The sequence below is a fragment of the Haloarcula sp. MBLA0138 genome (genome assembly GCF_055632455.1).
On sequence record NZ_CM145746.1, the window covers coordinates 2512363 to 2567378 of the forward strand.

Annotated in this window: 57 protein-coding genes (2 of these 57 only partly in view); 32 read left to right on the top strand and 25 right to left on the bottom strand. The window is 70.7% G+C overall.

Annotated features, from left to right (window positions below):
• Positions 1–149, bottom strand: the beginning of a protein-coding gene (gene serS / locus ACV7JO_RS13430; RefSeq protein ID WP_470353913.1) for a serine--tRNA ligase. The gene continues 1234 nt to the left of window position 1, outside the view; 149 of the gene's 1383 nt are visible here — the first part of the coding sequence; the start codon lies at positions 147–149; its stop codon lies beyond the left edge, outside the window.
• A gap of 86 nt (positions 150–235) precedes the next feature.
• Between serS and ACV7JO_RS13435 the strand changes: the two genes are divergently transcribed.
• Complete coding sequence (locus ACV7JO_RS13435; protein WP_470353914.1) at positions 236–1141, top strand: MBL fold metallo-hydrolase; 906 nt, start codon at positions 236–238, stop codon at positions 1139–1141.
• A gap of 87 nt (positions 1142–1228) precedes the next feature.
• Complete coding sequence (locus tag ACV7JO_RS13440; RefSeq protein ID WP_470353915.1) at positions 1229–3175, top strand: cation:proton antiporter domain-containing protein; 1947 nt, start codon at positions 1229–1231, stop codon at positions 3173–3175.
• Here the strand turns inward: ACV7JO_RS13440 and ACV7JO_RS13445 are convergent.
• Positions 3172–3618 (bottom strand): PaaI family thioesterase, encoded by a 447-nt coding sequence (locus tag ACV7JO_RS13445; protein WP_470353916.1) that lies wholly within the window; start codon positions 3616–3618, stop codon positions 3172–3174. The two genes, ACV7JO_RS13440 and ACV7JO_RS13445, sit on opposite strands and share 4 nt — an antisense overlap.
• Positions 3619–3779: 161 nt before the next feature.
• Between ACV7JO_RS13445 and ACV7JO_RS13450 the strand changes: the two genes are divergently transcribed.
• A complete protein-coding gene (locus tag ACV7JO_RS13450; RefSeq protein WP_470353917.1) occupies positions 3780–4817 on the top strand; it encodes a TrmB family transcriptional regulator sugar-binding domain-containing protein in 1038 nt (345 codons plus the stop codon).
• A gap of 238 nt (positions 4818–5055) precedes the next feature.
• On the opposite strand, the gene ACV7JO_RS13455 is transcribed toward ACV7JO_RS13450, so the two are convergent.
• Together ACV7JO_RS13455 and ACV7JO_RS13460 are read right to left on the bottom strand one after the other, a co-directional pair.
• Complete coding sequence (locus ACV7JO_RS13455; RefSeq protein ID WP_470353918.1) at positions 5056–6321, bottom strand: TiaS agmantine-binding domain-containing protein; 1266 nt, start codon at positions 6319–6321, stop codon at positions 5056–5058.
• Positions 6322–6358: 37 nt separating this feature from the next.
• A complete protein-coding gene (locus ACV7JO_RS13460; RefSeq protein ID WP_470353919.1) occupies positions 6359–7483 on the bottom strand; it encodes a 60S ribosomal export protein NMD3 in 1125 nt (374 codons plus the stop codon).
• 215 nt (positions 7484–7698) lie between these two features.
• Between ACV7JO_RS13460 and ACV7JO_RS13465 the strand changes: the two genes are divergently transcribed.
• From ACV7JO_RS13465 to ACV7JO_RS13495, 7 genes are all read left to right on the top strand, one after another.
• Entirely contained in the window at positions 7699–8763 is a 1065-nt protein-coding gene (locus ACV7JO_RS13465) for a polysaccharide biosynthesis protein (RefSeq protein WP_470353920.1), read from the top strand.
• Entirely contained in the window at positions 8756–9907 is a 1152-nt protein-coding gene (locus ACV7JO_RS13470) for a DegT/DnrJ/EryC1/StrS family aminotransferase (RefSeq protein WP_470353921.1), read from the top strand. Before ACV7JO_RS13465 ends, ACV7JO_RS13470 begins: the two co-directional genes overlap by 8 nt.
• On the top strand, positions 9895–10836 hold the full coding sequence (locus ACV7JO_RS13475; RefSeq protein ID WP_470353922.1) for a polysaccharide deacetylase family protein: 942 nt from the start codon (positions 9895–9897) through the stop codon (positions 10834–10836). The genes ACV7JO_RS13470 and ACV7JO_RS13475 overlap by 13 nt, the downstream gene beginning before the upstream one ends.
• Positions 10833–11618 (top strand): SDR family oxidoreductase, encoded by a 786-nt coding sequence (locus ACV7JO_RS13480; RefSeq protein ID WP_470353923.1) that lies wholly within the window; start codon positions 10833–10835, stop codon positions 11616–11618. Before ACV7JO_RS13475 ends, ACV7JO_RS13480 begins: the two co-directional genes overlap by 4 nt.
• 63 nt (positions 11619–11681) lie before the next feature.
• On the top strand, positions 11682–12383 hold the full coding sequence (locus ACV7JO_RS13485; protein WP_470353924.1) for an acylneuraminate cytidylyltransferase family protein: 702 nt from the start codon (positions 11682–11684) through the stop codon (positions 12381–12383).
• Positions 12376–13302, top strand: a complete 927-nt coding sequence (locus ACV7JO_RS13490) for a Gfo/Idh/MocA family oxidoreductase (RefSeq protein ID WP_470353925.1) — start codon at positions 12376–12378, stop codon at positions 13300–13302. Before ACV7JO_RS13485 ends, ACV7JO_RS13490 begins: the two co-directional genes overlap by 8 nt.
• A gap of 38 nt (positions 13303–13340) precedes the next feature.
• Positions 13341–14051, top strand: a complete 711-nt coding sequence (locus tag ACV7JO_RS13495; protein WP_470353926.1) for a methionyl-tRNA formyltransferase — start codon at positions 13341–13343, stop codon at positions 14049–14051.
• Here ACV7JO_RS13495 and ACV7JO_RS13500 read toward each other — a convergent pair.
• Both ACV7JO_RS13500 and ACV7JO_RS13505 read right to left on the bottom strand, forming a co-directional pair.
• Positions 14045–14794: an SDR family NAD(P)-dependent oxidoreductase gene (locus ACV7JO_RS13500; protein ID WP_470353927.1), complete on the bottom strand. Its 750-nt coding sequence runs from the start codon at positions 14792–14794 to the stop codon at positions 14045–14047. The genes ACV7JO_RS13495 and ACV7JO_RS13500 overlap by 7 nt on opposite strands.
• A 52-nt stretch (positions 14795–14846) precedes the next feature.
• Complete coding sequence (locus ACV7JO_RS13505; RefSeq protein WP_470353928.1) at positions 14847–15797, bottom strand: methionyl-tRNA formyltransferase; 951 nt, start codon at positions 15795–15797, stop codon at positions 14847–14849.
• 119 nt (positions 15798–15916) lie between these two features.
• Between ACV7JO_RS13505 and ACV7JO_RS13510 the strand changes: the two genes are divergently transcribed.
• Positions 15917–16051, top strand: coding sequence for a hypothetical protein (locus ACV7JO_RS13510; protein WP_470353929.1), 135 nt, complete (start codon positions 15917–15919; stop codon positions 16049–16051).
• Positions 16052–16057: 6 nt separating this feature from the next.
• On the opposite strand, the gene neuC is transcribed toward ACV7JO_RS13510, so the two are convergent.
• From neuC to neuB, 3 genes are read right to left on the bottom strand one after another with little or no spacing between them, the layout of a single operon-like run.
• Entirely contained in the window at positions 16058–17212 is a 1155-nt protein-coding gene (neuC, locus tag ACV7JO_RS13515; RefSeq protein ID WP_470353930.1) for a UDP-N-acetylglucosamine 2-epimerase, read from the bottom strand.
• Complete coding sequence (locus ACV7JO_RS13520) at positions 17209–17880, bottom strand: PIG-L deacetylase family protein (protein WP_470353931.1); 672 nt, start codon at positions 17878–17880, stop codon at positions 17209–17211. Before ACV7JO_RS13520 ends, neuC begins: the two co-directional genes overlap by 4 nt.
• Positions 17877–18953, bottom strand: coding sequence for an N-acetylneuraminate synthase (gene neuB, locus ACV7JO_RS13525; protein ID WP_470353932.1), 1077 nt, complete (start codon positions 18951–18953; stop codon positions 17877–17879). The genes ACV7JO_RS13520 and neuB overlap by 4 nt, the downstream gene beginning before the upstream one ends.
• Positions 18954–19080: 127 nt before the next feature.
• Between neuB and ACV7JO_RS13530 the strand changes: the two genes are divergently transcribed.
• Positions 19081–19680: a metal-dependent hydrolase gene (locus tag ACV7JO_RS13530; RefSeq protein WP_470353933.1), complete on the top strand. Its 600-nt coding sequence runs from the start codon at positions 19081–19083 to the stop codon at positions 19678–19680.
• A gap of 27 nt (positions 19681–19707) precedes the next feature.
• On the opposite strand, the gene ACV7JO_RS13535 is transcribed toward ACV7JO_RS13530, so the two are convergent.
• The 3 genes from ACV7JO_RS13535 to ACV7JO_RS13545 all read right to left on the bottom strand — a co-directional run bounded on the left by ACV7JO_RS13535 (position 19708) and on the right by ACV7JO_RS13545 (position 24119).
• Positions 19708–20883, bottom strand: coding sequence for a glycosyltransferase family 4 protein (locus ACV7JO_RS13535; protein ID WP_470353934.1), 1176 nt, complete (start codon positions 20881–20883; stop codon positions 19708–19710).
• A gap of 86 nt (positions 20884–20969) precedes the next feature.
• Positions 20970–22829 carry a hypothetical protein gene (locus ACV7JO_RS13540; protein WP_470353935.1) on the bottom strand — a complete coding sequence of 620 codons (1860 nt, stop codon included), beginning with the start codon at positions 22827–22829 and terminating at the stop codon, positions 20970–20972.
• A gap of 111 nt (positions 22830–22940) precedes the next feature.
• Positions 22941–24119 carry a glycosyltransferase family 4 protein gene (locus ACV7JO_RS13545; protein ID WP_470353936.1) on the bottom strand — a complete coding sequence of 393 codons (1179 nt, stop codon included), beginning with the start codon at positions 24117–24119 and terminating at the stop codon, positions 22941–22943.
• Positions 24120–24208: 89 nt separating this feature from the next.
• On the opposite strand from ACV7JO_RS13545, the gene ACV7JO_RS13550 reads away from it, so the two are divergent.
• The 3 genes from ACV7JO_RS13550 to ACV7JO_RS13560 all read left to right on the top strand — a co-directional run bounded on the left by ACV7JO_RS13550 (position 24209) and on the right by ACV7JO_RS13560 (position 28930).
• The gene (locus ACV7JO_RS13550) at positions 24209–26446 is read left to right on the top strand and encodes a DUF2206 domain-containing protein (RefSeq protein WP_470353937.1); all 2238 of its coding nucleotides are present in this window, start codon (positions 24209–24211) and stop codon (positions 26444–26446) included.
• Positions 26447–26506: 60 nt separating this feature from the next.
• Positions 26507–27937, top strand: a complete 1431-nt coding sequence (locus ACV7JO_RS13555; RefSeq protein ID WP_470353938.1) for a flippase — start codon at positions 26507–26509, stop codon at positions 27935–27937.
• 156 nt (positions 27938–28093) lie between these two features.
• A complete protein-coding gene (locus ACV7JO_RS13560) occupies positions 28094–28930 on the top strand; it encodes a DUF7982 domain-containing protein (protein ID WP_470353939.1) in 837 nt (278 codons plus the stop codon).
• Here the strand turns inward: ACV7JO_RS13560 and ACV7JO_RS13565 are convergent.
• On the bottom strand, positions 28927–29205 hold the full coding sequence (locus tag ACV7JO_RS13565) for a DUF8044 family membrane protein (RefSeq protein ID WP_470353940.1): 279 nt from the start codon (positions 29203–29205) through the stop codon (positions 28927–28929). The genes ACV7JO_RS13560 and ACV7JO_RS13565 overlap by 4 nt on opposite strands.
• Before the next feature lie 194 nt (positions 29206–29399).
• Here ACV7JO_RS13565 and ACV7JO_RS13570 point away from each other — a divergent pair, with 194 nt between their 5' ends.
• The 3 genes from ACV7JO_RS13570 to ACV7JO_RS13580 are packed head-to-tail and all read left to right on the top strand — an operon-like array spanning position 29400 to position 32425.
• A complete protein-coding gene (locus ACV7JO_RS13570; RefSeq protein ID WP_470353941.1) occupies positions 29400–30182 on the top strand; it encodes a hypothetical protein in 783 nt (260 codons plus the stop codon).
• Positions 30183–30234: 52 nt separating this feature from the next.
• Entirely contained in the window at positions 30235–30750 is a 516-nt protein-coding gene (locus ACV7JO_RS13575; RefSeq protein ID WP_470353942.1) for a gluconate 2-dehydrogenase subunit 3 family protein, read from the top strand.
• Positions 30743–32425 (top strand): GMC family oxidoreductase, encoded by a 1683-nt coding sequence (locus tag ACV7JO_RS13580; protein WP_470353943.1) that lies wholly within the window; start codon positions 30743–30745, stop codon positions 32423–32425. Before ACV7JO_RS13575 ends, ACV7JO_RS13580 begins: the two co-directional genes overlap by 8 nt.
• Positions 32426–32467: 42 nt before the next feature.
• On the opposite strand, the gene ACV7JO_RS13585 is transcribed toward ACV7JO_RS13580, so the two are convergent.
• Complete coding sequence (locus ACV7JO_RS13585) at positions 32468–33646, bottom strand: glycosyltransferase family 4 protein (protein WP_470353944.1); 1179 nt, start codon at positions 33644–33646, stop codon at positions 32468–32470.
• A 135-nt stretch (positions 33647–33781) separates the two neighbouring features.
• Between ACV7JO_RS13585 and ACV7JO_RS13590 the strand changes: the two genes are divergently transcribed.
• From ACV7JO_RS13590 to htpX, 3 genes are read left to right on the top strand one after another with little or no spacing between them, the layout of a single operon-like run.
• The gene (locus ACV7JO_RS13590) at positions 33782–35578 is read left to right on the top strand and encodes an ABC transporter ATP-binding protein (RefSeq protein WP_470353945.1); all 1797 of its coding nucleotides are present in this window, start codon (positions 33782–33784) and stop codon (positions 35576–35578) included.
• Entirely contained in the window at positions 35575–37008 is a 1434-nt protein-coding gene (locus ACV7JO_RS13595) for a hypothetical protein (protein WP_470353946.1), read from the top strand. Before ACV7JO_RS13590 ends, ACV7JO_RS13595 begins: the two co-directional genes overlap by 4 nt.
• Before the next feature lie 58 nt (positions 37009–37066).
• Complete coding sequence (htpX, locus tag ACV7JO_RS13600; RefSeq protein WP_470353947.1) at positions 37067–37951, top strand: zinc metalloprotease HtpX; 885 nt, start codon at positions 37067–37069, stop codon at positions 37949–37951.
• Positions 37952–37970: 19 nt separating this feature from the next.
• Here htpX and ACV7JO_RS13605 read toward each other — a convergent pair whose 3' ends face one another.
• On the bottom strand, positions 37971–38609 hold the full coding sequence (locus tag ACV7JO_RS13605) for a hypothetical protein (RefSeq protein ID WP_470353948.1): 639 nt from the start codon (positions 38607–38609) through the stop codon (positions 37971–37973).
• 100 nt (positions 38610–38709) lie between these two features.
• Here ACV7JO_RS13605 and pspAB point away from each other — a divergent pair, with 100 nt between their 5' ends.
• The 3 genes from pspAB to radA all read left to right on the top strand — a co-directional run bounded on the left by pspAB (position 38710) and on the right by radA (position 40938).
• Positions 38710–39327, top strand: a complete 618-nt coding sequence (gene pspAB, locus ACV7JO_RS13610; protein WP_470353949.1) for a PspA-associated protein PspAB — start codon at positions 38710–38712, stop codon at positions 39325–39327.
• Positions 39318–39767, top strand: a complete 450-nt coding sequence (locus ACV7JO_RS13615; protein ID WP_470353950.1) for a hypothetical protein — start codon at positions 39318–39320, stop codon at positions 39765–39767. The genes pspAB and ACV7JO_RS13615 overlap by 10 nt, the downstream gene beginning before the upstream one ends.
• A 124-nt stretch (positions 39768–39891) precedes the next feature.
• On the top strand, positions 39892–40938 hold the full coding sequence (gene radA, locus ACV7JO_RS13620; protein WP_470353951.1) for a DNA repair and recombination protein RadA: 1047 nt from the start codon (positions 39892–39894) through the stop codon (positions 40936–40938).
• Positions 40939–41284: 346 nt separating this feature from the next.
• Here radA and ACV7JO_RS13625 read toward each other — a convergent pair whose 3' ends face one another.
• Genes ACV7JO_RS13625 through ACV7JO_RS13635 form a run of 3 tightly spaced genes read right to left on the bottom strand, consistent with a single transcriptional unit; the run spans position 41285 to position 43383 of the window.
• Positions 41285–42337: an aldo/keto reductase gene (locus ACV7JO_RS13625; protein WP_470353952.1), complete on the bottom strand. Its 1053-nt coding sequence runs from the start codon at positions 42335–42337 to the stop codon at positions 41285–41287.
• A 51-nt stretch (positions 42338–42388) separates the two neighbouring features.
• Positions 42389–42850, bottom strand: a complete 462-nt coding sequence (locus ACV7JO_RS13630; protein ID WP_470355786.1) for a lysostaphin resistance A-like protein — start codon at positions 42848–42850, stop codon at positions 42389–42391.
• Entirely contained in the window at positions 42847–43383 is a 537-nt protein-coding gene (locus tag ACV7JO_RS13635; protein WP_470353953.1) for a hypothetical protein, read from the bottom strand. Before ACV7JO_RS13635 ends, ACV7JO_RS13630 begins: the two co-directional genes overlap by 4 nt.
• A 119-nt stretch (positions 43384–43502) precedes the next feature.
• Here ACV7JO_RS13635 and ACV7JO_RS13640 point away from each other — a divergent pair, with 119 nt between their 5' ends.
• The 5 genes from ACV7JO_RS13640 to ACV7JO_RS13660 all read left to right on the top strand — a co-directional run bounded on the left by ACV7JO_RS13640 (position 43503) and on the right by ACV7JO_RS13660 (position 46648).
• Positions 43503–44405 (top strand): acyltransferase, encoded by a 903-nt coding sequence (locus ACV7JO_RS13640; protein ID WP_470353954.1) that lies wholly within the window; start codon positions 43503–43505, stop codon positions 44403–44405.
• Between the two features lie 71 nt (positions 44406–44476).
• Positions 44477–44743 (top strand): DUF7577 domain-containing protein, encoded by a 267-nt coding sequence (locus tag ACV7JO_RS13645; RefSeq protein WP_470353955.1) that lies wholly within the window; start codon positions 44477–44479, stop codon positions 44741–44743.
• 30 nt (positions 44744–44773) lie between these two features.
• Positions 44774–45481, top strand: a complete 708-nt coding sequence (locus tag ACV7JO_RS13650; RefSeq protein ID WP_470353956.1) for an Nmad3 family putative nucleotide modification protein — start codon at positions 44774–44776, stop codon at positions 45479–45481.
• 73 nt (positions 45482–45554) lie between these two features.
• The gene (locus tag ACV7JO_RS13655; RefSeq protein WP_470353957.1) at positions 45555–46241 is read left to right on the top strand and encodes an RAD55 family ATPase; all 687 of its coding nucleotides are present in this window, start codon (positions 45555–45557) and stop codon (positions 46239–46241) included.
• The gene (locus tag ACV7JO_RS13660; RefSeq protein WP_470353958.1) at positions 46238–46648 is read left to right on the top strand and encodes a DUF8057 family protein; all 411 of its coding nucleotides are present in this window, start codon (positions 46238–46240) and stop codon (positions 46646–46648) included. The genes ACV7JO_RS13655 and ACV7JO_RS13660 overlap by 4 nt, the downstream gene beginning before the upstream one ends.
• Positions 46649–46740: 92 nt before the next feature.
• On the opposite strand, the gene ACV7JO_RS13665 is transcribed toward ACV7JO_RS13660, so the two are convergent.
• Positions 46741–47028: a DUF5789 family protein gene (locus ACV7JO_RS13665; protein ID WP_470353959.1), complete on the bottom strand. Its 288-nt coding sequence runs from the start codon at positions 47026–47028 to the stop codon at positions 46741–46743.
• 146 nt (positions 47029–47174) lie between these two features.
• Between ACV7JO_RS13665 and ACV7JO_RS13670 the strand changes: the two genes are divergently transcribed.
• Genes ACV7JO_RS13670 through ACV7JO_RS13680 form a run of 3 tightly spaced genes read left to right on the top strand, consistent with a single transcriptional unit; the run spans position 47175 to position 48710 of the window.
• The gene (locus ACV7JO_RS13670; RefSeq protein WP_470353960.1) at positions 47175–47948 is read left to right on the top strand and encodes a PHP domain-containing protein; all 774 of its coding nucleotides are present in this window, start codon (positions 47175–47177) and stop codon (positions 47946–47948) included.
• 54 nt (positions 47949–48002) lie between these two features.
• A complete protein-coding gene (locus ACV7JO_RS13675) occupies positions 48003–48164 on the top strand; it encodes a DUF6757 family protein (RefSeq protein ID WP_470353961.1) in 162 nt (53 codons plus the stop codon).
• Positions 48165–48215: 51 nt separating this feature from the next.
• The gene (locus ACV7JO_RS13680; RefSeq protein WP_470353962.1) at positions 48216–48710 is read left to right on the top strand and encodes an HPP family protein; all 495 of its coding nucleotides are present in this window, start codon (positions 48216–48218) and stop codon (positions 48708–48710) included.
• A 2-nt stretch (positions 48711–48712) separates the two neighbouring features.
• Here the strand turns inward: ACV7JO_RS13680 and ACV7JO_RS13685 are convergent, their stop codons facing one another.
• From ACV7JO_RS13685 to alaS, 6 genes are all read right to left on the bottom strand, one after another.
• Positions 48713–49438 (bottom strand): type 1 glutamine amidotransferase, encoded by a 726-nt coding sequence (locus ACV7JO_RS13685; protein WP_470353963.1) that lies wholly within the window; start codon positions 49436–49438, stop codon positions 48713–48715.
• A gap of 59 nt (positions 49439–49497) precedes the next feature.
• Complete coding sequence (locus ACV7JO_RS13690; RefSeq protein WP_470353964.1) at positions 49498–49935, bottom strand: DUF2085 domain-containing protein; 438 nt, start codon at positions 49933–49935, stop codon at positions 49498–49500.
• Positions 49935–50564, bottom strand: coding sequence for a zinc-ribbon domain and TM2 domain-containing protein (locus tag ACV7JO_RS13695; protein WP_470353965.1), 630 nt, complete (start codon positions 50562–50564; stop codon positions 49935–49937). Before ACV7JO_RS13695 ends, ACV7JO_RS13690 begins: the two co-directional genes overlap by 1 nt.
• A gap of 20 nt (positions 50565–50584) precedes the next feature.
• Positions 50585–51361 carry an alpha/beta fold hydrolase gene (locus ACV7JO_RS13700; protein ID WP_470353966.1) on the bottom strand — a complete coding sequence of 259 codons (777 nt, stop codon included), beginning with the start codon at positions 51359–51361 and terminating at the stop codon, positions 50585–50587.
• Between the two features lie 102 nt (positions 51362–51463).
• The gene (locus ACV7JO_RS13705) at positions 51464–52354 is read right to left on the bottom strand and encodes a DUF4013 domain-containing protein (RefSeq protein WP_470353967.1); all 891 of its coding nucleotides are present in this window, start codon (positions 52352–52354) and stop codon (positions 51464–51466) included.
• Between the two features lie 139 nt (positions 52355–52493).
• Positions 52494–55016, bottom strand: partial view of an alanine--tRNA ligase gene (alaS, locus tag ACV7JO_RS13710; protein WP_470353968.1) — the 3' portion only. It continues 261 nt past the right edge of the window; only the last 2523 of its 2784 coding nucleotides appear in the window; its start codon lies beyond the right edge, outside the window — the gene reads right to left on this strand; its stop codon occupies positions 52494–52496.

A 55016-nucleotide genomic window follows, 5' to 3' on the forward strand; every position in this document is an offset into this window, starting at 1 on the left:
TGCCGGAGGCCGTCGCCCCGCGCCTTCAGTTCGCGCCACTCCTCGTCGATGGCGAGCACCTCGTCGAGGTCCACCCCCGTGACGCCCTTGCGCTCGATGGCGTCCCGCACCGTCTCGGGATGCTCCCGGACGAACTGTCTCGATAACATGCCCGCCGGTTCTCGACGCCGGGAATTAGACGTGTCGGTCCCGCCCGCGGCGCAACCGTTTTATCGCCGCCGGCCGCCGAGCCGGTATGGGAATCGGTGACGTGTCCGAGGTGACGACCGGCGACTGTCAGGACATCTACTACGTCGACACCGGGATGTACGAGGTCCCGGAGTACGGCTCGGTCTACGCCGTCGACGCCGAGCGGCCGGCGCTCGTCGACACGGGCATCGGCGCGGACCGCGAGACCGTCTTCGGACTGCTCGATGCGGTCGGTATCGCGCCGGCGGACCTCGATGTCATCGCGCTCACGCACGTCCACCTCGACCACGCGGGCGGGGCGGGCTACCTCGCCGCGGAGTGTCCGAACGCGACGGTGTACGTCCACGAACTCGGCACCCGGCACCTCGTCGACCCGGACCGGCTCTGGGAGGGGACCGCCGCGGCCGTCGGCGACCAGATTCAGTACTACGCGGAGCCCGAGCCCGTCCCCGAGGACCGCATCGTCGAACTGACCGACGGCGACGTGATAGACCTCGGCGACCACGCGCTCGAAGCCCACCACGCGCCCGGCCACGCACCCCATCAGGTCGCGTTCTACGACCCGGCCATCGACGGCGTGTTCGCCGGCGACGCGGCGGGGATATACTCGCCCGACGCCGACGCGGTCCGGGTCACCAGCCCGCCGGTGAACTTCGACCTCGAAGGGGCGCTCGAAGACGCGGCGATGTTGGAGGCGCTTGACCCGGAAACGATACTGTACGGCCACTTCGGGCCGGCCCCCGCAGACGGGAAACTCGACGAGTACGCCGACGTACTGGAGGCGTGGGTGACCGCCGTCGCCGAGAAGCGGGCGGAACTGGGCGACGACGAGGCCGTCGTCGAACACTTCGTCGAGACGGAGTCGACGCCGGACATCTGGGGCGAGCGGAAGGGCCGCGCCGAGATAGAGCTGAACGTCCGGGGCGTCCTCGTGGCGCTGGACCGGTCCTGACCCGAGCGAAACCGGGCCGCAGCGACGCGGCGAGTGAGTGCGTTTATACAGGGCGGACCCGTTCGCCCGGTAGATGGAGGAACAGCCGTGGCCGGCAGCTCCGGACTGCTGATTCCGCTCGTCGCCGGTATCATCGGGTTGGGCGTCGTCGCGCAGGTGCTCGCGGCTCGCCTGCGGGTTCCGAGTATCATCTTCTACCTGCTGGTCGGGGTCGCCATCGGCCAGCCCGGGCTCGGCATCGTCGGCAGCGACACCTTCGGCGGCGCGCTGTCGGCCATCGTCGGGCTGGCGGTCGCAATCATCGTCTTCGAGGGGGCCTACCACCTCCGGTTCGAGCGCATCCGCGAGGCCCCGACGGCGACGTTCCGGCTGGTAACCGTCGGCGCGGTCATCGCCCTCGTGGGCACCGCCGTCGCGGTCAAGCTGGCCTTCGGCGAGGCCGCGATGACGTGGAACCTCGCGTTCCTCATCGGAGCGCTGCTCGTCGCCACCGGCCCGACGGTCATCACGCCGATTCTGAACGTCGTCCCCGTCCGGGACCGGGTGGCGACGGCGCTGGAGACGGAAGGTATCGTCAACGACGTGACCGCCGCCATCCTCGCCGTCGTCGTCTTCGAGACGGTCAACCCCGGCGCGACCAGTCAGGGGCTGTTGCAGTCCTTTGCCCTCCGCTTGGGCACCGGCCTGCTGGTCGGACTGGTCGTGGCCGGCCTGCTGTACTACCTCCTGCAGTACATCGACCTCTCGCCGGGCGACGCCCCGAGGAACTCCCGGCTGCTGGTGCTGGCCGGGGCCTTGGTCGCCTACGCGGGGGCCAACACCATCGCCACGGAGGCCGGCGTCGCCGCGGCCGCGACGGCCGGCATCGCGCTCGGGAACATCGACCACCCCTACGAGGAGGACATCGAGGAGTTCAAAGGCGACATCACGCTGCTGGTGCTCTCGTTCGTCTTCATCGCGCTGGCGGCCCAACTGAGCCTCGGCGCGCTCGTGGACGTTGGGCTCTCCGGGCTGGTGGTCGTCCTCGCCGTCGCCCTTCTCATCCGGCCGCTATTGGTATTCGTCTCGACGGTCGGCGACCGCTTCACTCGCGCGGAGAAGCTGTTCGTCAGCTTCGTCGGCCCGCGGGGTATCATCCCCGCCTCCGTGGCGACGCTGTTCGCGGTCGAGTTGAACACCGTCGCGGAGGAGCTACGGACCGAGGCGGACGCGGCGAGCGGACAGGAGGCGGCCGAACTGGTGGCCCAAGCGGACCTGCTGACCACGCAGGCCGAGTTGCTGTTGGGGACGGTCTTTCTGGTCATCTTCGCCACCGCGCTGTTCGAAGGCGGTTTCGCGCGCTACCTCGCGGAAAAACTGGACGTGATACCAATGCGAGTCATCATCGTCGGCGGCGGTCAGGTGGGCCGAGCGCTCGCCGAACGCCTCGAAGACCGGGGCGAGAACGTCGTCATCATCGAGCAGGACGAACAGATAGTCGAACGCGCCCGCAACGACGGCTACGCCGTCGAGTGGGGCGACGGCACCGACACGGACGTGTTGCGCTCGGCGGGGTCGGAAAACGCCAAGACCGTCGTGGCCGCGACCGGCGACGACGACGTGAACCTGCTGGTCTCACAGCTCGCCAGCTCGAAGTTCGACGTCGACCGGGTCATCGCTCGGGCGAACAACCCGGACAACGTCGAGGCCTTCGAGGACCTCGGCGTGCGGACCATCTCCTCGGCGATGGCGACGGCGTGGGCCATCGACAACCAGATAGAGCGGCCCGCCATCGCCCACTGGATGACCGACGTTGGCCGGTCCGGCGACGTACAGGAGGTCGAGGTCACCAACCCCGACCTCGTCGGCAAGTCCGTCCGCGAGGTGGGGCCGATGCTGCCCGAGGCCTGCCTCGTCGCGCTGGTCAGCGGCGGCGACCGCGAGAACGCGGAGGTGCCGACGGCCGACTACGTCCTCGAAGAGGGCGACATGGTGACGCTGCTCGGCCGGCGCGAGTCGGTCCGTGAGGGGATGACACTGGTCGGCGCGGACTAGTCGAGTTCCTCGACGGCCGCCTCGTCGACGCCGTCGGTCCACGGCGACGCCTCGCCCTCGCCGTCAGTCTTGTACGTCCCGCGAGCGGTCGCCACGTGGCGGTCCGCGGCGTCGTAGACGTCGACATCGACGACGGCGACGCTCCCGCCCGAGCGGAGCACGTCGGCCGTCGCTCGGAGGTCGTCCGTGGCCGGCGCGAGGTAGTCCATCCGCATGTCCACCGTCGGCGAGACGCTGCCCGACAGCGAGACGACGGCCGCGCCGCCGACCGTGTCGGCCAGCGAGTACGTCACGCCGCCGTGGGCGACGGGCGTCGCGGGGTTCGAGGAGTGCTCGGCGTCGAGGGTGAGTCGGGCCTCCGCGTGTCCGTCGCCGACCGCGGTCATCTCGATGCCGAGGTGATCGACGAAGGGGATGTCGTTGAACAGCGACTGGAGACTCATGGGGCGACAGAGCGACTCGACGGCCATAAACGTCCGAGAACGCCCGGCAACGTGGAAGGTGTGGTCTCGCCGAGGCTGGCCGGCGTGGCGACTGCGCCGCCAAGGCCCGACGGCACCCCGAGCGATGCAGTAAAGGGCGTTCGTGTCCACGGACGAGCAAGATGGAATCGACAGTCGAGCAACTGACCCGGTTCGGCCTGTCCGAGACGGAGGCCCGGACCTATCTGACCGTGCTGGACCGGGGCAGCGCGACCGTCGCGGAGGTCGGCGACGCCGCCGACATCTCGACGGGGTACGTCTACGACCTCGTCGAGGACTTGGCGGCCCGCGGACTGGTCGTCGTCGACGACCACCGGACGCCGACGCAGGTGCGGGCCGTCGAACCCGAGGCGGCGATAGCGTCGATGACCGACTCGCTGGCGGACCTCGAAGACGACCTCACGCAGCGGTACGCCGGGAGCGACCCGGACTACCCCGCCGTCGAACTCGTCCGGGCCCGCCAAACCCTCTACCGGCGGCTGAAGGGACTCGTCGCGGACGCCGAGCGGGAGGTGTACATCTCCGCGCCGGCTCCCGCCGTCGAGCGACTCCGCAACACGCTGCGAACCGCCCGCGAGAACGGCGTCTTCGTCGCGGTGCTGGTCGGCGTCGGCGACGCCGAGGTGGCCGACCCCGACGCCCTCGCCGAGGCCACCCACGTCGTCCGGACGTGGGACGCCGCACCGGAAACCATCGCGTCCGTCGACGACGCGTCGTCGGTCACGAGCGACTCCTCGCTGCTGCACGGCGAACACCGCGACGGCGACTACGGACTCGTCCTCGAACACTCGCCGAAAAACGCCGGCGCGATTCTCTCGCAGTGGTTCAACTTCTGGGCCGCCGCCGAGCAGGTCGCCGCCGCCGACCCGCCGGCGCTCCCGCTGGAGGGCGTCCCGTTTCGCTACGGCGTCTTCGCCGCCGTCGCCAACGGGACCGACGACCTCGAAGCGACCGCCCACCTCTACCCCGAGCAGGGCGCGGAGACGGTGACCGGCACCGTCGCGGCGACGCGACAGAGCCTCCTCGAACCGGTCACCGCGGCGTTTCCGGTCGAGAACACCCTCGTCCTCGACACCGACGAGGGGGAGGTCACGGTCGGCGGCCCCGGAGCCTTCGTCGAGGACTACTCGGCGAGCGAACTCACGCTCCGGGAGCGGTGAGCACCGGCGGCCGCGCTCGCCCCCCGCGTCACCGCTCCGTGTCGCTTCGCTCGGTCCCGGTCGCACTCTCACCGCTCGGGGTAGGTCGGCCCGTCGAACCCGCCCCGCACCAGCGGCTCCCCGACCACCTTTTTCGCCCTCGGGTTTCCTCGCTCGCGGCGCTCGCTGCGGGAACCGCTCGGCGAAAAACGTGGGTGAAAACGCGGGACCGTCGCTTCGCTCGGTCCCGGTCGCACTCTCACCGCTCGGGGTAGGTCGGCCCGTCGAACCCGCCCCGCACCAGCGGCTTGGCGATGTGTCGCCGCGCCACCGGCGGAACCTCGTACCAGCCGGGTTCGAGGGCGCGCTCCAGCGGCACCTCGGCCTTCCCGTCGGCGCTGGTCCCGCAATCCCGACAGCGATACCCCTGCCCGCGGCCGGCCGAGGACATCGAGCGGTCGCAGTCCGGACAGGTCGGCGTGACACGCTCGGTGCGGACCAGTTCGCGGACGGCGAACTTCTCCAGTTTGAGCGTCCCGTCGCCGACCTCGCCACAGACCGTCACGCGGTCGCCGACCCGGAGCGCCCGCACGCGGTCGCGGAACCGCTTGGTCGGCTCGAAAGCGGCACAGTCCAGTTCGCCCGTCTCGTCGGCGACGGTCAGGAAGACGTGGCCGCCGGCCCGCGTCTCGGGTGCGGCGACCACCTCGCCGGTGACGCGGTAGGCGCTGTCGTCGGCGGTCGCCGCGACGGTCGCGTCCCGCAGGTGCACGTCGGTCCCCTGATTGGTGAGAAACGTCGCGCGCTCCGCGACCGGTTCGCTCTCGATGGCGTCGGCGACGGCCCGGCAGGCCCCGGGGTCGTCGCCGCGAATCCCGTAGAGGACCGGACAGGGCGTGCGGGGGACACAGACCGGGTAGCCGCTCTCGCGGTCGACGGTGTCCCACACCGCCGGGTAGCGCTCGTCGGCCGCCGCGCGCACGCTGTCGGCGTCGACCGCTCGCTCAGTCCCCCAGCGGTCGCGCTCGCGGTAAGCGATGTGTTCGTGGGTCCACTCGTCGAAGGCGGCCCACGCGCCGACGGCCGCCAGCGCGCCGACGACCCCGCGGCCGGTCCCCCGTTCGAGGCGGGCGAAGCCGGCGCGGTCGGCCAGCATCGTCGCCGTCGTCGGGTCCTGAATCTCCCGGACGGCGTCGCGTGCGAACGTGGCGACAGCCGCGGGGACGGCCTCGGGGTCGCGGTCGGCGACGACCGCGCCGGGGTTGGTGTCCGGGTCGTCGGTCTCGGCCATCGCCACGGCGTCGGCGGCGAGCGCGTAGGCCTCGTCGGCGTCGAGGTCGGTGTGGACCGCCAACGCGGCGTTCCCGCGGGTCTTGTGTTCGACAGCGGGATTGAGGCGGACGAGCAGCAGGCGCTCGACGGTCCCGCCGGCGTCGCGTATCGCCCCGGCCAGCCGCGCGGCGGCGTAGGTCGTACACATCCCGCGCTCGCGGGAGTCCGTATCGTCCAGTCCGACGACGGTCACGCTCGGCCGTAGCCCGGAGACGGGCAAATCGCTTTCGTCACGCGGGCTCCTCGGCCGGCGGGAGGACGTGGAGGCCGGCGTGGCTCTTGAAGACGGTGACCGTCTCGGCGTCGGTGTCGAGGTAGTCGGGTCGGGGGACCGTCCGGCTCTCGTAGGTCTCGGGGTCGAGCACCTGCACGGCGTGGGCGTCCTCGACAGCGACCAGCGTCGTCTCGGCGGCGTCCGCCCGGAAGCCGAGGCGGTCGGCGTCGGGGGCTCCCCCGTCCTCGAAACTCGCCTCGTAGGCCTCGCCGGTGGCCAGTCGGACCCCCTTGAGGTTGCCCTGCACCGAGCGCACGAGGACCGGGCCGTCGTCGTCGCCGGGGTCGATGACCTCGCCGGGGCGGTACCGGGGCAAGCGGACGGCGTAGGTCATCCGGTAGAGCTTCTGGCCGTCCTCGTCCTCGGAGACGAGGCGCTTGGAGTCGCTGTAGGACCCGCCCAGTTGCGCGGTGATGCGCTTGGCGATGCCGTGGCCCATCTGCGTCGTCGATATCTTCATGTCCAGCCCGTCGTCGACCCGCTTGGTCTCGGTGATGAAGGCGTTGCGGTCGCCCGTCGCTTCCCGGTCGGCGACGTACTCGCGGGCTATCTCCTCGGCGCGGTCGCGCTCCTCGTCGGTCGGTACCCGCTCGTCGGCCCGCACCTGTACGACGCTGGCGAAGGAACCGCCGGCTATCTTCCCGCAGCGCTTGCAGGTCTCCCGGGATATCTTCACCGGGACCGTGACGGACTCGGTGACCGGCGTCTCGCGGATGACTCCCGAGAAGTCCGCGTGCATCCGGATGGTGTTGCGGTCGACCTGCTCGGGCGCGACCTGCCACGCGACCGAGGTGGCGTCGACGTTGACGCCCAAGGCGTCGCTGACCTGCTCGACCGCCACGTCGGTGTAGTCGTCGGCCCCCACGTCGACCCACCGGTTCCCCTCGTGGACAGCGCCACAGCGCGAGCAGACCCGGACTTGGATGCGCTCGGGTGCGTCGACGAGGTCGTACTCCTCGAAGTAACAGGCGTCACAGAGCACGTCCGCGTCGCGACGGGCACCGCCGAGGTCCGGGCGCTCGCCGGGGCGGTCGCTGCGCTCGTCGCCGCAGCGCGGACAGAACTCGCCCGACCGTGTCATTGTGCCGTGATACCGGCCTCAGCCGGTTACGTATTGCGTTCTCGCCCCGCGGCGTCGCACGTCGACGAGTCGCTGCCGGCGGTCACAGGAGGCGCATCCGAGCGAACCGCTGGACGCGCCTGCCACACCCATAGTTGCGCATTTCGTTTTGTGAAAGAAGGAGTAGTAATAAATATCCGGGAGAGCTAACGATAGCTGGAAACCGGTCAGATACAATGAGTAATCAGGGGACTATCCTCGTTACCGGGGGATGTGGGTCGGTCGGTTCGGCGGTCGTAGAACGGCTGCTCGGTCGGGTGAATCCGCCGAGCGTCGTCGTCTTCGACAACGACGAGCGCGGGCTCTTCGAGTTCCAGACGACACTGGATACGGACGGAGCGCCCGTCGAGTTCGAACTCGGCGACGTTCGGGACAGGGACCGCCTCGCCGAGGTCGTCCGCGGGGCCGACCACGTCGTCCACGCCGCCGCGCGCAAACAGGTACCGTTCTGCGAACAACACCCGTACGAGAGCGTCCGGACGAACGTCGACGGGACGCGCAACGTCGTCGCGCTCGCGCGACGCCACGGCGTCGAGTCCGTGCTGACCGTCAGCACCGACAAGGCGACGAACCCGTCGTCGACGATGGGGGCGAGCAAACTGCTGGCCGAGCGCGTGACGCTCACCGCCGACGCCCGCGCCGACGCCGCCGGCACCGACTTCAGTTGTGTGCGCCTCGGCAACGTGATGGGGTCCTCGGGTTCGGTCGTCCCAGTGTTCCTCGAACAGGTGGCCGACGGCGGGCCGCTGACGCTCACCGACCGCCGGATGACGCGGTTCACCATCTCGCGGGCACGGGCCGCCGAGTTCATCGTCGACCACGTCGCCGCCCGCCCGAGTGGCGTCACCTACGTCCCGGACATGCCCCGGATGCGCATCGAGGAACTGGCCGAGGCGGTCCGGGAGGCCTACGGCGACCTCGCGCCCGGCACCGCCCCCGAAATCGAGGAGGTCGGCCGCCGGCCCGGCGAGCGCCTCCACGAACTGCTGGTCGGCCCGGACGAGGTCCACCGGACGGTCGCCCACGACGACCAGTACGTCGTCTACCCGCCAGCGGGCGACGGGACTGCCTCGCCGCCCGACGGGGAGGCCGGGCTCCTCCCAGAGGGCGGGCTCACATCGGACCTGCGGCCGTTCATGGGTCGGGAGGCGATTCTCTCGCTCGTCGAGACCAGCGACGCGCTCGACCAACGGGCCGCGGCCGACGCCGACACGGTCGTCGCGATGAGACACGATGGCTGAGTCGGCCGACCCGATACCGCTGTTTCGCGTCGACTGGAGCCCCGACGTGGTCCGCAACGCCGTCGCGTCGATAACGCGGGGGAGCCACTGGGCCAACGGCCCCTACGTCGACGAGTTCGAGTCGCTGCTAGCCGAGTCGGTGGGCGTCGACCACGCAGTCGCCGTCAACTCCGGGACGAGCGCGCTCGTCGCCGCGCTGCGGGCCTGTGGCGTGGGACCGGGCGACGAGGTCGTCGTGCCGTCGTTCACCTTCGTCGCCACCGCGAACGCGGTCGCGGCGGTCGGCGCGACGCCGGTGTTCGCCGAGATAGAGAACGAGCGCTACGGGCTGGACCCCGACGACGTGGCCGACCGCATCACCCCCTCGACGGCGGCCATCGTGCCGGTACACTACGCGGGCACCCCGTGTCGAATCCGCGAACTGCGCTCGCTCGCGGCCCGACACGACCTCCGTCTCGTCGAGGACGCCGCAGAGGCACAAGGCGCGACGGTCGCGGGGCGACCGGTCGGGACCTTCGGCGACGCGGGCGTCCTGAGCTTCTGTCAGAACAAGGTCGTCGCCACCGGCGAGGGCGGCGCGGTGGTGACCGACGACGACGCCCTCGCCGACCGCGTCCGCCGCCTGCGCTCGCACGGCCGCGCGACCGACGGCTACTTCGACAGCGCCGACGCCGGGGAGTACGTCTCGCTGGGTTACAACCTCCGGATGCCCGACGTGGTGGCGGGCATCGGCGTCGCACAGCTTCGCCGCCTCGACGACATCGTCCGCCGGCGACGGGCGGTCGCCGCCGACCTGACCGAGCGGCTCCGGCCGGTCGATGGCGTCCGGCCCCCGACCGAACCCGACGACTGTCGGAGCGTCTCGCAGCTCTACACCGTCCGGTTCGACCGGTCGGTCGACCGGGACGGCGTCGTCGACCGGCTTGCCGAGCGCGGCGTCGCGTCGAAGGTCTACTTCGACCCGGTCCACCTGACGCAGTACTACCGGAAGCGGGGCCACGCCGCCGGCGACCTCCCGCGGACGGAGTCGCTGTCCGAGCGGGTGCTCTCCCTGCCGATGTGTCCGGACCTCACGACCGACGAGCGCCAGCGCGTCGCCGCGGCGGTCGCCGACGCGGTCGAGGAGGAGCGATGCGCGCGGTGACGTACCACTACGTCCGGGGGCCGACAGCGCGTCCGCCGGCGGGCTACTACCACCTCGAAATCGAGGATTTCCGGGCACAACTGGACCACCTCCAGTCGACCCGCACCGTCCTGTCGGCCGCGGCGTCCCGGGCGGTGCTCCGGGGCGAGCGCGACCCGCCCGCCGACGCCGTCGTCCTGACGTTCGACGACGGGCTCGCGGACCACCACGAGTGGGTACTCCCGGAACTGCGCGAGCGCGGTCTCTGGGGCGTGTTCTTCGTACCGACGGCACCGCTGGTCTACGGCCGCCGCCTGCCGGTCCACCGTGTCCACGCGCTCGTCAGCGAGTACCCCGGGCCGGCGCTGCTGGCCGAACTCCGGCGGGTCGCGGCCGACGCGGGCGTCGACCTCGACGGCGAGCGCGCGGACATGTACCGGGGGCGCGACACCGACGACGCCGTGCGGCGGTTCAAACACCTCCTCAACCGGGTCGTCCCCGACGGCGACCGCTCGGGGCTGCTGGACCGACTCGAAGCCGCGTTCCCCCGAGCGAAGACGACCGTCGACGACCTCTATCTCTCGCGGGCGCAACTGCGCGATCTCGCTGACGCGGGGATGGGTATCGGAGCGCACAGCGTCACCCATCCGGTCCTGTCGGACCTCCGCGCGCGGGCACAGCACTGGGAGGTCGCGGCCTCGCGGCGGCACCTCCGGTCGCTGGTGGACGCGCCCGTCGACCTGTTCGCCTACCCCTACGGCGGCCCCGACTCCTACACCGAGGAGACGGTCGCGGCGGTGCGGGCCGCCGGGTTCGACGCCGCCTTCACCACCGTCGACGGGGGTGCCGCGGTGGCCGACGGCGACCCGCTGACGCTCCCGCGGCGCGACTGTACGGCCCTCGACCACGGAGCCAGCACCGCCTCGCTCCCGGCGGAGGGGTCGCCGTGACAGCCCCCGCCGACCCGTTCGCCCTCGATGGCGACGTGGCCGTGGTCACCGGCGGCGGCGGGCTGATAGGCGAGGCCGTCGCCGCGGCGCTGGCCGGACAGGGCGCGACGGTCGTCGTCGCGGACGTGGCCGACGGCGACGGGAGGCGGGTGGCGTCCGAACTCGACGAGCGCGGGTCCTTCGTCCCGGCGGACGTGACCGACGCGGACGAGGTGGACGCGCTCGTCCGGACCGTCACCGACCGCCACGGCCGCCTCGATACTCTCGTCAACTGCGCGTACCCCCGGACCGACGGCTACGGCCGGCGCTACGAGGACGTGACCGCCGACGACTGGTGGGCGAACGTCCGCGCGCACCTCGGGGCGTACTACCTCACCTCGCGGGCCGCCGCCGCGGTGATGCGCGACCAGTCCGACGGCGGCGTCGTGGTCAACCTCGGGTCGATATACGGCCGGCAAGCGCCCGATTTCACGCTGTACGAGGGGCTCTCGATGACTAGCCCCGTCGCGTACGCCGCCATCAAGGGCGGCGTGGCGAACCTGACGCGGTACCTCGCTTCGTATCTCGGCCCCGACGGCGTGCGCGCCAACGTCGTCAGTCCGGGCGGCGTCTTCGACGGCCACGACGAGCGGTTCGTCGAGCGCTACGAGCGCCGGACGGTGCTGGGCCGGATGGCCGCTCCCGAGGACGTGGCCGGCGCGGTCTGTTACCTCGTGAGCGACGCCGCGGCGTACGTCACCGGCCACGACCTCGTGGTCGACGGGGGGTGGACGATACAGTGACCGACGCGGTTCCGTGGCACCGACACGAGCGAGCGCCGCGCCCGTCCGGGAGGTGGGTCGGGGATGGCTGACGGCCCCGCCGTCGTCGCGCTCGTCCCGGCCCGGGGCGGGAGCAAGGGCGTCCCGCGGAAGAACGTCCGGGACCTCGGCGGGAAGCCGCTGCTCGCGTGGGCCGTCGAGACGGCGGCCGACACCGCGGCGGTCGACCGGACGGTCGTCTCGACGGACGACGACGAGATAGCCGCCGTCGCCCGCGAGTGGGGGGCGGCGGTCTCGGACCGGCCGGACCGGCTCGCCGCCGACAACTCGCTCGTGGCCGACACCATCCGGTACACCGTCGACGAACTCGCGGCCGCAGGCGACCCGCCCGACTACGTCGTCGTGCTCGAACCGACGACGCCGTTCCGGCGGCCGGCCGACGTGGAGGCGTGTCTGGCCGAACTAGTCGACACGCCGTACGACTCGGTGGCGACGGTCACCGAGGCGGAGACGAACCCCCACCGGGCGTGGCGCGTCGACGACGGGACACCCGAACCGTTCCTGCCCGAGGGGACGCCGTGGCAACCCCGCCAGTCCCTGCCCGACGCCTACCAGCTCAACGGCGCGGTGTACGCCTTCGAGACGACGGCCGTGACCGACGACGGCCCGAGCCTGTTGTTCGGCGAGTCGCGGGCGGTCGTGATGCCGCCCGAGCGGTCGCTCGACATCGACACCGAACTGGACTTCGCCGTCGCTGAGACGCTGCTGGAGGCCGACCGTGTCTGACATCGACGTTGGCGTCGTCGGCCTCTCGCCGGGCAACGGTCACCCCTACTCCTTCGCGGCCATCGTCAACGGCTACGACGACGCCGGCTTCCGGGCCAGCGACTGGGGCGTCGTCCACGACTACCTCGCCGAGCGCGACGCCTCGGAGTTCGGCTTCGACGGCGTCGCGGTCACCCACGCGTGGACCCAAGACCCCGCCGAGACCGACCGTCTGTGTCGGGCCGCACGGGTTCCGAACCGCAGCGAGTCGCTGGACGCGATGGCCGAGGCCGTCGACGCCGCGCTCCTCCTGCGGGACGACTACGGCCGCCACCGCGAGATGGCCGCGCCGTTTCTCGACCGGGGCGTCCCGACGTTCGTCGACAAGCCGCTGGCGCTGGCCCCCGAGGACGTGGCCGCCTTCGAGCCACACCTCCGGGACGGGACACTGATGTCCTGCTCGGGGATGCGCTTCGCCCGCGAACTCGACGGGCCGCGGGCCGGCCGCGGAGAGTACGGCACGGTGACGCTGGTCGACGGCGTCGTCCTCAACGACTGGGCGAGATACGGCGTCCACCTGCTCGACGCCGTCTTCGGGATGCTCGATGTCCGGCCGGTGGCGGTGACGGCCACCGGCGACGACCCGGCGACGGTGACGGTGACGACGACCGGTGACCCGACGGTCCGACTCGCGGCCCTCGGCGACGCTCCCGTCACTTTCGACGTGAGCGTCTACGGGACCGAAGGCGTCAGCCGCCACCGCCTGCGGGACAACTTCACCGCCTTCCGGCGGACGCTGTGGCGCTTCGTCGAGATGGTCCGGACCGGCGACCCCGCCGTCCCGCCGGCCGCGACGCTGGACGTGCTCCGGACCGTCACCGCCGGCCGGCGGGCGATGGCGCGGGACGAGACGGTCGCAGTCGACGACGTGGGCTTTTGACCCCCGTGCTATTTCTTTCACGCCGCAGAGTGTGATATATGGACGTGGTCTTTCTCGGCACGAACGACGCGGGCTTCGAGATATACGAGTGGCTCTGTGACCGGGACGGCGTCTCGGTGGCGGCGATGCTCACCGAGGCCGACCAACTCGACGCGGTGGCGCGTCTCGGCCCCGACGCCGTCGTCGCCTGCGGGTTCGAACACGTCGTCCCCCCGGACGTGCTAGCGGTACCCGACGAGGGCTGTCTGAACGTCCACCCCGGCCTCCTGCCCGAGACCCGCGGCTACAACCCCAACGTCTGGAGCATCGTCGAGGGCCGCCCGGCCGGCGTCACCGTCCACTACATGGACGAGGCCGTCGACACCGGCGACGTGGTGGCGACCCGCGAGGTGCCGACCACCTTCGCCGACACCGGCCGGGACCTCTACGAGCGCCTCGAACGGGCCTGCGTCGACCTGTTCACCGAGACGTGGCCGGCAATCGAGGCCGGGACCGTCGACCCGACGCCACAGGACGACGCCGACGCCGGGTGGCACACGCGGGCCGACTTCGAGGCGCTGTGCGAACTCGACCCCGCGTCAAAGCGCCCGGTCCGGGAGACGCTCGACCGCCTGCGCGCGCTGACCTTCCCGCCGTTCGACAACGCCTACGTCGACATCGATGGGGAGCGGTACTACCTCGAACTGTCGGTCACGCACGCCGACGACGCGGCCGCCGTCGACGGCGTCGGTCGGCTCGACGCCTACTGAGCGCCGTCTACCGGGTCGAGGGCCGGTCCCGGCTCGCCGCGCTCCCAGTCGGTCCCCGAGAGGTCCGGTCGGAGCGGGACGCGGTGGCCCAGCCAGAAGAACTCGCCCGTCGGCCCGTCGGCGTCCAGTTCGAGAAGGTACTCGGCGGTCGGGCGGGCCGCGGCGGGGTCAAGCGGCGCGTCGGGAGCCATCTCCGTCGCGCAGGGCCCGGGACTCATGAGATTTACCTTGACGTTCCGGCCGGCGTGTTCGCGGGCGGCCGTGACGGTGAGAGCGTTGAGCGCGGCCTTCGAGGCCGTGTACGCGCCGGCTCCCGGCGGGCAGTTCAGCGGCGCGCCGGAGGTGACGTTGACGACGCGGCCGAAGCCGTGCTCGCGCATCGCCGGGAGCAGTTCACGGAGAATCTGGACCGGCGCGAGGGCGTTGACCTGCATCGACTCCGCCAGCGCGGCGCGGTCGAGGTCGGTCACCTCGCCGCCGCGGTTGACCGCCGCGTTGTTGACGACGTAGGGGACGTGCCCGAACTCGGCCCGCAGGTCCCGGACCGTCCGCGCGACGGCGGCGGGGTCCGCGAGGTCGAGTTCGCGGGGCGTCACCAGCGGCTCGTCGGCGTACAGCGACGCCATGCGGTCGATACGGCGGGCCAGCGCGAGGACGCGGTACTCGCCGGCGAAGTGTTCGGCCAGCGAGCGACCGACGCCACTGCTCGCGCCGGTCACGAGCAGGAGTGGCGGTTCGGACATAATATCAGTATCCCGTGCGCGTACAAAACCCCACCGGCCGGCGTTCGACCCGTCAGCCACCGTTCGGGTCGACGCGGGCCGGCGCGAACGTACCGCCGACGCCGGCCCATTCCCGGTCGAGCAGCGCGGCCGCCGGTTCCTCGGGGCCGTCCGCGACCTGCACGCGGGTCAGTTCCAGCGTCCCCTCCCACGCCCCGACGACGAGGCGGTCGCCGGCGCGGCCCCGTATCTCTCCCGGGCGACAAAACGACGGCGTGCCGTCGGGCGGCGTGGCCCCCCAGACGGTGACGCGGCGGCCGGCCAGATAGCTGAACGCACCCGGGTAGGGGTGGCTCTGGCCCCGTATCCAATCGTACACCTCGCCGGGCGGCCGCCGCCAGTCGATGCGGCCCATCTCCGGGGTGCGTTCGGGCCACCACGTCGCGTCGGCGTCGTCCTGTGGCGTCCGCGGGACCTCGCCCGCAGCGAACCGCGGATACGTCTCGCGAATCAGGTCCCGACCCACCGCGACGACCTTTCGGTACAGCGTGGCGGCGTCGTCGGTCCGCGCGACGGCTATCGGGTGCTGGGCGACGAGGTCGCCGGCGTCAGCCGCCTCGGCGAGGTGGAACATCGACAGCGCGGTCTCGTCGAGGCCCCGTATCAGCGTCCACGCGATGGGTGCCCGGCCCCGACCGCGGGGGAGCGGCGCGGGGTGCATCCCCAGCGCCGCGACGCTGGGCACGTCAACGACGCGGCGTTCGACCAGCCGCGACCAGCCGACGACGTACAGGAGGTCCGGGTCGTATCCTCGCAGGCGCGCCACGGCGGCGTCGGTGTTGACCGAGTCGACTTCGTGCAGCGACGCGCCCGCCGCCGCGGCGACGGCGTCGAACTCGGTCTGGTCCGCGACCGACTCGTCGGGCGGTCGGGTGAAGACGGCCGCCACGTCCGCCCCGAGCCCGTCGAGTTCTTCGAGACAGGCCCGCCCGAGGTCGTTGTGACTGACGACGACGACTCGCATCGGTCGTCTCTCCGACCGGCGGCCGCATATATCTTTCTCATTTCCGGAGCAGGAATTAATCCGATGAGTCGGCCGCTCGAACAGCAGAGAATATGGGTGCCCCAGCCGTCCGTGGGACCGTGACCGACCGCAGAGAGTTTCTCACCGTCGTCGTCTCGGCTGCCACCGTCCTCGCCGGCGGCACCATGACCGGCGCGCTCGGGGACGGCGCGTACGGGGCCGACGGCTACGGGGAGGCGGGCTACGGGGAGTGAGCCCAGTCAGTAAGTGATTCGCTTCGTCAGGAGGCGGTCGGTCAGGTCGACCTCGGCCAGTCGGGCGACGATGCGCTCGGCCGCGCCGCCGTAGTCGTAGGGGTTCTCACAGTCGCGAGCGCGTGCCCGCAGAGCGTCGTCGGTCAGACACCGCCCGACGGCACGCTCGATGGCCGCCCGGTCGTGGGGGACCGAAAGCGTGTTGTCGGCCCGCTGGCGGCCGGCCTGTCGCGGCCCCACGTCGACGACCGGCAGGCCGAACGACGGGGCCTCGATGATACCGCTGCTGGAGTTGCCCACCAAGGCGTCGGCGGCGGCGAGCAGACCGAGGTAGTCCGCCCGCGGGAGGCTCTCGAAGGCGTGGAACCGGTCGGCGGCGGGATGGGCGTCGATGGCGTCTATCATCCGCCCGCCGCCGGCGTCGGCGTTGGGGTAGACGACGACCGTCTCGGCGTCGTGGGCGGCGGCGGCGTCCAGCGTCGCGGTCATCTGCTCGCCGGCCCGGTCGGGGGCTGTCGTCAGCGGGTGCTGGACACAGACCAGCAGCGGCGCGTCGGCATCGAAGCCGTACCGCTCGCGCAGTTCTGGGGCCGGTGTGACCGCCGCCGCGCGTATCTCGTCCAGTCCGGGCGCGCCGGCGACGGTGACCCGCCACGGCTCCTCGCCCAGCCGCTCGATTCGGTCGGCGCTCCGTTCTGAGACGGGAAAGTGGAGGTGCGCGAACTTCGTCAGGGCGTGTCTGATGCTGTCGTCGATGACCGCCCCCTGCATCGCGTCGCCGCCGTGAACGTGGGCGACGAGGACGTTCATGTGGGCCGCCGCGACGCCGCCGGCCAGCGCCTCTCCCCGGTCGCCCAACGCGAGTACCGCGTCGGGGTCGAGGTCGCCCAGCGCGTCGGCCATCCCGCCGAGGCCGACGCCCAGCGACTTCGCCATCGACCGGCCCGTGTCCCCGTCGAGTTGCATGTGGACCCGCCGGTCAACGTCGAAGCCGTCGTCCGTTATCTCCGTGACGGTCCGGCCGTGGCGCGCCGAGAGGTGCATCCCGGTGGCGACAACCGCGAGGTCCAGCGTGTCGTGGGCCTCGATGCGGCGCATCGTCCCCCGCAAGAGTCCGTACTCGGCGCGGGTGCCGGTGACGACGGCGACGGTCCGGGTCACGTGTCCCTCCGGTACGCACAGACCAGTTGGAACGCCTCGGCGGCGGCCATCCCGGCCTCCGTGCCCCGTGTCTCGGCCCGCGCCCTGAGCGCTCGCTCCGAGCGCGGATGGGGGTACGTTCGGCGCTCGCTCTCGTAGGCTCCGAAGGCCGCGACCTTCGCGTCGAGGTGGTCGCTCACGTCGACGTAGGTGGTCGGCTGGAACCGCTGGCGGTCGCCGCCGGCCCACCCCGTCGAGGAGGGCACCTCGTACGCCAACACCCGCTCGACGCCCGCGCCCGGGCGGGTCGCCACGCGGGTCGAGTCGGCCACGGCGGCGTGGTCCGCGTTCACGTCGTGGGGCGAGTGCGTGTAGACCACGTCCGGTTCGACCGCTTCGACCGCGTCCTCGACGACCGCGTTGACCTCAACGTGAGCGACGGTGTCGAGGCGCATGTCCGGCAGGTCGCCAAAGCGCACCGACGCGACGCCCAGTCGGTCGGCACAGGCCCGCGCCTCCGCGCGCTTCTGCTCGACCAGCGACGGGTCGTCGTACTGGGCGGTGGCCCCCTCGGTGACTATCAGCACCGTCACGTCGTGGCCCGCGGCGGCGTGGCGCGCCAGCGTGGCCCCCACACCGAGCACCTCGTCGTCCGGGTGGGCCGCGACGGCGAGGACCGACCGCGTCACGGGTCCACCCCCGCGACGTCGTCCGCCGTCACCGGGTCGCCCGGTTCGAGGTCCCGCTGGGCTCGCCGCCCGAGGACGGCCTCGTAGCGCGTCGGCGACAGCCCCTCGGCCGGCCTGCGGGGCGCGACGGCCGCTGCGGTCAGTTCCTCACCGGCCGCGACGGGGGCGGTCGCGTGCAGCCCCTTCCGGATGTGAGGTCGGTTCGCCAGTTCGGCCGCCGTGGGCGCTTTCGCGCCGTCACCACGGGCCGTGGCCGCCGTCCGCGCGAGCGAGACGGCGCGGTCGAGTTCGTCGGGTTCCAGCGACATCGCGTGGTCCGGCCCCGGCAGGGTCCGGTCGAGGGTGAAGTGCTTCTCGACCACGTCGGCCCCCGCGGCCACCGCCAGCGCCGGCGTCTCGACGGCCGTCGTGTGGTCCGAGTACCCCGCCCGGGCGTCGACGGCGTCGGCCAGCGTCCGTATCGCCGCGAGGTTCGCGTCCGCCGTCGGCGTGGGGTACGCCGACGTGCAGTGTAACACCGTCAGGTCGACGGCCGGGTTCGCTTCCCGGACGACGCGACACGCCGCCTCGACCTCGTCGAGCGTCCCCATGCCGGTACTGACGACCATCGGCCGGCCGAAGCCGGCGACGTGGGCCAACAGCGGGTGGTTGTCCAGTTCGCCCGAGCCGAGTTTCATCACCGGCACGCCCAGTTCGTCCAGCAGGTCGGCGCTCTCCGGGCCGAACGGCGTCGAGAGGAAGGCGACGCCTCGGTCCCGGCAGTACCGCGTCAGTTCGACGTGGCTCTCGCGGTCGAGTTCGTACCGCTCGAGCATCGCGCGCTGGGACTCGGTAGTCGCGCGCTCCGACTGGTAGTCGGCCTGTGGGGCGTCGGCCGTGACCAGTCGGTCGGCCCGGAACGTCTGGAACTTCACCGCGTCCGCGTCGGCCGCGACCGCCGCGTCGACGAGGTCCCGCGCCGCCGCGAGGTCGCCGTTGTGGTTCACTCCGGCCTCCGCGACCACGTAGACCGACGCGTCGTCCGCGACGGCCTCTCGATACCGCGCCACCCCACCTCTGTCGCTCCTGTCCATCAATTACTTTTTGTACAGTGTCTCATAAATAATCCCTCTTTCGACTAGAATTATGTGGTATCGAGTGGCGAGCGGTCGCCGACCCGGCGTCTTTATCCCACTACAGAACGGGTCGAAAGCAACGACGATGTTCCCGTGGGGCCACCTCGCCGCCGGCTATCTCGTCTACAGCGCGCTCTGTCGGACTGTCGCCGGCCACGCGCCCGACGGCCGCGGGACGCTCGCGCTTGCGGTCGGGACTCAGTTCCCGGACGCGCTCGACAAGCCGCTGGCGTACTGGCTCGAAATCACGCAGGGGCGGGCGATGGGTCACTCGCTGCTGTTGGCCGTCCCCCTGTCGGTGGCGGTGCTGGTCGCCGGCGACCGGTACGAGCGGCGGGGCCTCGCGGCCGCGTTCGTCGTCGGCCTGTCCTCGCACTTACTGGGCGACGCGGCGCTGGACCTGCTGAGACCGAGCGACTACGGCGTCTCCTACCTGTTGTGGCCGCTTCTCCCGTCGCCGGCCTACGGCGTCCGGAGCTTCGGCCACCACGTCGCGCAACTGGACGCCTTCGTCGACTATCTGTTCGCCCACCCCGCTCCCGCCGCCCTGTTGCACCAGTTCGCCCTCGAAGGGGTACTGGTCGTCGCCGTCGTCGCGCTCTGGGTGTCGGACGGGTGTCCGGGCGTCGCCGCCCTCCGCTGGTTCGTCCGGTCCGGCGTCGACGCGGTACGGTCCCGGGACTGAGCCGTCGACTGCGGTTCCCGAGTGCGGTCACTGCACAACCGCCGTCTGGCGGTCCCGCGACGACTCGTCCAGTAGTTCCCGGTACAGGTCCACGTGCATCTCGCCGACGTTCTCCCACGAGAACCGCTCCGCGAGCGCCGCGCTCGCCGCCCCCATCTGTTCGCGCCGCCGCCCGTCCGAGAGGACGCCGACGACGGCGTCGGCCAGCGCCGCCGGGTCCTCCGGTTCGACGGTGACGCCCGCACCGGACTCGCCGACCAGTTCCGGGAAGTCGCCGATAGCGGAGGTGACGACCGGCTTCCCGAAGGCGAACGCCGTCGACAGCGTCCCGCTGTGGCCGGTCTGCCACCCCTCCCTGTAGGGGAGCGCGACGAGTTGAGCGCGCTCGAACAGTGCGCCGACCTCGTCGTTCGGAACGAACTCGTCCCGGAGCGTGACGTGGTCCGCGTACTCCTCGAGGAGCGCGGCGCTCTCCGCGGAGACGCTCCCGTCGCCGGCTATCGTGAGGTGGAAGTCGTCGAGTTCGTCGACGATCCGCGGGACCGCGCGGACGAGGATTTCGACCCCCTTCGGCGGGATGAGACTCCCGAAAAACAGGACGTGATTGGGCTCCTCTGGCGGGGTCGCGTGGTCGAGGTCCTTGAAAAACGAGTAGACGCCGTGTGGAATCACCTCGGTCGACGCGAACGTCGTCTCGCGTCGTTCCAACGTCTCCGCCTGGCGCTCGGAGTGGACGACAGCCGCGTCTTTCGGGAAGTCGGGAACCAGCGACATGACGGCGTCCGCGACGCGCAGAATCGGCGACGCCCCACCGTGTTCGACCTCGTGTTTGGTGACGAGGTAGGGCCGGTCCTCGTACACGTCCGCGAGGTACGAGAACAGCGTGACCTGCGGGAACTCGTCGGTCGGGTCGTGGACGATGTCCGGGTCGATGTCGTTCAGCCGCTCGATGTTCCGATACGAGTACACCCCGCGGGCGTTCCGCCGGAGATTGAGGTTGCGGTCGAAGATGTTCTGCATCGAGATGTCCGTCGGCTCGAACGCGTTCACGACGGTCACCCGCTCGTCGAACACGTCGTCTGCGGTCGTCTCCGACGGTTTCAACACCGTCACGTCGGCGTGGTCGGCCACCGCGTTCGCGAGTTCCGCCGTGTAGTGTGGCAGTCCGCCGCTGTCCTGCCCCATGATGTACGCTACGTGCATTTTGTACTGTATGAATCGTCGAAATATAAAATATTTATCGGAGCGTTGGTCGAAATTATCGCCGGCGCGCCGGGAGACACGGGCCCTCAGAGCGCGGCCTGCCACCCGAACGTCACGTCGCCCTCGGGGGCGTTGACGAGGTTGATGTCGAACGACTCGCCGTCGACGGCGTCGACGTACCAGTTGTTGCCGCTCCCGACGGGGGTTCGCGGCGTGACGGAGATGTCGCCAAGGGCCGGCACGTCGCTCAGTCGGTGCCGGACGGTGGCGCTGTTCGACCCGTTCTGGACGGTCGCCGTCCCCGACGACGACCTGAGTGTCGGTCCGTTGACGAGTTCGGTGGTCGACGAGACGTTCCCCGTCGGCGAGACGTTGTCGACGGCGACGTTGAACGAGTACTCGACGCGCACCGCCGCTATCGGCGGCACGTCGTCGCTCACCGACGCACAGACGTTGGCTATCATCGCGTCGCTCACGCCGCCGGCGAGGTTTATCGGGTGGTACCCGCCGTCGCGCCCGACCCACGCGAGCGTCAGGTTCGCAAAGCGGTGACCGTGACCCCCCTTCGTGTTCCGGATTCGTAGCGCCTCCTTTCGCTGGCCTTTGAACGTCGCGTTCTCTATCGACTGCGCCTGCGCGTGGTTGGAGTCGACCCCGCGGTCGAACCCGATGACGTGGAGGTTGCTCGCGGAACACTGCCCGCCGGTGAGGTCGAAGGCGGTTCCGACGGTCCCCGTCGCGAACACGTTCGAGACGACCGTCTGCGAGAACGACCCCGTCGTCACCAGCACCGACTTCGGGCCGTCGAAATACGAGTTCGACAGGACGAGGCGCGCGCCGTCGCTTTCGATGGCGACTGTCTCCTCGTCGCCGCCGAGGTAGCCGTGTGACATCGTCACGTGAGTATCGGTCCCGAAGCGGAACGTCCGGGGCGCGGGGTTGCCGGCCCCCTCGATGTTGGGGTAGTTGATGGCGCACTGCTTGACCGTCCCGGCGGTCTCGAAGAAGGCGTGTTCGGTGTAGCCGTGGCCGCCCTGTAGGTGGTTGAACTCGACGTGGTTGACCGCGGCCGCGGGGCCGCCGCCGTGGGACTGGTCGCCGGTGACGAAGATGGCCGGGGAGTCGGAGCCGCCGTCGCCGCTGAGCGACACCCAGACGTCGTCGACCTGTCCCTGCCAGACGTTCTCGATGTGAAGCGCGTTCCGGAACCCCCGGAACTCGCAGTGAGCCAGCCGCAGGTGCGTGATGTCTCTGAGACGGAGGCCGCTGCCGTCGCGGGTCGTGTCGTCGGCTGACGCGCCGTCGTAGTCCTTGCGTCCCCGGTGGTCGAGCGCGAGGCCGGAGATGCTGACCCGGAACACGCGGTCGTTGCCCGCCGTTCCCGCTCCGGGGTCTATCGTCACCGCCCGCGACCACTCCGGGATGTCGCTGCAGACGATGTAGGCGCTGCGCTGGCCGGGCGAGCGGATAGTGAGGTTGTCCAGCGACTGCGTCGTGATAGCGAGCGTGTTCGACACCTCGTAGAGTCCGGGCTCGATGAGCAGGTCCAGATGGAGCAGGCGGAGGCGGTCGTTGCGGTCGGGTTCCGCCCCGGCGACCGCGTGGTCGATAGCCTGCTGGGCCGCGTCGAAGATATCCTCGCCCGTGAACGTCTCCGCCGCCGTCTCCGCGTAGCTGGTGCCGTCGGCCTCGTAGCAGACGATGTTTGGCGTCCGCGCGCCGCCCGGCGGCGACAACGGGACCCACTCGCCGCTCTCGCCGAGGTACGTCCGCCCCGTGTCGGTCGCGAGGAACTTCGCCCCGTCCGCTGGCTGGTACTGGCTCCGGTTTGCCTCCGTGTCGCGTATCTCGATGTCCCGGTCTAGCTGCCGGAAGTTCTCGTTCAGCGGCTCGTGCCAGTCGGTCTGTCCGTGTCTCGGGACGTTGTAGTCGTGGTAGTCGGTCATGTCTCGTTCGCCCGCCCATCTGTCGGAGATAGAGCGATATAATTCAATTCGAAAGCTGTGTTAAAAAATCCAGCGGCTGCCGAGGACTACGAGGCCGGCACGAGACGGACGCTACGCCTCCACGGAAACCGTCTCGCGGAGCTTCGTCCGGAACTGCTCGGAGAGGGCGTCCCACGTGTACCGGTCGGCCGCGAGCCGGTGGGCGTTCGAACCCAGTTCCACACGGTGCGACTCGTCGGCACACAGTCGGTTCAGGCGCTCGAAGAAGTCCTCGCGCTCGGCCAGCAGTAGGTGCTCGCCGTCGGCGGCGTCGAACCCCCGCGCGCCGAACGGCGTCGAGACGACCGGGAGCGCGGACGCGAAATACTCGACGAGTTTCACGTTCGAGCCGCCGCCGCTGAATATCGGATTGAGCGCCACGTCGGCCAGCGTGAGCGCGGCCTGCAGGTCCTCGACGTAGCCCGCGGTGTGGACGGCGTCGTCGTCGGTCCGGACGCTCTCGCCGGCGTTCCCGACGAGCAGGAGGTGACAGTCGTCGGCCGCCCGGTCCCAGTGCCGCGCGAGCCACGCGGCCGCCTCGACGTTGGGCCCGTAGTCCGAGCCGAGAAACACCGCCACGGTGGCGTCCGGCGGGACGCCGTAGGTCGCTCTGTCGGCCGGCGGAACCGTCCGCGCGACCGTCTCGGCCGCGACGCCGTTCGGGACGACCATGGTCGCGTCGGCGTGTGGCGCGAACACGTCGCTGTCGGACTCGGTCGTACAGACGACGGCGTCGGCCGCCGCCGCGGCGTCCAGTTCGACGCGTCGGAGGCGGTCGCCGAGATACCGCCCGAGCCGCCCGTCCGCCGTCGACCGGAACCGCTGGAACTCGACGTTGTGGCTCGAGTAGACGGTCGGGAGAGACGTGTTCGCGGCGACGAACCGCACCACGTAGGGGTTGTCGGCGACGACGACGTCGTGACCGGCGGCCGCGTCCAAGAGGGCGTCGCCGGCCCGCGACTCGAACACCGCCGGCCAGAGGAGTGCCGGGTAGCCAAACAGCGTCAGCGCCTTCGGAACGTCGTGGAGGAGGCTGTAGTGTCGGCTCTCGACGACGCCCGGTGCCGCCGTGATTCGCCGGTCTATCAGCTCGCCGTCGGCGTAGTACGTCGCTACCGGCCCAGTACAGCAGTACCGGTACACCGAGTCGCCGTGGTCGGGAAAGGAGCGTGTCAGGCCGTGTGTTCGCTGGTACCCGCCAGTGTCGGGCGGGTACGAGCGGTTGCCGACCGTCGCCTGAAACACCTTCATCGTCGGATAGATGCGGCGGCCCGTATAACTTTCTTCCGGATAGTATTATCCGAAATTGACTTATTCGAGGGAGTAATGAACACACCTACGTGCGCTTCAACGCCGCTAACCGGTACGGGCCGCCGATAGCTCCGGCGGTCGCCCTCGCGGTAGTGGCGACGACGGCGCTCGGTGCCGTCACGTCGGCACTGCCCGTCGCGCCGGTTCTCGTCCTCTGTCTCCTCGCGACCGGGGCGTTCTTCCTGTCCGACGCCCCCCTGTCACCCGCGGAGCGGGTCGTCCTCGTCCCGGCGGTCGGCCTCGCGTCGCTGGGGCTCTCGTCGCTGCTGCTTCCGCTCGCGTCGGCGGTCGGCCTCGTCGCCCGGCCGATACACGAACCGGCGGTGGTCGCGGCCGCCGCGGCTCTCCCGACGGTCCTCGCGGTCGGCCACTGGGCGGCCCGTCCGGACCCGACGGTCCCGTGGCCGACCGTCACGCCGCGACTGGTCCTCTGTGCCGCGCCGGCCGTCCTCGGTGCGGCCGGCGCGCTCGTCCAGTGGCAGTTCGGCTACGTCACACAGAACTACGTCGTCGTGGCGCTACTCGTCCTCTCCCTGCCGCTGTCGGTGTTCGGGGCGACGACTGAGCGCGAACGCGCCGTCTCGCTCGCCGCCATCGGGGCCGGACTCCTGTTTTCCCACACCCTCGTCACGGGGTACGCCGTCGGCGTCGACATCCAGATGAGCCTCCACACCGTCGACCGGCTCACCGCGACCGGCGTCTGGCCGGTCGATACGCTCGTGTTCACCGACGGAGCCGCGGGCGCGTCGCTGAGCGGGCTCATCGACCACATCGGTGACCTGCTGAGCCACACCAGCCTCCCGATAATCGTCGGCGTCCCGGTGCTGTTCGAGACCGTCGGCAACGCGCCGCCGGACGCCGTCTTCGACGTGGTCTACGTCGGCGTCTTCGCGCTGACGCCCGTCGCGATATACGGCCTCGGCCGACGCCACCTGTCGGCCCGCCAAGCGACGGTCGCGGCACTGCTGTTCGTCGTCTACTACCGCTTTTTCCACACGTCGCCGGGCAAACAGCACATGGCACAGTTCTTCGTGGCCGCCCTGCTGGTCGCGTGGCACACGCGCCTCGACGACCCGCGCCGGAAGGCCGTCACCGGCCTGCTGGCGGTCGGCGTCGTCTTCTCGCACTACGCCGTCTCCTTCCTCTTCGTCGGCTTCTTCGCGGGTGCGTACGCAGTCTCGAAATGGTACGTCGATACCGGCGTCCCGACCGCGCTGTCCGGAACGTTCGTCGGGGCGTTCTACGGCGTCGTACTCCTGTGGTACGCCGTCATCGCGGGAGGGAAGAAGCCACTGACCGCGGCGTCGGCGGTCGCGCTCTCGGCGGAGCAACTGCTCGCGACCTCGTCGGCACAGTCCAGAACCGGTGCGGCCGTCGCGGCCGAGCAGACGCTGCTCGTCGACCAGATAAATCTCCTGTTGCACGGCCTGCTGTTCGCCGCCGTCGGCCTCGGCGTACTGTTGCTGGCACATCGCGCGCTCACCGTCCGCCGGCCGCTGTTCTCCGCACCGGTCGACGCGCTCTCGTTCGGGCTCTTCGCCTTCCTGTCGGCCTCGATGGTCGTCAACGGTCACCTCGGTATCGACAGGGCGCTCGACATCGCGCTGGTGGTCGTCGGACCGGTCGCCGTCCTCGCGCTCCGTCGGTGTGTCGGCGCGCTCGACGCCGTCGCCGCCGCCGACCTGTCGCCGTACACCGCCCGTCTCGGGGTCGCCTTCGTCTGTGTGATGCTGGTCTTCTCCGCCGGACTGGCCTACGAGGCCAGCGGGACCCCGGCGACCAGCGCCATCAACCTCCATCAGGAGCAAAACTCCGTCATGTTCACCGACGCGGAGTTCCGGGCCGCGAACTGGACCGCCCAGCACCGCGACGGCGAGACGGTCTACGCCAACTACTACAGCACCACGACGTTCCAGCGTATCGACGGGCGCTCGCCGACGTACCTCCACACCGTCAAGGATTACAAGGGCGACGTGGCGGTCGACTGGGACGCCGGCGGCTACCTCTTCGTGCGGCGGGCGGCCATCGAGAACGGGCCGTCCCGGAGCGTCCCCCGGTACGTCGTCCACCGGTCGACCTACGAGTCGTTCCGTGACCGCGCGACGGTCGTCTACGAGAACAGCGACGCCGTCGTCCTCCGCATCGACGGGACGAGCGACGCGACCGCAGCGGTGGAACGGGATACGCCACCAGCGGTCCAGCGCGACCCGGGGGAGCGAATCGGTGGAGTTCGCACGCCGCATCGAGGGACCGGCTCCTCGACATAATTTCGTCGAAATTGAAAACTAATATAACTGCGGGTGGTTTCGAGTGTATCGGAGAGCGAAATGGCCGATAGCTCCGAATCCATCTCGTCGGACACCCTGAAACTGGCCGGCGCGAAGGGTCTGAACGCCGTACTCGTCTTCACCGGGACGGCGCTGTTCGCGCGGCTCATCGGGGCCGACCAGCTCGGCGTCTACTTCCTGTTCGAGAAACTCCTCGGGCTGGTCGTCGTCTTCAGCAACTTCGGGCTCGCCGGAGCACTGGAGAAGCGTCTCTCGGAGGGGGCCGACCAAGGGCGGTACCTCGCCACCGTCGCCGTGTTCAAGGTGGGCATCGTCGCCGTCCTTGCGCTGGTCGTCGTCGCCGCGCGGACGTGGGTGAACGGCTACCTCGGCGCGGAGTTGGCGGTGTTACTCGTCGTCGCCATCGTTCTCAGGGAGTCCGGACGGCTGTTCGTCAACGCCCTCCGCGGCGAGCGCCGCGTCGGCGAGACCGCCTATCTCTTGGCCGCGCGGCAGATCGCGTGGGTCGGGGTCGGCGGCGTCCTGACGACCGTCGGCCTCGGCCACCTCGCGCCGGTGTACGGGTTCCTCGTCGGCCTGGCCGCGATGCTGGTGCTGGGTTATCTGATGGTCGATATCGACTTCGGACGACCGTCGGTCGACCACGCGCGGTCGCTGTTCGCGTTCTCGAAGTACGACTTCGTCTCGTCGTCTATCGGCTGGCAGGTGTACAACAGCATGGACACCCTGCTCGTCGGCTACTTCATGACTGCCGTCGCGGTGAGCCAGTACGAAATCGCGTGGCGCATCTCGACTATCGTCATGACCGTCACGGCCTCGGTCACGGCGGTCATCTTCCCCTCGTTCAGCAGGTTCGTCACCGACGGGCAGGACCACCGCATCACCGACATCGTCCGGTGGTCGCTCGGTGCCGGCTCGTTCGTCAGCATCCCGGCGCTGGTCGGCGTCGTCGTCCTCGGCGAGCCGATACTGCGGTATCTCTTCGGCGAGACGTTCGTCTCCGCGTGGCTCGTGTTGGTCCTGCTCGTGGCCGACAAGTCGAGCCACGCGGTACAGGAGGTGTGCGCGCAGGTCGTCCGGGCCTACGACCGACCGGACATCGCCGCGGCCATCACCGGTCTCACCATCGTCCTCAACGGTGTCGGGAACGTCCTGCTGATACCGCGGTACGGACTCATCGGTGCGGCGGTCGCCACGTCCGGGAGTTTCGCCGTCGGGACGATGTTGTTCGCCGCCGTGACGCGCCGGTTCATCGCGCTCAGCGTGCCGTGGCGCGTCGTCGGCTGGCAGGTCGCCTGTGCCGCGCTCATGGGCGTCGTGCTCGTCCAACTCACCCGACTGTATCCGGTCACATCGATGCTCGGCGTCTTCCTACACGTCCTCGTGGGGGCGGCCGTCTACGTCGGGGCGGCGGTCCTCCACGGCGAGACGCGGGCCATCGTCCGCCGACCGTTCGCGGACAGCGGCTGAACCGGACTGCCGACGATGGTGGCGAAAGACGGCGGAACAGTTAATTACAACCAGTTCCGAATAGATATTAGAGCCATGTCGAGTGGATGGGAGCGACAGACAGCGGGCGGCCGACGCGCCGGGGCGGGTCGACGCGACGGGGTGAACGCGTAGCGTATGGAGCAAAAGCAATTACAGGCCGACTCACGGACCGACGCGAGAGCGCACCCGCCGGCGGCTGACCGGGTGCGAGCGGCCTATCGGGCCGTCCGGACGACCGCCTACGGAGTGACGACGCTCCTGTTACTGGTCGTCGCCGGCGTCGCGCTCGCCGGCGCGGTCTGGGTGCCGTCGGCCCGCGGGGTTCTGCTTGCCGTCGCCGCGACCGGCGCGTTCGGAGCGGTCCTCCTCACCGCGGTCACGCCGGAGCCGTTCCTCCCCGCCAGCGTGGCCCGGTCGACACACGAGGCGGCCGCGGCCAACACCGCAGCGGTCCGCACGGCGCTCGACCTCGCGGAGGTGGCGTACTACGTCCCGACCGAGGACGGCACGCGACTGTTCGTCCCGGCGGCGTCGTCGGTCTCGGTCCCGCCGGCCGAGACGGTCGCGGCGGCGACCGTCGGCGAACGGACGGACGGCGGCGTCGTCTTCGAGCCGGTCGGTCAGCGTCTCGTCGACGAGGTCGCCGCGGCCGGCGACGGGCTCCCGGCGGACCGCGAACTCGCCGTTCACGCCCTCACGAGTGCGGTGGCGGGACGGTTCGGCCTCGCTGCGGAGGTCGCCGTCGACACGCTGACCGACAGCTACCTGACCGTCAGCGTCACCGACAGCCGCTTGGGGACCGACGCGACGGTCGACCACCCTGTCCAGTCGTTTCTCGCCGTCGGTCTCGCGGCGGTTCTGAGGGAACCGGTCAGACCGACCGTGACCGAGTACGGCGACGGGACACTGCTCATGACGTTCGCGTGGGGCGACGACCTCGGGTACGCCGGGGAACGCGAGCAGGCGGCCTAAAACAGCGTCGACGCCGGGGCGAGACGCGCCAGTCGCCTGACGACGAGGGCGGTGAACACGACCAACCCCGCGAGGACGAGCCAGCGGACCCGGTCCTGCCACGGCGCTCGGTACCAACTCGGCGTCGCCGTCTCGACGAGTGCGAGAAAGAGCGCGCTGGCGGTGAGGGCGAACAGTTCCAGCGAGAAGGGCCCGAGCGCGGCGACGACGACCGCGACCAGCGAGAGGGATAGCACGACCGCCGTGACGAACAGGATGCGGTCGTTGCGAGTCACTTGGTTTCAACTACACCTGCGCGATTTTAACAGTTCCGGTCACAGCAACCCGGCTGCGGGGCCGACGCGCGAACAGCACGCTGACGCGCCGCGGACAGGACCCTACCGCACGCGGCCCGCCACGTTCTCTCACCGCCCATTATTCTGCGTTCCGATAGTTAAATTAAACTGCTGGCGGAGAGGACGTGTAACGGATGGGAGACGCAGGCGTGTACGAATCGGCGGCGAGAAGCGTCGGACAGCGGCGCAGCACGCTCGGCGCGGCGCTGTGTGTCGCCGTCACCCAGACCGGCGTGACGTGGCTGCTCGTCTCGCTCATCGGCTACCCGGTCCGGGTACTGGGGCTGCTCGTCGTCGCGGCGACGGCCGTCGGTGGCGCGCAGGCGCGGACAGGAGTAGTCGTCGGCTCGCTGTTCGCACCGGCGCTGTACGGCTCGGTCGCCGCGGCGGCCGCGACGGGGCTGTCGGCGCTCGTGGCGGCGACAGTCTGTGGCGCGCTCTGGCAGCCACCCGCCCGCGGGTCGCCGCGCTGGACCGTCCACTACGTCGGCGTCGCCGCCCTCACCACCGCCGCTCTCGCGGCGACCGGCGGGACGCTCGCGGAGTTGTTCGGCCGCGCACCGTTCGCCGTCCACTTTACCGCCTCGCTCCGGTCGGCGCTCCCGACCGTTCTGGTCGGGCTCCCGGCCGTCTGGGGCCTCAGTGGCGTGACGGCACTCGCCGTCGAACCGTCCCGGCGCGTGCCGACACGACGGCGGCGGTGGACCGCCGCCGTCGTCGCGCTCTGGGGCGGTGGCGGCTACGCGGCGAGTTTCGTCTTCGAGGCGTTCGGACTCGTCCGGCCGGTCGTCATCGGTCGGCGACTGGCTCCCGGCGCGCGCGCCGGCTACGAACTGGTCGGCGGCGGGCGCTACGTGGTACTCGGCATCGGACTGTGCGCGCTACTGACGCTCGGCTACGGACACCGCCGACGATGACAGGTGAGACACGACCTCCGGCGGCCCGTCCGCGGAGACACGGAGGCGACCGGTGGAACTGACCAGACGCGACGCTCTGCTGGCGCTGGGCGGGTTCGGGCTGACGGGGACGGCGTGGCTGACGGAAGACGACGGCCGGGAACTGAGCGACGCCGACGTCGACGCGCTCGTCGCGCTCGCGGAGACGCTGTACCCCTCGGCGGCCGCCGTCGACGCGTCGTTCGTCGAGACGTACGTCGCCGGCCAACGGGAACTCGACCCCGACCACGCCGCCGAAGTCGCCCGCGCGGTCGACGTCGTCCGGGAGACGGCGCGACGGCGGACCGGCCGGCCACCGACCGACCTCGCACCGGCGCGACGCGGCGCGGTCCTCCGGGCGACAGGCGCGGACAGAGCGTATCCCGACCCCGACGGCACCGACGCCGAACGAGTCCGCTACTACGTCGTCAACAACCTGCTGTACGCGCTGTACGCCACCCCGGTCGGCGGGGAACTCGTCGGGAACCCGAACCCGCCGGGCTACCCCGGCGGGACCGCGGCCTATCGGGAGGTGGGCGACGGTGAGTGACCGGACGCCCGTCGACGACGCGGACATCTGTGTCGTCGGCTCCGGACCGGCGGGGGCACTCCTCGCACACAGGCTGGCCGCGCGCGGGCACGACGTGGTCGTCCTCGAAGCCGGGGAGCGGTTCGAGCCGTCGACACGGCGCGAGCGGATGGAGCGCGCGCTCCGGCCGGCACACGCCACGGCGTCGGTGTGGGACGCGCGGGCCGAACGCGACGCCTATGCGAACGACGGCCCCGTCCGGTACCCGGCGAACATCCTCCGCGCGAAGGGGGTCGGGGGGTCGACCCTCCACTGGGGCGGCCGCGTCGCCCGGTTCACGCCGAAGGACTTCGAGATGGCGACCCGATACGGGGTCGCCGAGGACTGGCCCATCGCCTACGACGACCTCAGGCCCTACTACGCGGAGACGGAGTCGGCCTTCGGCGTCGCGGGGGCCGCGGACAACCCCTTCGGGCCGCCGCGGACGGAGCCGTACCCGATGGACGCGTTCCCGCGGAGCCACTCCGACGCGCTGTTCGCGGCGGCCTGCGAGCGACTTGGTATCGCCGTCCACTCGGTTCCGAACGCGCGCAACGCCGCGGCGTACGACGGACGGAGCCAGTGTGTCGGCTACGGAACCTGCTCGCCGGTCTGTCCCTCCGGCGCGAAGTACGACGCCGGCGTCCACGTGCGGAAAGCCGAGGCCGAGGGCGCGACGGTCGTCGACCGCGCGGTCGTCCAGCGCCTCGAACACGACGCCAGCGGGAGTCGCGTCACGGGGGCGGTGTACCGCACTCCCGACGGCGAAAGTCACACCCAGTCCGCCGACGAGTTCGTCCTCGCGGCCGGCGGTATCGAGAACCCGCGGCTGCTCCTGCTCTCGGCGTCGCCACAGCACCCCGACGGCCTCGCCAACGGCAGCGGCGCGGTCGGGAAGTACCTCATGGAACACCCCTACGTCGGCATCAGGGGCCGCCTCGACCGGCCGACGGCACAGAACCGCATCGGGTTCGGGACCACGGAGTCATACCAGTTCTACGAGCCCGACGGCGACGCCGGTGGCTTCAAGATAGAGTTCAGCAACGAGGGCGGACCGACGGCCGTCGAGTTGGCGCTGAAGCAGCGTGAGCCGCTCGTCAACCTCCAGAACCTCGCCAGCAGCGCGCTCGACCCGGACGCGGCCGTCGCGCTCGGCGAGGACACCCGCCCCATCGTGTGGGGCGACGAACTCCGGGACCGCATCGACGACGCCACGGGGGACCGGTTCAGCGTCGTCGCCGAGATAGAGGTCCTGCCGAACGAGGCCAACCGCGTCACGCTCGATGCGGACGCCACCGACGCGTTCGGCAACCCCGTCCCGAACGTCTCGTGGGGGACGTTCACCGACTACGCGGAGTCGGGCATCGACCGCGCGTTCGAGGTGCTGGGCGACATCGTCGACGAACTCGACGCGACGGTCCGCGAGCGCGAGCGGTTCGAACTCAGGCAGGGCGTCGGCCACAGCAGCGGGACGACCCGGATGGGGACCGACCCGTCCGCGAGCGTCGTGGACCCGAACCTCCGGGCACACGAGGTGGAGAACCTCGCCATCGCGGGCGCGAGCCCGTTCGTCACGATGGGAGCCGGCCAGCCGACGCTGACCATCGGGGCGCTGTCGCTCCGCCTCGCGGACTATCTCGACGAGTCGGTTCTCTGAACGGGGGACGCCACCCGCCGTCGGTCCGCATCCGGCGGCATCTCACGTCCCGGCGAGCTGTTCGAAGATGCCACATATCTGCCGCCCGAAGGCTTCCTCGGTGGAGTTGTCCCGCAGCCACTCGCGGCCGCGCTCGCCCATCCGCCGGGCGGTGGCCGGGTCGTCGGCGAGGCGCTCGATGTAGGCCGCGAGGGCCGTCGCGTCCGTCGCGGGGTACAACAGGCCGCTGTGGCCGTGTTCGACCATCTCGCCGATGCCGCCGCGGTCGCTGCCGACGACGGGCTTGCCGTGGGCCATCGCTTCGAGGACCACTGTCGGGTAGTTCTCGACCCACACCGACGGGACGATGACGGCCCGCGCGTCGGCGTACAGCGACGCCTTCTCGTCGTCGGAGACGTAGCCCAACAGTTCGACGTCGCCGTCCAGCCGGTCGATTCGGTCCCGCATCTCGGGTTCGAGCGGGCCGCTGCCGGCAATCTTCACTGGAACGTCGGCCGGCGAGGAGAACTCCGCGACCGCGTCGAGCAAGAGTCGGACGCCTTTCTCCTCGCTCAGCCGGCCGACGAACAGGAAGTAGCCCTCGTCGCCCGGGGAAACGGCGTCCCGCACCGGCTCGGGGTTGCGTATCTGTCGTGCCTCGTAGCCGAACCGCCGGAGATAGCTGGTGAGCCGTGCGCTGGGGGCGACGTGGTAGTCGATGAGCCCCCGTTCGACCCGCTTCTGGACCGCGTGCCGCGGGACGTAGTAGCCCAGTACGGCCGACCGCGACCGGCAGCCGTGTCGCCAGCACTTCGCGCCGACACCGCCCTCACAGACCGCGTAGTCGTCCTGCGTGACCGCCCACGCCGACGGACAGACCGTCGAGTAATCGTGGTGGGTCTTCAGCGACGGGTACCCCCGCGTGGCGAGGGCCACCGTCGCGGGGTACTTCTGTGACTTGTGGACGTGGACCACGTCCGGGTCGAACTGCCGGGCCACTCCGCGGAGTCGACGGTAGACGCGCACCGAGACAGTGAGCCCTGCTAGGACTCGGACCGCGGACGACGACGCCTCGGACACCGTCACGTCGGTGAACGCCGCCTCGTCGTCCGTGCCGAACCCGACACTCCGGACGGTGTACCCGCGGCGTTCGAGATACGCTTGTTCGCGTCGGACCTGCTTCTCCGCACCGCCCCGCATCGCGGCCGTGTCGTTGACGAGCAACACCCGCTCACACCCCATTGGATACAGGTTTGTATATCATGCAATGAACCCTTCTATCTTTTGGTACCGTTTCTATTTCCAGTGAATTTTCTCTTGCAAAGATATTTTATCTATTGTGCCTTCGAATATAACTAGTGTCGATGGTGGTCACGAGTGGTTGACGACCCGAGCGACGTTCGCCTCACGGACCAACTCCGCGCGCTCGTCCCGGTGGCGGCGTTCCGGCCGGGGCTGACCGCCGCCGTCCTCGCGTGCAGCGCCGTCGCCGCGCTGTTGGAGGGTATCGGCGTCGGGTTCGTCCTCCCCATCGTCGAGATGACCCAGTCAAGCGGGGAGCTGTCGGGGCCCGTTCGGCTGCTGGCCGGCGTCTACGCGGCGCTGGGCGTCCCGTTCGAACTCGGCTACGTCGTCGCCGGCGTCGCCCTCGTCATCGGGGTTCGCTACCTCGCGGCGTTTCTCGCCGGCTGGCTGACGGCCGTTCTCCGGATGACCTACGTCCGGGACCTCCGGACCCGGGCGTTCGAGAACGCGCTCGGGGCGCGACTCCCCCGCGTCGACGCGACGGGGTCCGACGAGCTACTCAACGCGCTCATCACGCAGACGACACACGCCAGCGAGGCCATCCACCGGGTCGTCGTCCTGCTGAAGGCCGCGCTCGTCAGCGCCGCCTATCTGGCCGTCGCGCTGTACGTCGCCCCCTCGCTGACGCTGGCGACGGGCGTCGTCATCGGGGCGTTCATGCTGGCCGTGCGTCGGGTCTTCGAGTCGGGCTACAGCGTCGGGAACCGCGTCGCCGACGCCAACGAGCGCCTCCAGACGACCGTCCAGTCGGGGATTCACGGGATTCGCGACATCAAACTGCTGGACATCACCGACCACCACCTCTCGGCGTACGGCCGCGCCGTCGACAGCTACACCGAGGCGGTGATACACCGGCGGCGCAATCAGGAGGCGGTCCGGAGCCTCAACTACTTCGCGACCGCCGTGTTCGTCTTCGTGTTGCTGTACGCCGGCATCGAGCTTCTGGACGTCTCGCTGGGCGGTCTCGGCGTGTTTCTCTTCGCGATGTTCCGGCTCGGGCCGAAGCTGAGCCACCTGAACACGCTGCTGTACGAACTGGAGACCGACCTCCCGCATCTGGTCCGGACCCAAGCGTTCGCGGCGGAACTGGCCGGCGAGCAGGAGCGCCGCGACGGTCGGCCCGTGCCCGAACCCGTCGAGTCGGTCCGGTTCGACGGCGTCGAGTTCCGGTACGAGGGGGGCGACGAACGCGTCCTCGACGGTGTCTCCTTCGGCGTCGAGCGCGGCGAGTTCGTCGCCTTCGCCGGCCCCTCTGGCGCTGGCAAGTCGACCGTCGTCGCCCTGCTGGCTCGGCTGTACGAGCCACGCGGCGGGGAGATAACCGCCGACGGGACCCCCATCGACGAGTTCGCGCTCGACGAGTGGCGCGACCGGGTGGCGGTCGTCAGGCAGGACCCCCACGTCTTCGACGAGACGCTGCGGGACAACGTCGCGCTGGGCGACCGCGACGCGTCCCCGGCGGCGGTCGAGCGGGCCTGCGAGGCCGCGGGAGTGACGGCGTTCGTCGACGACCTCCCGGCGGGGTACGACACCGTCCTCGGCGACGACGGCGTCCGGCTCTCGGGCGGGCAGCGACAGCGCGTCGCCATCGCCCGGGCGCTGCTCGGCGACGCCGACCTGCTCCTGCTCGACGAGGCCACGAGCGACCTCGACGGCACGCTCGAACGGGCGGTCTACGAGGCGATAGCGGCCCACGACCGCGACTGGGCCGTCGTCGCCGTCACGCACCGACTCTCGGCGGTGACCGCCGCGACGCGCATCCACATCGTCGAGGACGGCCGCATCGTCGAGTCGGGAACGCACGCGGAACTGCTGGGCGACGACGGCACCTACGCGTCGCTGGTCGAGGCCCAGCGGGTGGAGCCGTGACGCGACTCGCCCGGCGGTACGCGACCGAACTCGACGCGTTCCACGAGGCCTTCCTCGAACTGGAGGCGGACCTCGGCCTGTTCGACCTCTCGGTCGGCGGCGTTCCGGCGTGGGAGTACGTCAGGGCGGGCGTCGCCATCGACCTGCTCGCCGAGACCGGAATCACCGGCGCGGTCGACACCGCGGTGTCGCGGCGGGCGCAGCTTCGGGGGGGCTACCTCGGACTCCGGAACCTCGCCGTCGGGAACCCGTTCCGGGCGGCCTCGACCGACGTGGTCTTCTACGGTCACCCGCGTCGGAAGCGACGCGACGGGACGTGGCGAGACATCTACTGCGACCCGATTCACCGCCGGCGCGAGTTCGACGCCGTCCACCTCGAACCGCCGTGGCAGTTCCGGCACCGCCGGCCGGCCGGGACGCCGAACCTCCGCTACACCGACTGCATCGAGGTCCTCGGTCGCGTGAACGCCCGAACGGGCCTCGTCGGGCCGTCGCTCCCGCCGGACGCACGCCGGACCGTCGCCCGGGCCCGGCAGCGCATCGAACGAGAGTTCGGCGTCACGGTCGCCCTCGCCGACCGCCTGCGGGACGCGGTCCGGGCACGGGCGGCGACGCGGCCCCTCTACGAGCGCCTCGTCTCGGGGCTGGACCCGGACCTCGCCGTCGTCGTCGCCCACTCCGGCGAGGAGGCGTTCGTCGAGGCCTGCCACGACGCGGGGGTGCCAGTCGCGGAGCTACAGCACGGCCAGATAAGCCCGTACTCCTACCAGCACGCGTTTCCCGGGGACCGGACCAAGCGGGCCTATCCGGACTACCTGCTGACCTTCGGCGAGTTCTGGGAGACGGCCGCCGAGTTCCCCATCAGCGACGACCGGATACGCCCCGTCGGCTACCCGTATCTCGACCGGGAGCGCGAGCGCCGCCGGCCCTTCGAGCGCCGCGACCGGATAGTGGTCGTCTCCACGCCCGAGGCCGGCGGGGCGCTTGCCGCCCTCGCGGTCGACCTCGCGGACCGCGTCCCCCACGACGTGGCGTTCACGCTCCACCCCGGCGAGTACGACGGCTGGCGGGCGACCTACCCCGAGCTCGTCGACGCGCCGGTCACCGTCGCCGACGGAACGGGACCGTCGTTGTACGACCTGTTCGCGCGCTCGACGGCACAGGTCGGCGTCGGCTCGACGGCGCTGTACGAGGGGCTGGCGTTCGGACTGGAGACGTATCTACTCCGCCGGCCCACCGTCGAGTGGCTCGCGCCGGCTATCGAGCAGGGCGAGGCGACGGTCGTCGAGTCCGCCGCCGAACTCGCCGCCCGGCTCGACGGGCCGACGCGGTCGTCGGTCGACGCCGCGGCGTACTTCGCGCCCGACGCCGTCGAGCGGGCGACGGCGGTCGTCGACGACCTCCGCGAGACGGCGACGCTCGCGGAGTGAGCGTGGGACGCCCTGCCAAGATAGCGGGGTTTTAGCCTATCGGCCGCTTACGGGGGGTATGGATTGGCAAACCGACTGGGGTCTCCGGGGGCGGATGGCCCTGACCATGTTCCTGCTGTTCGGGCTGTACGTGGTCTTCCTCGGCCTCCTCACCCTGTACTTCGGGGACCGGCTGCTCCCCATCGTCGTCATCATGGGGCTGTTTCTGGGCGCGCAGTTCTTCTTCAGCGACAAACTCGCGCTGTACTCGATGGGGGCCAGCGAGGTCAGCCCCGAGGAGTACCCCGACTTGCACCGCACCGTCGACCGACTGGCACAGCAGGCCGACCTGCCGAAGCCGACCGTGGCCGTCGCGGACTCGCGGGCACCCAACGCCTTCGCCACCGGCCGCTCGAAGGACAGCGCCGCGGTCTGCGTGACGACGGGGCTCATGCGGACGCTGGAGCAGGACGAACTGGAGGGGGTCATCGCTCACGAACTGGCCCACATCAAGAACCGCGACGTGATGGTGATGACCATCGCCTCGTTCCTCTCGACCATCGCCTTCCTCATCGTCCGCTGGGGGTGGCTGTTCGCCGGCGGCCGCGACCGCGGCGGCCAGCAGCAGGCCCCGGTCATCGTCGCCATCCTCGCCTCGCTGGTGGTGTGGGTCGTCTCCTTCCTGCTCATCCGCGCGCTCAGCCGCTACCGGGAGTTCGCCGCCGACCGCGGCGGGGCCTCCATCACCGGCAAGCCCTCGGCGCTCGCGAGCGCCCTGATGAAGATAGACAGCGGGATGGAGAACGTGCCCGAGGACGACCTGCGGGGCCAGTCGGAGATGAACGCCTTCTTCATCGTCCCCGTCCGGCTTGGCTGGATAGGCCGCCTGTTCAGCACGCACCCCAGCACCGAGAAGCGCATCGAGCGCCTGCGGGACCTAGAGCGGGACCTCGAAAGCCGGTAGGGGCGTTTTCCGGGCGGACTCAGCGGAGTTGTGAGTCGCGCTCGACGACGGTGTAGCCCTGCGCTTCGAGCGCCGCGTCCCGGAACCGGTCGACACAGAACCGCTGTGGCAGGCGGCGGAGGCCGAAGCGGCGGTCGGAGTCGTACGCGACGTCGACGACGGTCCCGTCGCCGTCGTCCCGGAGGGTCGCGGTGTACGTCGCCCACGGGCGGTCGTTCGTCGTGACCGTCAGTTCGACGCGGTCCCCGCCGGCCGCCGTCTCCGTCCGGACGGCCGTCTCGACGGAGCGCAGGCCGAACAGGTACGACGTGGGGTAGGTCGCCACGCCGTCGGTCGTCGTCACTTCGTCGGCGACACCCCACTGGAACGCGAGCACCGGGGGCGTCGGTCCCTCGAAGGCGGCCCTGACCGCGTCGGGGTCGGCGTCGGTGCGGAGGCGAACGGTCCCGTGCGGTCGGAGGACGGGGGCACGCGCGACAACGAGCAGCACGGCCGCGACGGCGACCGCGGGCACCAGCGCCGTCAGCGCGTAGGCGGCGAGAAACGCCGCGACGGCGGCGACGACGACGAGCGCGCTGAGCGGGCGTTCGAGCCGGAGATAGCGACGGACGACGGCGACCGCGTCCGCGGGTCGGGGGTCGGGGGTCGGGGAGGGCATCGTCGGAAGCCCCATCGCCGGGGAGTTAGTTCTGCTGGAAGCGCTCACTGACCACCGCCGGGACGAAAACGACCTTACCGGGGGCGACCATTGGTGCGGTATGGGACTGTTCGACGGACTCAAGAGCGCGCTCGGGATGAAGGCGGAGGCCGACGCCACCCGAGAGGCCGACCCCGAGGACCTGTTCGGGATGTCGACGGCCTACGTCACGATGGAGGCCGACCTCGGCTACGCCCCGACCGGCGACGCCGCCCTCTGTTTCGGCGACGTCGACAGCACGGACTTCGCCGACGCCAAAGACGAGGTGCGGGCGGTGCTCGACGCCGGGGCCGAGGAGACCGGCACAGAGGCGGAGTTCACCGCCGACGGCCACGGCTACCAGTGGGTCGTCCTCCGCGACCCGGACTTCGAGGACCTCGTGACCAGCGTCCACTTCGCCGCCGACACGCTGGTCGAGCGCCGCTACGGCTCGCGGCTGCTGGCCGCGCTGTTCGCCTTCGAGGACGAGCGCGACGGTGGGCGGGTCTACTGGGTGTACTCCTTCCGCCGGGGGTCGTACTACCCGTTCGCGCCCGACGACGCCGCGAGCCACGAGCGCGACACCACCGCCGAGTTCAAGTTGGAGAGCAACCTCGACGGGGAGTTGGCCGTCGAGGGCGACAAGGAGTACTGGTATCCGCTGTGGCCCGACGCGCCCGGCGCGCACCCGTGGGAGTGACGGCGAGCGACGGTCCGGCCGTCGGCGACCACTACCGACCGCCCGCGAACGCCGACGCCCCCGACGGCGTCTACCGCGTGGTCGGGACGCCCGGCGACAGCGTGACCCTCCTGCGGGTGGGCGACGCCGACGGCCGCCGCGTCCACACCGGCGTGGTCGTCACGGTCGCACGCGACGCCGCCGACTTCGAACCGGCGGCCGACCCCGACGGGAACCGCTCTCTCGGGGCCACCGTCGCCGGCATCGGCGAGACCCTGTACTGGTCGGGCCGGACGTTCGCGGCCTCGCTGGCCGCCGCTCCGCTCCCGACGGCCGTCGCGCTGACCGCCCTCGCGGCCGGTCTGTTCGGCGAGGGCGTCCTCGGCGTCTCCGACGCGGGGCGGGCCCTGCTGATTCTCGCCGGGAGCCTCGGGCTGGCGTCCGTCGCCGGCCGCGTCTGACGCCGCCGGGCTTCACTCCTAAACTTCCGGACCGCCGACCGGATAGCCCGGTCTCCGTCGGCCAGTTTCACTTTCACTACGGTGTTAACGGGGGTTTATGTACCACCGGGCCAAAGCCACGCTCATGTCCGCAAGCGAGGACCTCGAAGACCTGCCGGGCGTGGGTCCGGCGACAGCAGAGAAGCTCAAAGACAACGGGTTCGACTCCTATCAGGGCATCGCCGTCGCCTCGCCCGGGGAGCTGTCGAACACGGCCGACATCGGCGAGTCCTCGGCCGCCGACATCATCAACGCCGCCCGCGAGGCCGCCGACATCGGCGGCTTCGAGACCGGCTCGGCGGTGTTGGAGCGCCGCGAGCAGATCGGCAAGCTCTCGTGGGGCGTCGACGAGGTCGACGACCTGCTGGGTGGCGGCGTCGAGACCCAGTCCATCACGGAGGTCTACGGCGAGTTCGGGGCCGGCAAGTCGCAGGTGACCCACCAACTGGCCGTCAACGTCCAACTACCGGCCGAACACGGCGGGCTGGAGGGCAGCGCCATCTTCGTCGACTCCGAGGACACCTTCCGCCCCGAGCGAATCGAGCAGATGGTCGAAGGACAGGACGACGAGGTCCTCGAGGACACGATGGTCCTGCACGGCGTCGCCGAGGAGGACGAGGCCGACGCCGGCGACGAGGCGCTGCGGGCCGACCTCGTCGACGCGGTGCTGGAGAACATCCACGTCGCCAAGGCGTTCAACTCCAACCACCAGATTTTGCTGGCCGAGAAGGCCCAAGAGATAGCCAGCGAGTCCCAAGACGACGAGTTCCCCGTCCGCCTGCTCGCGGTCGACTCCCTGACCGCCCACTTCCGCGCGGAGTACGTCGGCCGGGGCGAACTCGCCGAGCGCCAGCAGAAGCTCAACAAGCACCTCCACGACCTGATGCGGGTGGGCGACCTCAACAACACCGCCGTCGTCGTCACCAATCAGGTGGCCTCGAACCCCGACTCCTTCTTCGGCGACCCGACCCAGCCCATCGGCGGGAACATCCTCGGGCACACCTCCACGTTCCGCATCTACCTCCGGAAGTCCAAGGGCGACAAGCGCATCGTCAAACTCGTCGACGCGCCGAACCTCCCCGACGGCGAGGGCGTCATGCGCGTCGAGGAAGGCGGCCTGATGGACGAGTAGCGCGGTCCCGTTCTCCCACCGGTTTCTCGGTTCGCAGCGCTGACCCCGGTCAGCGACGGTACTTCCCCGCCGGATGTGTCCCGTCCCCGCGTCTCGCACCCCTTCGTTTCAGGTCGAACCGACCGCCGTCGGGCGTCTTTCGCGCGTCTGACGAACCGGAGTGAAAGTGGTCGGGCGGTGACCGAACCGCAGGACGGCGATACATCTCCTGTCGAAACGAAGGGGTTGTGATGCGTAACCGCGGGACGGAATCGGATTCCGGAGGGTGCGCCGGGGCTAGAGAATCGACTGGAGATTTCGGACTACGGGCCGATGGGTGGTCCCGCCGGAGAAGCGGCGGCCGGGGTCAGTCGCCGGCCGACTTCGCGCCGACGCCTTCGAGGTCCGCGCCGCCGACCGAGGAGCGCAACGCGTCCATCCCGTCGTCGCGGTCGACGCCGAAGTCGTCGTCGTACAGCGACTGGACACGGTCGTACTCCGCGTCGGAGAGCGGCGGGGTGTCGGACGCGCCGGCCCACTCGTCGATGTCGGCGGCGGTTCGGAACGTCGGCGTGACCGAGGCGACCTCGTCGTGAGCGAGCAGCCACTGGATGGCGGCCTGTCCCATCGTGCGCTCGCCGTCGCGTTCGAGGAACCGCAGCGCCTCCACCTTCTCCCAGCCGGCCTCGTACCACTCGGTCGGGCGGTGCGAGCGGTGGTCGCCCTCGCCCAGTTCCGTCTCGGGAGTGACCTGCTCGTTCAGCAGGCCCGAGGAGTGGGGGACCCGCGCGACCAACGAGGTGTCCGCGTCGTGCTCGCGGACGGTGTCGACGAAGTGCTGGCCGGGCGTCTGCTCGAAGAGGTTGAAGACGGTCTGGACCACGTCGAACTCCGCGGCGACGGCGGCGTCGCCCTCGGCGAGCCAGCCGATAGAGGGGCCAAGCGCCCAGCCGACGGCCTCGACTTTGCCCGCCTCGCGGAGTTCGTCGAGGGCCTCCAGTACGTCCTCGTCGACCTCGTCGACGTTGGCGTTGTGCAGCATCAACACGTCGACGTAGTCCATGTCGAGCCGGTCCAGCGAGCGGTCAAGCGCCGTGTGAATCCACTCCGGCGTGACCTTCTTTGGCAGTTCGCCGTGGCCGGCCTGCGGGTTGTTGTAGAAGTCGTAGCCGACCTTCGTCGAGACGGTGACCTCCTCGCGGCGGTCGGCGAGGGCCTCGCCGACCAGTTCCTCGCTGTCGCCGTGACCGTACACGTCGCCGGTGTCGAAGAAGGTCACGCCCTCGTCGAGGGCGTGGCGGACCATCTCGACGGCCTGCTCGCGCGTCCGGTCGCCCCACCAGTCCGTGCCGACGACCCACGCGCCGAAGCCGACCTCCGAGACTTCGACGCCCGAGTTCCCGAGCGTGTCGTAGCGCATACGTTCGGCTTGTGGCGCGGGAAACTTAGCCGTCGCGGTTCGGCCGGGTCGCTACCGGCGCAGTTCGGGGACGGCCACGGATTCCAGCAGGGCGACCGAGCCGTACTCCCGGCGGACCCACCAGCGGAGCGCGGCGATACCGACCGCGAGCGCCAGCAGCGCGACGAGTCCGCCCTCGGGGCCGAACGACCCGCCGGTGAGGACGGCCGGGCCGGTGCCCGCCACGGCGACCACCGAGACGCCCGAGGCGATGCCGCTGACGGGGAACCCGAGCACCGCGAGCGCGTAGTTCCACGCGACGTGGAAGCCACAGGCGATGCCCAGTCGGCCGGTGACGGCGTAGCAGGCCCCGAGGAAGACGCCGTACAGCGTGATGTTGACCACCGCGAGGGGTGTCGCCCCGGGATTCGAGCCGTGGACGACACCGAACAGGAGGCCGGTGAGGAGAGTGGCGGCGGCGACCGCTCGCCGGCGACCGAGCTGTCCGGCGGCCCCCTCAGCGACGTTGGTCAGGAGGTACCCCGGAAGACGACCTCCTCGGCGGTCGCCTGCGCGAGGAAGAAGGCGGCGAGCAGGAGCAGGCGGGCGGGGACGCCGACGGTCCCCAGCGGGAGGACCGTCGACGGGCCGGTGTCGAACAGGCCGGTGACGGTCGTCAGCCCCGCCGCCAGTTCGACGCCGAGGACCAGCGTCGGCAGGCCGGCCCCGAGCGCCAGCCCGAACGCCGCGTCCCGGAGCCACTGCCCGTCGGGGAGGAGGCCGTAGTCGGCCAGCGTCCGGCGGTCGAGCAGGTAGCCGATGCCCGTCACCAGCGCCGTCGCACCGACGATGATGCCAAACAGCCGGAGCGTCCCGTAGACGGCGGCGACCAGCCCGTCGCCGAGAGCGGCGGCCATCGGCGCGAGCCCGGTGACGGCCGCGAGGACGACGGTGGCGAACCCGGCGAGAAACAGCCAGACGGTCACCCGCCACGGGGCCCGCAGTCGGTGTTCCGAGGGGTTGACGAGGTAGCCTCGGACCTCCATGATGAAGTCCGCCCTGACCATGCCGGGCCCTCGGCCCGCCGCGGCTTAACTCCCCCGACAGCGGCGACGTGACGCCGGCGTCACCGGGTAACGAACACGTAACGGAAACCCCTATCTGCACGGGCAGCGACTTCTGGAACATGACGAAGCGCCACGTGTCGCTGCCGCCGGTCGCCGAGGAGGGGCTCCGGGCGTTCATCACAGAGGTCGACGAGCGCCTCCGGGGCGACGAGGACACCTGCGACGTGGTGACCGACGTGCTCGTGGACCTCCACGGCGACCGGGAGGCCTACGACCGCTGGCAGTCCGGCGGCGACGTCTCGCCGGCCGAGCGGGTCCGCCTGCAGGGGTACGACCCCTGTAACACGACCCTCGAAAGCGAGTACTACGCCGAGAAAGACGAGGAGCGGTTCAAGCGCTCGAAACACCTCCAGTGGCTCTGGCGGCAGTTCGACGCCACGCCGATGGCCGACAACGTCGAGTTCGCGCTGCGGTTCCGGGCGATGCTGGCGGACCACCTCTTCGAGTCCTGTGGCGAGAACTGTCGGTTCTTCAAGGGCATCTCCTTCACCTACGGCCACAACATCGAGGTCGGCGACAACGTCGTCGTCCACGACGACGTCCACCTCGACGACCGCGGAAAGCTCACCGTCGGCGACCGCGTCTCCATCTCCGACGACACGCACGTCTACAGCCACGACCACGACGTGAACGACCAGACCCACGTCGACAACTACCACACGATAATCGAGGACGACGTGCGCCTCACCTACGACTCGATGGTGCGGGCCGGCGTCCGCGTCGGCGAGAACGCCGTCCTCGCGGCCAAGTCCATCGCGGCGAAGGACATCCCCGCCCACCACGTCGCCGCGGGGACGCCCGCGAAGTCGCTGACGGTCAAAGACGGCTGGGAGTCCGTCGCCGAACCGCTGGAGGACGCCAACGTCGACCGGCGCGCACAGCGGCGACTCGATTACGACCTCCCCGAGGACATCGATACCTTCGACGAGTTCCAGCGCGAGCGCACGCCGCCGGACCGCTGACGGCGGGACGCGAGTATCAGTTCTGAGACTACGGGCGGAACCCCGAAGTACCCGGCGTGTCGAGCTATCGCATGGACGCTTGGGGCTGGCTCGTGGCGTACGTCGTCGGGTTCGGGCTGTTGCAGTTCCTCCTGTACCGGTACTTCCGCGGCGGGGACCCGTCGCCGGAGACGACGCCCAGCGGGGGCGAGCGCGGCGCGGCCGGACGCGCCGGTGGCACGGAGACGGCGGCGGACGGCGCGGCCGAACGGGGCGTGTACTGCGACCGCTGTGGGACGCGCAACGAGCGCCACCGGATGGTCAGGTACTGCCGGTCCTGTGCCGGCCCGCTCCGGTAGCCCTTTTCGCCGCCGACGCGAACGCGGGGCATGCGCAGCGTCGCTATCAACGTGGCCGCCAACACCAACGAGCCCGGCTTCCGCGGCCCGCTGTACCCCGACGGGACCTTCGAGTACATCCCCATCCCGGAGTCGGAGCCCACCGCCGAACCGGTGCCCACCTACGCCGACCTCGACCTGTCGACGGACGTGCGCGGCGTCGCCGACCGCCCGGTCCACTTCGACCCCGAGTTCCCCGAGGCGGGGGGCGAGCGCTACACCTACGGCGACCCCCACAGCGCGAAGGCGGGGCCGCTGTCGTCGCTGTCGGCGGGGGACTACCTCTTTTTCTACGCGACGCTGACGACGACCGGCGAGGGGGCCGAGTGGGTGCCGCCGCGGTGGGGAGCGTACGTCGTCGGCCACTTCCGGCTGGCGCGGGAGCCGGTCACCGGCGACGAGTACCGCGACCTGTCGCCCGACGAGCGGGCCGTCTTCGACTCGAACGCCCACGTCAAGCGCGCTGAGTTCGACGCGGCGGTGCTGGTGCTGGGCGACCCCGACGGCTCCCGGCTCTACGAGACGGCGGTCCCGCTGTCGGAGCCGAGCGGCGGGACCGAGGCCAACGCGCTCGTCACGGAGCGGTCGTCGGACTCCGGGAAGGGGCCGTGGTGGCGGCGGCCGATGCGGTTCGACGAGAGGGGCACCGAACGCCTCCTCGAACTGGCCGACGGCCCGCCCGGCGCTGTCGACCCGTGAGCCGCCCGAACGAGTTATCACCGGTGAGAACGGAAGGTCAAGGCATATGTCCCGGCGCGCACACGCTGGTGGTATGCGAATCTCGAGCGGTGTCCCCGGTTTCGACGAACTCGTCGAGGGGGGGTTGCTCACCGACCGCCTCTACGTCGTCAGCGGGCCGCCCGGCAGCGGGAAGACCACGTTCTGCTCGCAGTTCATCACGCAGGGGGCCAAGGAGGGTGAGACCTGCCTCTACGTCACGATGCACGAGACCAAAGAGGAACTGATGCAGGACATGGCCGGCTACGAGTTCGGCTTCGACCGGGCGATGCAGTCGGATTCGGTGCAGTTTCTCAATCTCGTCACCGAAGGGGGCAAACGGACCATCACGCAGTTCGGCTCTGAGGGGGGCCTGACCAACCGGCTGGTGGCCTACATCAGGCAAAACGACATCGACCGCACGGTCATCGACTCGACGATGCTCCTCCAGCACTTCATGAGCGACGTCGACGACGAGATAACCGGCTTCCTCTCGGCGCTGAAACAGACCGACGCCACGACGCTGCTCATCTCCGAGATGACCGACCCCTCCTCCTACAGCGACGAACACTACCTCGCCCACGGCGTCGTCTTCTTCCACAACTTCCTCGAGAGCGGCAGCATGACCCGCGGCGTGCAGGTCATCAAGATGCGGGGCACCGCCATCGACTGTGACATCCGCCACATCCAGTTCTCCGACGACGGCCTCACGGTCGACCCAGACCGGAAGGTCGAGACATGAGCCTCTACGAGGGCGCGTTCGACGGCGGCTGGACCTCACTGGACGAGGACGAGGGGACCGACCGGGCCTACGCCATCGGCGTCGCCGAGCGACTCGGGGAGTACAACCGCGAGGAACTGGAGGCCATCTACGCCGAGATGGACACCGCTTACCAGAAGAGCATGGTCGAACTCGCCTACGACGAGGGGCGCAACGAGGCCAAGGCGGCCACGGAGCGGACCGACACCGACCGCGAGACGCTGTGGACGGACCTCGTCGAGGGCGAGAAGACCTACGTCGAGCCCGACGAGATACCGGACCGCGGCCGCGACGGCCTCCCGCCCGTGCTCGACCCGACAGAACTGGTCGACAGGCAGGACGTCGACAGCACCGACCTGGTCGACCGGCCGGAGTTCTTGGACCGGTAGCCGTCGCTGGGGTCGACGCGGAAACGGGGCGGAAACCGCCGGGGGCGGTCGCCGCCCGCGAGCTGGGGCAGACCGGGCCGCCGTGGCCCGGTTCAGAAGGAGACTTCCTCGGGGCCGTCCTCGCCCATGCAGACGGGGTCGCGGTCGGAGTAGCCCTTCCGGCCGATGGCCTTGCTGGAGACGCCCGAGCAGGCCGCGAGCATCGCGTCCTCGGCGGTCTCGTAGGTCTCCGTGTCGATGCGGCCCAGCGCGTCGCCCAGCGATTCGGTCCCGTTGGGCAGTTCCAGCGTCATGTCCCCCTCGGCCTCGATGAGTTCGTCGGAGGTCATGGGGTAGTCGTGGGTCTCGAACGCCTCGGCAGCATTAGTCAGCATTCGCATACACGACGAAAGTTCACGGTAGTTAATAAACCTTAACTATTGATAATCATAATATTCATTAATGCGTATAAGGCACACACGAGGGGCGGTGACACGCTTCACGGGGCGAGCGAAGCCGCTTTGTCGCGGGGCCGCGTGGCGTCGGTATGGTCGTCGCCGACCTCCACGTCCACACGACGCGCTCGGACGGCTCGCTCCCCGTCGACGCGGTGCCAGCGGCCGCCCGACGTGCCGGGGTCGACGCCGTCGCCCTCACGGACCACGACCGGCTCCAGCCGTCGCTGTCGGGGCCGATCACGACCGTCGACGGGGTGACCGTCGTCCACGGCGTCGAACTGCGGGTCGAGACCGACACCCAGCGGCTGGACCTGCTTGGCTACGGCGTCGACCCGACCGACGCCCTCGAAGCGGAGTGTGCCCGCCTCCAGCGGGACCGCCGCGAGCGCGGGGCCCGCATCATCGACTGCGTCGAGGACCGACTGGGCGTCGCCCTGCCGGTCGAACCCCGCGACGGACTGGGCCGGCCCCACATCGCGCAGGCCGTCGCCGAGGTCAGCGACTACTCGTATCAGGACGCCTTCGACGACCTCATCGGGGCCGACTGCGACTGCTACGTCCCCCGGGAGGTGACGCCGTTCGAGCGCGGCGTCGAACTGCTCTCGGAAGCCTGCGGGCTCGTCGGACTGGCCCACCCGTTTCGCTACCCGGACACGGCCGCCGCGCTGGCCCGCTGTGAATCGCTGGACGCCGTCGAGCGGTGGTACCCCTACGGGCGGGCGGTCGAGTCGGCGCTCGTCGACGACGCCGTCGAGCGGCACGGCCTCGTCCCCACCGGCGGGAGCGACGCCCACGGCGAGACCATCGGGGAAACGGGGCTGGACGTGGCCGCGTGGGCGCGGGTCCGCGACCGCCTCGTCTGACGGAGGGCAGACGGAATCCGAGGGTTCAATGGGCCGCGGACCCAAGCGTCGGGTATGCAGTGTCACTACTGCGACCGCGAGGCCGACATCGCCGTCGAGAAAGACGGCGTGAAAGTCGGGGTCTGCAAGACGCACTTCCGCGAGCAGATGGCCGAACTCGAGGACGCCGTCGAGACCGAACTCGACGACGAACTCGACATCGACCGGCGCGAGTGACTGTCGACGGAGCGCTACTGTTTTCACCGCCGACGCGGACCGACGTGCACAGTGACGACAGCGAACGCCCGTCGTGAGTGGGTCCGGCAGGCCGGCCGCGTCGGCGCGCTGCTGGCCGCGCTCGGGACCGTCGTCTGGCTCAGCGGCCTCCCCTTCCTCTTTCCCAGCCTCGGCCCGACGGCGTACCTCTACGCGACCCGGCCGACGGCCCCGGAGTGCTCGCTCCGGCGCGTCCTCGGGGGCCACGCCGTCGGCGTCGCCGCCGGACTGCTCGCGTACCACGCTATCGCCGGCGACGTGGTCGTGACGGCCTCGATGACGCCGCTGACGCTCGGCACCGTCCGGCTGGTGGGCAGCGGCGTCGTCGCCGTCGCGCTGACGACAGCGGGGATGCTCCGCACCGACACCGAGCACGCGCCGGCGTGTGCGACGACGCTCATCGTCGGCCTCGGCATCCTCCCGTCGCCGGCCGCGGGCGCGGTCATCCTACTGGCGGTGGCGGTGCTGGCGGTCGAACACGAACTGCTGACCCGGCTGTGGGACTGAGTTCAGTCGTCGTCGGCGCTCGCGGCCGCGGGGCCGTCGCCGGTCCCGCGCCCCATCTCGCGGGCGTAGTCGGCGAAGTTGTCGAACAGCCGCTTGGCCTCGCAGGCCGCCCGGTAGTTCTCCTCGTCGACGCCGTCGAGCACCCGCCGGATGCGCTCGTCCGATAGCTGGTCGTCCTTGCCCTCGGTGACCCGGCGGGCCGTCTCGGGGTCGTACTCGGGGTGGAACTGCACGGAGAAGACGTGGCCGTCGCGGAAGCCGTGGACGCCGTAGTCGTTCTCGGCGAAGCGCTCGGCCCCGGGCGGGAGGTCGACCACGCGGTCGGAGTGGGTGGTGAAGACGGTAAAGGACTCGTCGACACCGTCGAGCAGGGCGTTCTCGCCGTCGTGTTCGACGGTCCGGTAGCCGATCTCGTAGTCGTCCATCGGCTCGACGGTGCCACCAAGCGCGTGGGCCAGTAGCTGGTGGCCGAAACAGACGCCCAAGAACGGCAGTCCGCGGTCGACGGCCTCGGCGACCCACCCTTCGAGGTCCCGAATCCACGGCTCGTCCCAGTAGACCGAGGCGCGACTCCCCGTGACCAGACAGCCGTCGAAGTCGAACGTGTCGGGGAGGTCGCGCTCGGTCACGTCGTACTCCACGATGTCGGCGTCGAGTTCGCGCCGGAAGTTCCGGCGGTTGTCCGCGCCGTCGTGGGCCGCGTTCAGCAGGGCGATACGCAGACTCATCACCCGGATACAGCGGTCGAAGCCCCAAAAGCTCCCGCATCCGTGGCAGAACCTGCCGCTCACCGCGACGCCAGCCACAGCCCCGCGGCCGCCGGCACGCCGTAGCCGACCGCCACCGCGAGCAGTGCCGGCCGCCACGTCGTCAGGAACCACGGGACTGCGAGGCCGTACGCGGCCCCCAGCGCTAGCCCGGTGGCCGTCCTGACGGCGTTGTGTCCCGCCCGGTCGGTGAGCGTCGTCACCGCCCAGTCGGCCAGCGCCGGCGCGGGGCCGAGCGCGACCAGCGGGAGCCAGAGGCCGCGGGCAGTCCCCGACAGCCACGCGCCGACGCCGAGGGCGATGCCGGGGTAGACGCCCGAACACCGCGCACAGAGCGCGAGCGTCCGGTCGCCGACCGACAGCCGGTGACACCGTTCCCAGTCGCCCCGCTCGTGGTGAGCCAGCAGGTACGGGAGCGTCGCCGCGAGCGCGCGCCGGACCGCCCGAGCGCGGGCCATCAGTCCTCGTCGGCCGGTTCGTCCTCGGCGACGTAGCGCTCGTAGAACTCCTCGTCGGTCTTCGTCAGGTAGAGGATGCCCTCGATGATGCCCGCGAGCGCCGGGATGCCGGTCCAGAAGAAACAGAGGTAGATGACGCCAAGCCCCGTGTTCCCGAGGTAGAAGTGGTGGACGCCCAGACCGCCCAACAGGATGGCGAGGACGCCGGCGGTGACGCGGTCCGTGTCGCTGCGGGCGGCCGCGGCGGCAGTGGACCCGGCGGCACCGGCCGCGCCCGCGCCGCCGCGCTGTTCGGTGCCACACGCCGAGCAGAAGCGGGCCGCCGCGTCCATCTCGGCCCCGCACTGGTGGCAGTACTTCGTCCCCTCGGCCGGGGCGGTCGCGTCGTCGCCATCGCCGGCTTCGCTGCCGATGTCGCCGTCACTGCCGTCGGGCCCGGCGTCGGTATCGGCCGCCTCGTCGGCGGGCGAACGGGGGTCGGCGTCGAACTCCTCGGCGTCGACGGGCCCGTCGTCGGCTGGCTCGTCGGCCGGAGTGTCGTCGGGTTCGTGAGCGTCGCCGTCCGGGTCCGGCGTCGTCCGGCCCGTCGCCGTCGTCCGGTTCGTCGGTGTCGTCGGGGACCATACCACGAAATCCGCCCGGCGTGGGATTAAAACTCGGGGTCGGCGTGTTCGTCGAGGAACGCGGTGAGGCGGTCGGTGACCGCCGGAGCGTGTTCGACGAAACAGCAGTGGCGGCCCTCGACGGCGGTGGCCGCGCCCCGCGGGAGGTCCGCGGCCAGCGACTCGGCGGCCCGAGCGGGGACGACGGGGTCGTCGACGCCGTAGTACACTTCGGTCGGGAGCGTTACCTCGTACAGCGGCGGGGCGTCGAACCCGGTCGCCGCGGCGGCGTGGGCCTCGAAGGCCGCGCCCGTCGCGTCGTCCGCGCGCCGCCAGTCGGCGATGCGCTCGACGAGGTCGGGGTTGGCGTCGCGGAAGGCAGGGGAGAGCGCGCCCGACAGCGACGCCGTCGCGCCGGCGTCCAGCGACAGGGCCGCGAGCGCGTCGGCGTCGAGGGCCTCGCCCGCGGCCGCGGTGCAGTACAGCGTCAGCGTCCGCGCCCGGCCGTACTCGTGGGCGTAGCGCAGCGCGACCATCCCGCCCAGTCCCGCCCCGACGAGGTGGGCCTCGGCGACGCCGTGGGCAGCCAGCACCGCTTCGAGGTCGGCCGCCAGCGTCCCCACGTCGCAGGGGCCCGCCGGCGCGTCCGAGCGGCCAGTACCGCGATGGTCCCAGACGAACGTCTCGTAGGGGCCAGCGAGGGCGTCGTTGTGCCAGCCCCACAGCCACGCGCCGTAGCCCGCGTCGCCGACGAAAGCGACCGTCGGGCCCGAGCCGTCGGTCTCGTAGTAGAGCTCCACGCCGCGGTTGCTCGCGGTCGGCATCGTCGGCTGTTGGGCCGACGGCGGGGTGGCTCTTTCGGTCGGGTCGCTCCACCACTTCTCGCCGGCGGCCAGTTCCGCGAGTGCCGAACCTCGACCGTCCCGTCAGCGGGTTCGCTCGGCGGCGGGCTCGCGTCCAGAGGGGGCGCTCGCGGCCCGACCGACGCCTGTCCCGTCGGCACGGTCCGGAGCCGGGAGGGTCCCGGCCGCCGCGGCGTCGGCGTACTGCCGACCCCAGAACGCCCCGAAGACGTAGCTCGCATACGTCGAGACGAGCGACGGCCCGACGAAGGTCACCCACGACCCCAACCACAGCGTCGCCGCGGCGACGAGCAGGGCCAGCCACCCGGCGAAGGCTTCGGCGTAGGCCGGTCGCGTGGCGAACGTGACGGCGTAGCGCCGGGAGAACGCCGCCGTCGCCCGCCCCGTGACAGCGTAGCAGGTCACGACGGCCGGGAAGACGTACAGACCGGCCGCGGCGGCGGCCGCGACGGCCAGCGCCGAGAACGAGCCAAGTCCCGCCAACCGGAACAGCGCCGACACGGACGCCCCGACGGCGGCGGTCACGCCGCCCACGACCAGCGCCGCGAGCAGGACCCGGCCGCCGTCGGCCAGCAGCGCGCCGAAATCGTCGAACGCCGGCGGGTCGCGTTCGCCCGCGGCGGCCGCCCGCGTGAGGCGGACGCCGTAGCCGGCGACCGGCAGCAAAAGCGGTGGGAAGACGGTCGCGGCCAGCGCGAGGATGCTCCCCAGCAGGAACGGGTCGTAGCCGTCTCGCGTCGGATAGGCGAGCGCGAACGGGAGCGCGCCGCGGTCATCGGCGTCCGCGTCGGCGGACCGGCCGTCGCCTTCGGTGTCGGCCGCCGTACTCCCGTGGCTGGCCGCCGACCCACCGACGGCGGCGGTGACGGCCGACTCCGGCAACGTCGCGCCACAGGCGACACAGAACGCGTCGCCGGGTGCGGTCGCGCTCCCGCAGGCCGGGCAGTACGGCATACCTCGGACTTCGGCCGGCGGGGGTTTCGTTCTTTCCCCGCTACCGGTCGCGGTGAAAAAGCGGTGTGGCAGCGATGGCGTGAGGAAGCAACGGTGACAGTGGGAGAGAGCGACGACGGCAGTGACGCGACGCCCCGTCTCAGGCGTCGGCGACCGAGCGCAACACGTCGGGGGCCTCGGCGAGCGCGTCGTCGAGCGCGTCGGCGTCGGGGCCACCGCCCTGTGCGAAGTCCGGCGGGCCGCCGCCGCCGCCGCCGACCTTCGCGGCCAGCCGTCCGACCACCTCGCCGGCGTTGACCGCGACGCCGTCGGGGACGGCGACGACGAACTGCGCGCCGTCGACGCCCGCGCCCAGCACCGCTATCTCGCCCTGCTCGACGAGGGCGTTGGCTTGGGCCCGCAGTTCGTCCATGTCGGCGTCGATGCGCTGGACGACGGCCGTCGTCCCGTCCACGTCGACCTCCTCGGCGTCGGCCCCGCCAGAGGCGCGGGCCTCGGCGAGTTGCTCTTTCAGGTCCTCTATCTCCTTGCCGCGGGCCTTCCACTCGTCGAAGAAGCGGCTGGCGGTCTCCGGGACGGCCTCGGGGGCCACGTCGAAGGTGTCGGCGGCCTCGTACAGCGCGTCCTCGGTCCGGTGGGTGGCCTCGATGGCCGCCTCGCCGGCGGCGAACGTCAGCCGGATGACGCCGTCCTGAACCCGCTCGGTGCCGAGCAGTTTGACCGTCCCGACGTCGCCGGTGCGGGCGACGTGGGTCCCGCCACAGGCCTGTACGTCGTCGCCGACGTGGACGAGTCGAATCCGCTCGCCGGCGGGGATGCCGCCCTGATACAGGTCGAAGCCGTAGCGGTCCTCAGCGTCGTTGCGGTCGGGCCACTCCTGCGTGACCGAGACGTTGTCCCGGACGAGTTCGTTGGCCCGGCGCTCTATCTCCTTGACCTGCTCGCGCGTGACCGACTCGTAGTGGCGAACGTCGATGCGCGAGGAGTCGACGCCCTTCTGGGCCCCGGCCTGCCGGACGTGCTCGCCCAGCACCTGCCGGGCGCTGTGGACGACGATGTGGGTCGCCGTGTGGTGTTGCATCAGGCGCGCCCGCCGGGTCGCGTCGACCTGTCCGCGGACGAACTCGCCTTTCCCGGGGTCGGCGTCGGCCGTGTGGAGGACGACGCCGTCGTGGCGCTGGACGTCGGTTACCTCGGCGGTCACGTCGTCGGTCGACAGCGTCCCGTGGTCCGGCGGCTGCCCCCCGCCCTCGGGGTAGAACATCGTCTGGTCGAGTACCACGTCGTAGTCGCCGTCCTCGCGCTCGAACACTTCGAGGACGACCGCCTCGAACTCGGTGCGCTGCTGGTCCTCGTAGTAGAGCCGGTCGGTGTCGGGCAGTTCGGCCAGCCGGTCGGCGTGGGGGACCGCGTCCGCGTCGGCGGCCCCGCCGTCCCCGCCGTGGCGGTCGGCGACGACGGCGTAGAAGTCGTCGGGCACGTCGACGCCGACGCCGCGCTCGCCGGCTATCTCCTCGACCATGTCGGGCTGGATGCCGTGGGAGTCGTACAGTTCGACGAGTTCGGCCGTCGGAATCGGGTCGTCCCGCTGTGCGTACTCGTCGGCCAGTTGGCGGACGCGGCGGCCGCCCCGGTCCAGCGTCTCGCGGTACTTCTCGACCTCCGTGCGGACGATGTCCCGGACGGTGTCGCGGTTCTCGTAGCCCAGCCGGTCGGCCTGCATGTCGACCAGTTCGTCCAAGGGCGCGTCGACGCCGACGCCGTCGACCAGCCGCTTGGTCCGGCGCAGGACCATCCGCGCGAGATAGCCCGTCCCGACGTTGGAGGGGACGATACCGTCACCGAGCATGTACGCCAGCGTCCGGCAGTGGTCGGCGATGGCGTAGATGTCCTCCAGCGGCGCTATCAGTTCCCTGAGCTCCTCGACTTCGACGCCGACTTCCGCGGCGATGGTGTCGCGTTCAGCCTCGATGTCCTCGGCCTCGTCGATGTCCATCCGGCCAGCGAGCTTCGCGGCCTTGTGGACGACGGCTTCCTCCTCCTCGGTGAGGTCGATGCCGGCGTTGTCCTTGAGGAAGGCGATCATGTCGGGGTAGACCGCCTCGTACACCGTCGGCGTCCCCTGACTCATCCACGTCCACCGCTCCAGCCCGTAGCCGGTGTCGACGATGTACGTGTCCATCTCCGAGTACGTGTTGCCGTCTTTCATCTCGTACTCGCCGTCGGGGTCTTGCTCCAGCGACATGAAGACGAGCGTCGCCAGTTCCGCCCCGCGGTAGATGACCTCGAAGGCGGGGCCGGCGTTGCCGCCGCCGACCCACGGGTCCTCGATGAGTGTGAGGTCGGCGGGGTCGGCCCCGAGTTCCTCGAACAGTTCGACGCAGTACTCGACGGTCTCGTCCTTCCAGTAGACCTCGCCCTGATAGGCGTACTGCTCGGGGTCCTCGAGGTCCTCGCGGGCGTTGAACGCGTGATGGGCCATCATCTCGAAGGCCATCGTGTGCCGCCCGGTCTTGCCGACGTTGTCGATGTCCTGCATCCGGATGCAGGGCTGGCTGATACACAGCGGGTTCGCCGGCGGCGGCGTCGTCCCGCTGGTGACCAGCGGCTGGAAGTCGTAGACCGAGGCTTGGGTCAGCAACACGTCGTCGCGCCAGCGGTT

Coding starts and splice junctions, on each gene's coding strand:
- ACV7JO_RS13625 (WP_470353952.1), bottom strand. CDS start 42,337: ATGCGCTACGACACGCTCGGGAACTCGGGCGTCGAAGTCTCGGAGGTC.
- ACV7JO_RS13685 (WP_470353963.1), bottom strand. CDS start 49,438: ATGAGTCTGCGTATCGCCCTGCTGAACGCGGCCCACGACGGCGCGGAC.
- ACV7JO_RS13700 (WP_470353966.1), bottom strand. CDS start 51,361: ATGCCGACCGCGAGCAACCGCGGCGTGGAGCTCTACTACGAGACCGAC.
- ACV7JO_RS13690 (WP_470353964.1), bottom strand. CDS start 49,935: ATGGCCCGCGCTCGGGCGGTCCGGCGCGCGCTCGCGGCGACGCTCCCG.
- radA (WP_470353951.1), top strand. CDS start 39,892: ATGTCCGCAAGCGAGGACCTCGAAGACCTGCCGGGCGTGGGTCCGGCG.
- ACV7JO_RS13605 (WP_470353948.1), bottom strand. CDS start 38,609: ATGCCCTCCCCGACCCCCGACCCCCGACCCGCGGACGCGGTCGCCGTC.
- ACV7JO_RS13705 (WP_470353967.1), bottom strand. CDS start 52,354: ATGCCGTACTGCCCGGCCTGCGGGAGCGCGACCGCACCCGGCGACGCG.
- ACV7JO_RS13445 (WP_470353916.1), bottom strand. CDS start 3,618: ATGAGTCTCCAGTCGCTGTTCAACGACATCCCCTTCGTCGATCACCTC.
- ACV7JO_RS13460 (WP_470353919.1), bottom strand. CDS start 7,483: ATGACACGGTCGGGCGAGTTCTGTCCGCGCTGCGGCGACGAGCGCAGC.
- ACV7JO_RS13635 (WP_470353953.1), bottom strand. CDS start 43,383: ATGGTCAGGGCGGACTTCATCATGGAGGTCCGAGGCTACCTCGTCAAC.
- ACV7JO_RS13555 (WP_470353938.1), top strand. CDS start 26,507: ATGGCCGATAGCTCCGAATCCATCTCGTCGGACACCCTGAAACTGGCC.
- ACV7JO_RS13495 (WP_470353926.1), top strand. CDS start 13,341: ATGGACGTGGTCTTTCTCGGCACGAACGACGCGGGCTTCGAGATATAC.
- ACV7JO_RS13475 (WP_470353922.1), top strand. CDS start 9,895: ATGCGCGCGGTGACGTACCACTACGTCCGGGGGCCGACAGCGCGTCCG.
- ACV7JO_RS13540 (WP_470353935.1), bottom strand. CDS start 22,829: ATGACCGACTACCACGACTACAACGTCCCGAGACACGGACAGACCGAC.
- ACV7JO_RS13505 (WP_470353928.1), bottom strand. CDS start 15,797: ATGCGAGTCGTCGTCGTCAGTCACAACGACCTCGGGCGGGCCTGTCTC.
- ACV7JO_RS13485 (WP_470353924.1), top strand. CDS start 11,682: ATGGCTGACGGCCCCGCCGTCGTCGCGCTCGTCCCGGCCCGGGGCGGG.
- ACV7JO_RS13570 (WP_470353941.1), top strand. CDS start 29,400: ATGGGAGACGCAGGCGTGTACGAATCGGCGGCGAGAAGCGTCGGACAG.
- ACV7JO_RS13660 (WP_470353958.1), top strand. CDS start 46,238: ATGAGCCTCTACGAGGGCGCGTTCGACGGCGGCTGGACCTCACTGGAC.
- ACV7JO_RS13545 (WP_470353936.1), bottom strand. CDS start 24,119: ATGAAGGTGTTTCAGGCGACGGTCGGCAACCGCTCGTACCCGCCCGAC.
- ACV7JO_RS13655 (WP_470353957.1), top strand. CDS start 45,555: ATGCGAATCTCGAGCGGTGTCCCCGGTTTCGACGAACTCGTCGAGGGG.
- ACV7JO_RS13670 (WP_470353960.1), top strand. CDS start 47,175: ATGGTCGTCGCCGACCTCCACGTCCACACGACGCGCTCGGACGGCTCG.
- ACV7JO_RS13470 (WP_470353921.1), top strand. CDS start 8,756: ATGGCTGAGTCGGCCGACCCGATACCGCTGTTTCGCGTCGACTGGAGC.
- ACV7JO_RS13650 (WP_470353956.1), top strand. CDS start 44,774: ATGCGCAGCGTCGCTATCAACGTGGCCGCCAACACCAACGAGCCCGGC.
- ACV7JO_RS13665 (WP_470353959.1), bottom strand. CDS start 47,028: ATGCGAATGCTGACTAATGCTGCCGAGGCGTTCGAGACCCACGACTAC.
- ACV7JO_RS13640 (WP_470353954.1), top strand. CDS start 43,503: ATGACGAAGCGCCACGTGTCGCTGCCGCCGGTCGCCGAGGAGGGGCTC.
- ACV7JO_RS13435 (WP_470353914.1), top strand. CDS start 236: ATGGGAATCGGTGACGTGTCCGAGGTGACGACCGGCGACTGTCAGGAC.
- htpX (WP_470353947.1), top strand. CDS start 37,067: ATGGATTGGCAAACCGACTGGGGTCTCCGGGGGCGGATGGCCCTGACC.
- ACV7JO_RS13530 (WP_470353933.1), top strand. CDS start 19,081: ATGTTCCCGTGGGGCCACCTCGCCGCCGGCTATCTCGTCTACAGCGCG.
- ACV7JO_RS13560 (WP_470353939.1), top strand. CDS start 28,094: ATGGAGCAAAAGCAATTACAGGCCGACTCACGGACCGACGCGAGAGCG.
- neuB (WP_470353932.1), bottom strand. CDS start 18,953: ATGGACAGGAGCGACAGAGGTGGGGTGGCGCGGTATCGAGAGGCCGTC.
- ACV7JO_RS13535 (WP_470353934.1), bottom strand. CDS start 20,883: ATGCACGTAGCGTACATCATGGGGCAGGACAGCGGCGGACTGCCACAC.
- ACV7JO_RS13500 (WP_470353927.1), bottom strand. CDS start 14,794: ATGTCCGAACCGCCACTCCTGCTCGTGACCGGCGCGAGCAGTGGCGTC.
- ACV7JO_RS13675 (WP_470353961.1), top strand. CDS start 48,003: ATGCAGTGTCACTACTGCGACCGCGAGGCCGACATCGCCGTCGAGAAA.
- ACV7JO_RS13585 (WP_470353944.1), bottom strand. CDS start 33,646: ATGGGGTGTGAGCGGGTGTTGCTCGTCAACGACACGGCCGCGATGCGG.
- ACV7JO_RS13450 (WP_470353917.1), top strand. CDS start 3,780: ATGGAATCGACAGTCGAGCAACTGACCCGGTTCGGCCTGTCCGAGACG.
- ACV7JO_RS13465 (WP_470353920.1), top strand. CDS start 7,699: ATGAGTAATCAGGGGACTATCCTCGTTACCGGGGGATGTGGGTCGGTC.
- pspAB (WP_470353949.1), top strand. CDS start 38,710: ATGGGACTGTTCGACGGACTCAAGAGCGCGCTCGGGATGAAGGCGGAG.
- ACV7JO_RS13645 (WP_470353955.1), top strand. CDS start 44,477: ATGGACGCTTGGGGCTGGCTCGTGGCGTACGTCGTCGGGTTCGGGCTG.